This is a genomic window from Nonomuraea sp. NPDC051941, from assembly GCF_044593615.1.
Genome location: NZ_JBIUCF010000075.1, coordinates 1 through 45,568, shown reverse-complemented (window position 1 = coordinate 45,568; position 45,568 = coordinate 1). Strand labels below are relative to the sequence as shown.

General features: G+C 70.2%; 50 protein-coding genes and 3 pseudogenes. 33 read left to right on the top strand and 20 right to left on the bottom strand.

The window, feature by feature from the left end; all coding sequences use genetic code 11:
* The first annotated feature begins 344 nt into the window (after positions 1-344).
* From ACIHFD_RS62375 to ACIHFD_RS62335, 9 genes are all read left to right on the top strand, one after another.
* Positions 345-512: a hypothetical protein gene (locus ACIHFD_RS62375; RefSeq protein WP_397375023.1), complete on the top strand. Its 168-nt coding sequence runs from the start codon at positions 345-347 to the stop codon at positions 510-512.
* A gap of 266 nt (positions 513-778) precedes the next feature.
* The gene (locus tag ACIHFD_RS62370) at positions 779-1,075 is read left to right on the top strand and encodes a DUF4287 domain-containing protein (RefSeq protein WP_397375022.1); all 297 of its coding nucleotides are present in this window, start codon (positions 779-781) and stop codon (positions 1,073-1,075) included.
* A gap of 31 nt (positions 1,076-1,106) precedes the next feature.
* Positions 1,107-1,286, top strand: coding sequence for a hypothetical protein (locus ACIHFD_RS62365; RefSeq protein WP_397375021.1), 180 nt, complete (start codon positions 1,107-1,109; stop codon positions 1,284-1,286).
* Between the two features lie 206 nt (positions 1,287-1,492).
* Positions 1,493-2,368: an alpha/beta fold hydrolase gene (locus ACIHFD_RS62360; RefSeq protein WP_397375020.1), complete on the top strand. Its 876-nt coding sequence runs from the start codon at positions 1,493-1,495 to the stop codon at positions 2,366-2,368.
* A gap of 366 nt (positions 2,369-2,734) precedes the next feature.
* A complete protein-coding gene (locus ACIHFD_RS62355; protein ID WP_364266855.1) occupies positions 2,735-2,860 on the top strand; it encodes a lasso RiPP family leader peptide-containing protein in 126 nt (41 codons plus the stop codon).
* Positions 2,861-2,942: 82 nt separating this feature from the next.
* Complete coding sequence (locus ACIHFD_RS62350) at positions 2,943-3,056, top strand: lasso RiPP family leader peptide-containing protein (RefSeq protein WP_350737853.1); 114 nt, start codon at positions 2,943-2,945, stop codon at positions 3,054-3,056.
* Between the two features lie 13 nt (positions 3,057-3,069).
* Entirely contained in the window at positions 3,070-4,884 is a 1,815-nt protein-coding gene (locus ACIHFD_RS62345) for an asparagine synthase-related protein (protein WP_397375019.1), read from the top strand.
* Positions 4,881-5,156 carry a lasso peptide biosynthesis PqqD family chaperone gene (locus ACIHFD_RS62340; RefSeq protein ID WP_397375018.1) on the top strand — a complete coding sequence of 92 codons (276 nt, stop codon included), beginning with the start codon at positions 4,881-4,883 and terminating at the stop codon, positions 5,154-5,156. The genes ACIHFD_RS62345 and ACIHFD_RS62340 overlap by 4 nt, the downstream gene beginning before the upstream one ends.
* On the top strand, positions 5,153-5,575 hold the full coding sequence (locus tag ACIHFD_RS62335; RefSeq protein ID WP_397375017.1) for a lasso peptide biosynthesis B2 protein: 423 nt from the start codon (positions 5,153-5,155) through the stop codon (positions 5,573-5,575). The genes ACIHFD_RS62340 and ACIHFD_RS62335 overlap by 4 nt, the downstream gene beginning before the upstream one ends.
* A gap of 129 nt (positions 5,576-5,704) precedes the next feature.
* On the opposite strand, the gene ACIHFD_RS62330 is transcribed toward ACIHFD_RS62335, so the two are convergent.
* The 4 genes from ACIHFD_RS62330 to ACIHFD_RS62315 all read right to left on the bottom strand — a co-directional run bounded on the left by ACIHFD_RS62330 (position 5,705) and on the right by ACIHFD_RS62315 (position 8,705).
* The gene (locus ACIHFD_RS62330; RefSeq protein WP_397375016.1) at positions 5,705-5,911 is read right to left on the bottom strand and encodes a hypothetical protein; all 207 of its coding nucleotides are present in this window, start codon (positions 5,909-5,911) and stop codon (positions 5,705-5,707) included.
* A gap of 46 nt (positions 5,912-5,957) precedes the next feature.
* Positions 5,958-6,209, bottom strand: a complete 252-nt coding sequence (locus ACIHFD_RS62325) for a hypothetical protein (RefSeq protein WP_397375015.1) — start codon at positions 6,207-6,209, stop codon at positions 5,958-5,960.
* Between the two features lie 188 nt (positions 6,210-6,397).
* The gene (locus ACIHFD_RS62320; protein WP_397375014.1) at positions 6,398-7,612 is read right to left on the bottom strand and encodes an ROK family protein; all 1,215 of its coding nucleotides are present in this window, start codon (positions 7,610-7,612) and stop codon (positions 6,398-6,400) included.
* Between the two features lie 421 nt (positions 7,613-8,033).
* Positions 8,034-8,705, bottom strand: coding sequence for a GntR family transcriptional regulator (locus tag ACIHFD_RS62315; protein WP_350737877.1), 672 nt, complete (start codon positions 8,703-8,705; stop codon positions 8,034-8,036).
* A 90-nt stretch (positions 8,706-8,795) separates the two neighbouring features.
* Between ACIHFD_RS62315 and ACIHFD_RS62310 the strand changes: the two genes are divergently transcribed.
* The 8 genes from ACIHFD_RS62310 to ACIHFD_RS62275 all read left to right on the top strand — a co-directional run bounded on the left by ACIHFD_RS62310 (position 8,796) and on the right by ACIHFD_RS62275 (position 15,752).
* Positions 8,796-9,593, top strand: coding sequence for an FAD binding domain-containing protein (locus ACIHFD_RS62310; RefSeq protein ID WP_397375013.1), 798 nt, complete (start codon positions 8,796-8,798; stop codon positions 9,591-9,593).
* An 11-nt stretch (positions 9,594-9,604) separates the two neighbouring features.
* Complete coding sequence (locus ACIHFD_RS62305; RefSeq protein WP_397375012.1) at positions 9,605-10,108, top strand: (2Fe-2S)-binding protein; 504 nt, start codon at positions 9,605-9,607, stop codon at positions 10,106-10,108.
* On the top strand, positions 10,108-11,487 hold the full coding sequence (locus ACIHFD_RS62300) for a xanthine dehydrogenase family protein molybdopterin-binding subunit (RefSeq protein WP_397375011.1): 1,380 nt from the start codon (positions 10,108-10,110) through the stop codon (positions 11,485-11,487). The genes ACIHFD_RS62305 and ACIHFD_RS62300 overlap by 1 nt, the downstream gene beginning before the upstream one ends.
* 3 nt (positions 11,488-11,490) lie before the next feature.
* Positions 11,491-12,507 (top strand): molybdopterin cofactor-binding domain-containing protein, encoded by a 1,017-nt coding sequence (locus tag ACIHFD_RS62295; protein ID WP_355202047.1) that lies wholly within the window; start codon positions 11,491-11,493, stop codon positions 12,505-12,507.
* Positions 12,497-13,354, top strand: a complete 858-nt coding sequence (locus tag ACIHFD_RS62290; protein ID WP_363983202.1) for a MoxR family ATPase — start codon at positions 12,497-12,499, stop codon at positions 13,352-13,354. The genes ACIHFD_RS62295 and ACIHFD_RS62290 overlap by 11 nt, the downstream gene beginning before the upstream one ends.
* Positions 13,347-14,462 (top strand): VWA domain-containing protein, encoded by a 1,116-nt coding sequence (locus ACIHFD_RS62285; protein WP_397375010.1) that lies wholly within the window; start codon positions 13,347-13,349, stop codon positions 14,460-14,462. The genes ACIHFD_RS62290 and ACIHFD_RS62285 overlap by 8 nt, the downstream gene beginning before the upstream one ends.
* Before the next feature lie 5 nt (positions 14,463-14,467).
* Entirely contained in the window at positions 14,468-15,376 is a 909-nt protein-coding gene (locus ACIHFD_RS62280) for an amidohydrolase family protein (RefSeq protein WP_397375009.1), read from the top strand.
* A gap of 94 nt (positions 15,377-15,470) precedes the next feature.
* On the top strand, positions 15,471-15,752 hold the full coding sequence (locus ACIHFD_RS62275; RefSeq protein ID WP_192783864.1) for a YciI family protein: 282 nt from the start codon (positions 15,471-15,473) through the stop codon (positions 15,750-15,752).
* A gap of 393 nt (positions 15,753-16,145) precedes the next feature.
* On the opposite strand, the gene ACIHFD_RS62270 is transcribed toward ACIHFD_RS62275, so the two are convergent.
* On the bottom strand, positions 16,146-16,652 hold the full coding sequence (locus ACIHFD_RS62270) for an integrase core domain-containing protein (protein WP_397375008.1): 507 nt from the start codon (positions 16,650-16,652) through the stop codon (positions 16,146-16,148).
* A gap of 456 nt (positions 16,653-17,108) precedes the next feature.
* Here ACIHFD_RS62270 and ACIHFD_RS62265 point away from each other — a divergent pair, with 456 nt between their 5' ends.
* Positions 17,109-17,291 carry a hypothetical protein gene (locus tag ACIHFD_RS62265; RefSeq protein ID WP_397375007.1) on the top strand — a complete coding sequence of 61 codons (183 nt, stop codon included), beginning with the start codon at positions 17,109-17,111 and terminating at the stop codon, positions 17,289-17,291.
* A gap of 141 nt (positions 17,292-17,432) precedes the next feature.
* Complete coding sequence (locus ACIHFD_RS62260; RefSeq protein WP_397375006.1) at positions 17,433-19,037, top strand: phosphodiester glycosidase family protein; 1,605 nt, start codon at positions 17,433-17,435, stop codon at positions 19,035-19,037.
* A gap of 54 nt (positions 19,038-19,091) precedes the next feature.
* Here ACIHFD_RS62260 and ACIHFD_RS62255 read toward each other — a convergent pair whose 3' ends face one another.
* On the bottom strand, positions 19,092-19,232 hold the full coding sequence (locus tag ACIHFD_RS62255) for a hypothetical protein (protein ID WP_397375005.1): 141 nt from the start codon (positions 19,230-19,232) through the stop codon (positions 19,092-19,094).
* 232 nt (positions 19,233-19,464) lie between these two features.
* Positions 19,465-20,571, bottom strand: coding sequence for an integrase core domain-containing protein (locus ACIHFD_RS62250; protein WP_397375004.1), 1,107 nt, complete (start codon positions 20,569-20,571; stop codon positions 19,465-19,467).
* A 151-nt stretch (positions 20,572-20,722) separates the two neighbouring features.
* On the opposite strand from ACIHFD_RS62250, the gene ACIHFD_RS62245 reads away from it, so the two are divergent.
* On the top strand, positions 20,723-21,868 hold the full coding sequence (locus ACIHFD_RS62245; protein WP_397375025.1) for a glycosyltransferase 87 family protein: 1,146 nt from the start codon (positions 20,723-20,725) through the stop codon (positions 21,866-21,868).
* Here the strand turns inward: ACIHFD_RS62245 and ACIHFD_RS62240 are convergent.
* From ACIHFD_RS62240 to ACIHFD_RS62225, 4 genes are all read right to left on the bottom strand, one after another.
* Positions 21,780-22,256, bottom strand: a complete 477-nt coding sequence (locus ACIHFD_RS62240; RefSeq protein WP_397375003.1) for a hypothetical protein — start codon at positions 22,254-22,256, stop codon at positions 21,780-21,782. The genes ACIHFD_RS62245 and ACIHFD_RS62240 overlap by 89 nt on opposite strands.
* Positions 22,253-23,449, bottom strand: a complete 1,197-nt coding sequence (locus tag ACIHFD_RS62235; protein WP_397375002.1) for a molybdopterin-dependent oxidoreductase — start codon at positions 23,447-23,449, stop codon at positions 22,253-22,255. The genes ACIHFD_RS62240 and ACIHFD_RS62235 overlap by 4 nt, the downstream gene beginning before the upstream one ends.
* Positions 23,450-23,711: 262 nt before the next feature.
* Positions 23,712-24,368 carry a glycosyltransferase family 2 protein gene (locus ACIHFD_RS62230; protein WP_397375001.1) on the bottom strand — a complete coding sequence of 219 codons (657 nt, stop codon included), beginning with the start codon at positions 24,366-24,368 and terminating at the stop codon, positions 23,712-23,714.
* Complete coding sequence (locus ACIHFD_RS62225) at positions 24,365-25,345, bottom strand: NAD-dependent epimerase/dehydratase family protein (RefSeq protein WP_397375000.1); 981 nt, start codon at positions 25,343-25,345, stop codon at positions 24,365-24,367. Before ACIHFD_RS62225 ends, ACIHFD_RS62230 begins: the two co-directional genes overlap by 4 nt.
* Before the next feature lie 153 nt (positions 25,346-25,498).
* Here ACIHFD_RS62225 and ACIHFD_RS62220 point away from each other — a divergent pair, with 153 nt between their 5' ends.
* From ACIHFD_RS62220 to ACIHFD_RS62205, 4 genes are all read left to right on the top strand, one after another.
* On the top strand, positions 25,499-26,866 hold the full coding sequence (locus ACIHFD_RS62220; RefSeq protein WP_397374999.1) for a glycosyltransferase 87 family protein: 1,368 nt from the start codon (positions 25,499-25,501) through the stop codon (positions 26,864-26,866).
* A gap of 29 nt (positions 26,867-26,895) precedes the next feature.
* Entirely contained in the window at positions 26,896-27,522 is a 627-nt protein-coding gene (locus tag ACIHFD_RS62215) for a TIGR04282 family arsenosugar biosynthesis glycosyltransferase (RefSeq protein WP_397374998.1), read from the top strand.
* Complete coding sequence (locus ACIHFD_RS62210; protein ID WP_397374997.1) at positions 27,519-28,130, top strand: class I SAM-dependent methyltransferase; 612 nt, start codon at positions 27,519-27,521, stop codon at positions 28,128-28,130. The genes ACIHFD_RS62215 and ACIHFD_RS62210 overlap by 4 nt, the downstream gene beginning before the upstream one ends.
* A 140-nt stretch (positions 28,131-28,270) precedes the next feature.
* Entirely contained in the window at positions 28,271-28,744 is a 474-nt protein-coding gene (locus ACIHFD_RS62205) for a flavodoxin family protein (protein ID WP_397374996.1), read from the top strand.
* Positions 28,745-28,763: 19 nt separating this feature from the next.
* Here the strand turns inward: ACIHFD_RS62205 and ACIHFD_RS62200 are convergent.
* Positions 28,764-29,033: pseudogene (locus tag ACIHFD_RS62200) on the bottom strand (IS5/IS1182 family transposase); the annotation flags it as partial.
* A gap of 158 nt (positions 29,034-29,191) precedes the next feature.
* Positions 29,192-29,872 carry a TetR/AcrR family transcriptional regulator gene (locus ACIHFD_RS62195; RefSeq protein ID WP_397374995.1) on the bottom strand — a complete coding sequence of 227 codons (681 nt, stop codon included), beginning with the start codon at positions 29,870-29,872 and terminating at the stop codon, positions 29,192-29,194.
* A 108-nt stretch (positions 29,873-29,980) separates the two neighbouring features.
* On the opposite strand from ACIHFD_RS62195, the gene ACIHFD_RS62190 reads away from it, so the two are divergent.
* A complete protein-coding gene (locus tag ACIHFD_RS62190) occupies positions 29,981-30,688 on the top strand; it encodes a DUF4386 domain-containing protein (protein WP_397374994.1) in 708 nt (235 codons plus the stop codon).
* Positions 30,689-30,707: 19 nt separating this feature from the next.
* On the opposite strand, the pseudogene ACIHFD_RS62185 reads toward ACIHFD_RS62190, so the two are convergent.
* Positions 30,708-31,708 (bottom strand): annotated as a pseudogene (locus ACIHFD_RS62185) (IS5 family transposase).
* 238 nt (positions 31,709-31,946) lie between these two features.
* Here ACIHFD_RS62185 and ACIHFD_RS62180 point away from each other — a divergent pair.
* Positions 31,947-32,360 (top strand): VOC family protein, encoded by a 414-nt coding sequence (locus ACIHFD_RS62180; RefSeq protein ID WP_397374993.1) that lies wholly within the window; start codon positions 31,947-31,949, stop codon positions 32,358-32,360.
* Between the two features lie 24 nt (positions 32,361-32,384).
* On the top strand, positions 32,385-32,534 hold the full coding sequence (locus ACIHFD_RS62175) for an MmcQ/YjbR family DNA-binding protein (protein ID WP_397375024.1): 150 nt from the start codon (positions 32,385-32,387) through the stop codon (positions 32,532-32,534).
* A 229-nt stretch (positions 32,535-32,763) separates the two neighbouring features.
* Here ACIHFD_RS62175 and ACIHFD_RS62170 read toward each other — a convergent pair whose 3' ends face one another.
* Positions 32,764-34,254 carry an aromatic amino acid ammonia-lyase gene (locus ACIHFD_RS62170; RefSeq protein ID WP_397374992.1) on the bottom strand — a complete coding sequence of 497 codons (1,491 nt, stop codon included), beginning with the start codon at positions 34,252-34,254 and terminating at the stop codon, positions 32,764-32,766.
* Positions 34,255-34,316: 62 nt separating this feature from the next.
* On the opposite strand from ACIHFD_RS62170, the gene ACIHFD_RS62165 reads away from it, so the two are divergent.
* From ACIHFD_RS62165 to ACIHFD_RS62155, 3 genes are all read left to right on the top strand, one after another.
* Positions 34,317-35,870, top strand: coding sequence for an NAD(P)-binding domain-containing protein (locus ACIHFD_RS62165; protein ID WP_397374991.1), 1,554 nt, complete (start codon positions 34,317-34,319; stop codon positions 35,868-35,870).
* Complete coding sequence (locus ACIHFD_RS62160; protein ID WP_397374990.1) at positions 35,854-37,338, top strand: class I adenylate-forming enzyme family protein; 1,485 nt, start codon at positions 35,854-35,856, stop codon at positions 37,336-37,338. Before ACIHFD_RS62165 ends, ACIHFD_RS62160 begins: the two co-directional genes overlap by 17 nt.
* A 192-nt stretch (positions 37,339-37,530) precedes the next feature.
* A complete protein-coding gene (locus ACIHFD_RS62155) occupies positions 37,531-39,153 on the top strand; it encodes an MFS transporter (protein WP_397374989.1) in 1,623 nt (540 codons plus the stop codon).
* Between the two features lie 101 nt (positions 39,154-39,254).
* Here ACIHFD_RS62155 and ACIHFD_RS62150 read toward each other — a convergent pair whose 3' ends face one another.
* The 3 genes from ACIHFD_RS62150 to ACIHFD_RS62140 all read right to left on the bottom strand — a co-directional run bounded on the left by ACIHFD_RS62150 (position 39,255) and on the right by ACIHFD_RS62140 (position 41,807).
* Positions 39,255-40,037: an ABC transporter permease gene (locus ACIHFD_RS62150; RefSeq protein WP_397374988.1), complete on the bottom strand. Its 783-nt coding sequence runs from the start codon at positions 40,035-40,037 to the stop codon at positions 39,255-39,257.
* Positions 40,030-41,004, bottom strand: coding sequence for an ABC transporter ATP-binding protein (locus tag ACIHFD_RS62145; protein ID WP_397374987.1), 975 nt, complete (start codon positions 41,002-41,004; stop codon positions 40,030-40,032). Before ACIHFD_RS62145 ends, ACIHFD_RS62150 begins: the two co-directional genes overlap by 8 nt.
* 332 nt (positions 41,005-41,336) lie before the next feature.
* Positions 41,337-41,807, bottom strand: coding sequence for a GbsR/MarR family transcriptional regulator (locus ACIHFD_RS62140; RefSeq protein WP_397374986.1), 471 nt, complete (start codon positions 41,805-41,807; stop codon positions 41,337-41,339).
* Between the two features lie 157 nt (positions 41,808-41,964).
* Here ACIHFD_RS62140 and ACIHFD_RS62135 point away from each other — a divergent pair, with 157 nt between their 5' ends.
* The 3 genes from ACIHFD_RS62135 to ACIHFD_RS62125 are packed head-to-tail and all read left to right on the top strand — an operon-like array spanning position 41,965 to position 44,665.
* A complete protein-coding gene (locus tag ACIHFD_RS62135) occupies positions 41,965-42,360 on the top strand; it encodes a hypothetical protein (protein ID WP_397374985.1) in 396 nt (131 codons plus the stop codon).
* A complete protein-coding gene (locus ACIHFD_RS62130) occupies positions 42,357-43,373 on the top strand; it encodes an NAD-dependent epimerase/dehydratase family protein (protein WP_397374984.1) in 1,017 nt (338 codons plus the stop codon). The genes ACIHFD_RS62135 and ACIHFD_RS62130 overlap by 4 nt, the downstream gene beginning before the upstream one ends.
* Positions 43,370-44,665, top strand: coding sequence for a glycosyltransferase (locus tag ACIHFD_RS62125; protein ID WP_397374983.1), 1,296 nt, complete (start codon positions 43,370-43,372; stop codon positions 44,663-44,665). The genes ACIHFD_RS62130 and ACIHFD_RS62125 overlap by 4 nt, the downstream gene beginning before the upstream one ends.
* On the opposite strand, the gene ACIHFD_RS62120 is transcribed toward ACIHFD_RS62125, so the two are convergent.
* Together ACIHFD_RS62120 and ACIHFD_RS62115 are read right to left on the bottom strand one after the other, a co-directional pair.
* Positions 44,613-45,227 carry a TetR/AcrR family transcriptional regulator gene (locus ACIHFD_RS62120; RefSeq protein ID WP_397374982.1) on the bottom strand — a complete coding sequence of 205 codons (615 nt, stop codon included), beginning with the start codon at positions 45,225-45,227 and terminating at the stop codon, positions 44,613-44,615. The genes ACIHFD_RS62125 and ACIHFD_RS62120 overlap by 53 nt on opposite strands.
* Positions 45,224-45,568 (bottom strand): annotated as a pseudogene (locus ACIHFD_RS62115) (oxygenase); the annotation flags it as partial. The pseudogene ACIHFD_RS62115 and the gene ACIHFD_RS62120, both read right to left, overlap by 4 nt.

Here is a 45,568-nt window from a genome sequence, read left to right as displayed (position 1 = left end):
CGCCCAGCCGGCCGGCCAGCCAGTAACGACCCAAACGCCGCGGGTCGGATGGGGTGAGAGGAACCATTAAGCGTGCCATTTCGGGAAACTCCGGATGGGCTGAAGGTCAAGGACAGCTGCCGGATGCCGAACATCGGCGTGGAGCCCAAGCACCCCAAGAGCGTACGCATGATCGGCCGGGGCGTCCTCATCCAACCCGAATCAGGCCTCTCCATCGTGCGTCAGCCGCACGCGCTCAATGAACCCTTTTCAGGCTCCGCGGCGGTCCTGGAGGAGAAGTCGCCGCGCCTGGCCGACCCGGTCGAGCCGATGCACGCCCGGCCGACCCGGCGCTGGGTGCCGTGGTGTTGTTCGCGAACGCCGTCGGCGACGACACGATGACCAGCGCCGATTGGGAGGAGATCGTCCAGCAGGGCGCGAGTGGCTGTCAGTGGAACGTGGACGGCACCCGCGCGGTCGCCGCTGACCTGCGCGCTCTGGCCGACGGCCGGCACAGGGCGGACCCGACCTGATCGCGCGCCTGTGGACCGCGGAGAAGGAGCTCAGCACGGCGCTGCAGGTGGATAGGTCGGCGGGGGGTGAACGCCCGGCTCCAGCCGCGCGAGCGAGCGCAGGCAGAGGTGCGGTTCGGCACACGTCTGGCCGCTGTGCTCGCTGCCAAGCGCCCCACTGCACGACCGGAAACCCCGGCCCGCGGGCCGGGGTTCTCCGCCCTGGAAACCGATCGCACCAAATGGGACACTGTGGCCGGAATATCCCATGACGAGTGGAGAGAACCATGTCGTTCCAGGCATATTTGGACAACATCGAGGGCAAGACCGGGCTGACGCCGCGAGAGTTCATAGTCTTGGCGAGGGAGCGCGGCTTCGATGATCCGTCAACGAAGGCGGGGACGATCATTGAGTGGCTGAAGCAGGACTATGGTCTTGGGCGCGGGCATGCGATGGCGTTGGTGCATGTGATCAAGAAGGGCCCGAAGATCGACGCGAAGCATGTCGGGACCTCCGGTTCTCATCGAGACGAGTCCGACACGCTGTGGCTGGATGGCAAGGACAACCGGCCTCAGGCGAACTGACATCTGGCCCGAACAGATGTAGGCCCCCTGCATGTCCGCCGCCGGCTCCAGGCCTGGGCTGTCGATCGCCGGGCGGGAAATGCCGGCCCAGGATGTCGGCCCACTCCGGCAGGATGACGAAACCGCCGTTGCCGTAAAGCTGGTCGGCCTGAAGGGCGACCAGCTCGGCGAGCGCCGCGATGAACGGGCTGGCGGCCTGCTCGGCGGGTAGCGCCTGCGTTCTCGCTCGCGGATGGAGTCATGGGTGTCGCTACCGTCCGGCGCTGTCACCTGCCCGGCTGGGGTTGGTGTCGATCCTGCAGTTCGGTGAAGGGCTGTCCGACCGGCAGACGGCCGGGGCCATCGCGGCGCGCTGTTCTCGGCCGGGCCATCGGTAAATGTCGGCGTTCGGCAGCAGGTAGCAGCTACCGTGCCTCCATGTTGGATGCACACGAGCGATTTGTGGCCTCCGGGCCGCTGCAGATTTGGACGGAGCGGGTCGGGGATCCTGGGCTTCCCGCTGTTCTGATGGTCATGGGGTCGGCTGCTCAGGGTGTCAGTTGCCCTGATGCACTGGTTGGTCGGCTGGTTGAGCGTGGGGTTCAGGTGATCCGGTTCGATCATCGGGACACTGGTCGGTCCAGCGTTGTCGACTTCGATGCCCACCCGTACACCATCGGGGACATGGCTCGCGACTGCCTGGCTGTGCTGGACGGTTATGGACTGAGCTCCGCTCATGTGGCTGGGACTTCCATGGGCGGCATGATCGCGCAATGGCTGGGGGTGCACGCGCCGGACCGGGTCCGGTCTTTGACCGTGATGTCCAGCTCGCCGATGGGTCATGATCCGGGTCCGGCGTGGGCACGGGCGCTGGCCGGGGAGTCGGCCGACCCGGATGATCTACCGCCGCCGTCGCCGGCGTTTCTCGCGCATATGGCCGCCGGGCTGCCGCCGGGAGTGGAGTCCGACGTGGCCTTGTTCCGGGTCTTCAACGGGCCGGTTCGGCCGTTCGACGAGCGGGCCGCCCGGGCGATGCTGGAGTTGGCGCTGTCGCGGGCTACCGACCCGGCGGCCGCGGCCAACCACCACCGGGCCGTGTGGATGGACGCCCCTGACCTGCTCGCCCCGCTGTCGTCGATCACCGCGCCGACCTCGATCGTGCACGGCGACCAGGATCCGGTCTATCCGCTCGTTCACGGCGAGGCCCTGGCCGCCGCGATTCCGGGCGCGGTACTGCGCGTCGTGCCCGGGATGGGCCATGTCATGACTTCACCCGGCCTGCCCGAGGAGGTCGCCGACCTGATCCGGCTGTGACCCGCCTTGCGGGGGCGGTGCCGTGCCGATGAACAGCCGCGCGGTCGGCCCCGCGCCAGCCGGGGTCGTGATCGGGTTGACGCCATCCCACTCGGTCAAGGGGGCGCAGTGCCATCTCCACTCCACCTGTCGCTCGCCCACACAGCAGGCTGGCAGCGCACTACCGGTATCGCCTTGACCCGGCACACCATGGCCACCGCTCCGCCGTACGCGGTGAACCTTGGCTTTCGTTCTTCGCTTCCGCCGCGGTGCCGGGCCTGGCGTTCGAGTGTGTCCGAGTGTGTCCGACCTCCTGTTGGACAGCGAGAGCGTAGGTCTTCACTGACGGTGACGCGGCGATCCGCCGCACGGACGAAGGGACCTGTCATGATCGACAACGAGCGCACCGAGCCGTACGAGCCCCCGCAGATGCTCGAGATCGGCGAGTTCGGGCAGCTGACCCGCGGCTACGGCATGCTCAACATGGACTGGGCCTACTACTACGCGGGGTAGTGAGGCCACCGTGCCCATCGAGTCCCACGGAGTCCGGTACGGGTCCGGACAGCCGGCACATCCCAGGAGAAAGGCACCACTCATGGTCGACAACGAGCCGTACGAACCCCCGCGGATGCTCGACATCGGCGAGTTCGGAGAACTGACCCGCGGCATGGCCGGGCCGCTGATGGACGCGGTCTACTACTACCAGTGAGGCGAGGAGTCCGGTGCGCAAGCTGAGCGGCGAGGAGTTCGCGGTGCTGTCCGACAGCGCCGCCGGCGAAGCCCTCGCTGAGGCGCTGTACGGCGCGGTGGTGCTGAGCTACGCGTCCGGCCGTCCCTGTCTGCTGGCCGCCTCGCCCGGCGAGATCGTCCACGCGGAGGCGGGCCACGCGCGGCTGGCGGTGATCGGCACGTGCCCGGTCACCGCCGGCCGGCTCCGGCGGATGGCGGCGCGGCTGGGGTGCCTGGCGGACGCCGACGCGGTGGCCGCGGCGCTGCCCGGCAGTTTCCATCTGGTCGCCGTCGTGGGCGGGCAGGTTCGGGTGCAGGGCACCGCTTCGGGCATGCGGCGGGTGTACTACGCGCGGGTCGGCGGGGCGGTGGTCGCGTCCGGCCGGGCGGCGCTGCCGGCCGCGCTGACGCGGGCGGCGGTGGACGAGCAGGCTCTGGCGATGCGGTTGCTGATGGCGGTTCCGCCGGCGCTGGCCGAGCCGCTGTGGGAAGGGGTCGCCATGGTGCCGCCCGGTGAGGCGGCGCACATCGACGCGGACGGGGTGCGGCTGCGCGCCTGGTGGCGGCCGCCGGAGCCGGAGGTAGCGCTGGAGGAGGGCGCTCCCGTGGTGAGGGCGGCCCTTGAGGAGGCCGTGGCCGCCCGGATCGGCGAGGGCATGGTAGTGGCCGGCGATCTGTCCGGCGGGCTGGATTCCACGCCGGTCAGCTTCCTTGCCGCCGCGGCGGCCGGGGAGCGGTCGGCGAAGCTGATCACGTTCGTGCTGGCCATCGACGATCCCGAGCATGACGACGCGGAGTGGGCGGCCCGGGCGCGGGCGCACCTCCCGGGCGAGCACGGGGTGGCCCGGCCCGGTGACCTGCCCAAGTGGTTCGCCGGGGCGGCCGAGGCCGTTCCCGGGCTGGACGAGCCGACGCGGTGGCTGCGCACGCTGGCCCGCGAGCTGGCGAGTTCGGCACTGCTGGCCGGGCTGGGCGCGGCCGTGCGCCTGACCGGGCACGGCGGTGACGAGGTCACGCTGCTGCCCGACTGCTACCTGCACGACCTGGCCCGTCGCCACCCGGCGGCGCTCTGGCCCCACCTGCGCGAGCGGCGGTCCAGGGCCCGATGGCCGCTGTGGGCGTGCGCCCGCGCACTGGACGACCGGCGCCCCTATGCCGCCTGGCTGGCGGATCAGGCGCAGGCACTCAGCGCGCCGCTGTCCCGCTTCCGGCCGGACTTCGGATGGGAGCAACCGCTACGCCTGCCTGACTGGACGACCGAGGCCGCGACGGACACGGTCCGCCGGCGGCTCGTCACGTGCTCGGCCGAGCCGTACTCCCCTCTGCGCGCCCAGCACCAGAGCCTGTCGAGCGTCCGTACCATCGCCGCCTCCCTCGACGGCGTGCGGGGCCTGACGGGCCGCGTGGGCGCCCCCGTGCACGCCCCCTATCTGGACGACCACGTCGTCGCCGCCTGCCTGGCCGTGCGGCTGGACCAGCGGGCGGTGCCGGGCGTCTACAAGCCGCTCACCCGGGCCGCGATGCGTCCCGTCATGCCGGCCGAGTGTTTGGAACGTACCACCAAGGGCGAGTTTTCGGCCGACATCTACCAGGGGCTGCTCCGCCACCGCGACCAGCTCCTGACCCTGCTCGACGGTTCGCTGCTGGTGGAACGCGGCCTGGCCGACGCCGCCGCCCTGCGCCGGGCCTGCGTGCGCACCCCGGCCGAGGGCGGGCCGGGCGTGATGGCACTCGACGTCTTCATCGCCGCCGAGAACTGGCTACGAGCCCTTCTTGCCTACCCCACCCAGGAGGAGTCGTGTGCGTGAAGCTTCGCCCCGGCGTCACTCTCACCCCGATCGACGAGGTTGCCGTGCTCCTGGACGAGCGCACCGGCCGCTACCGCCAACTGAATGCCACCGCCGCGCTCGTCCTGCGCAGCCTGCTGGCGGGACACGGCCAGGACGAGGCCGCCCGCGACCTCGTCCGGACCCATCCGGCCGCAACGCCCACCGCCGAGGCGGACATCGCCGCGCTCGTCGCGCAGTTGCGCGCCGCGAACCTGATCGTCGAGACCGTCGACCGGGAGCAGCCGCGATGAGCGTGCCCATGGTGCCCGCCGACCGGCCCGCCCTGCCCTGGCGCCGCCGCCCGCCGGCGCTGGCCGCCGTGGCCGCCGCACACCTGATCGCCCGCCTGCCGCCGGCCCGCATCCGCGCGGTGCTGACCTTCGCCCGCCGCGGCGCCGCGCCCGCGAGCGCCGACCAGGCCAGAGCGGCACGGGACGCGGTGATCGCGGTCAGCCTGTCGTGTGCCGGGGAAGGCTGCCTGCCCCGCTCCATCGCCGCCGCCCTGCTGTGCCGGTTGCGCGGATGCTGGCCCACCTGGTGCGCGGGCATACGGGTCCACCCGTTCGGCGCCCATGCCTGGATCGAGGCCGACGGCCAACCCGTCGACGAGCCGCCCCGCCACTACCGGGTCACGATCGCCATCGCCCCGGACAGAGAGCTTCGAAGATGAGGGTCCGATGGTCGGTGAGCACCAGAACCGTTCGGGAGGGGAGTCACCGGCGCCGCGGCGGGTGTTTCCCCAGGACGGCACCGGGGGGCGCGGCTGGATCTAGCGGGCAGGAGAAAGAGGCCCTGCTTCCTACATGACGGCGATCATCGTCGACATCTCCATGGTGTCGTGCCTCGCGTGTGCATGGGCGGCTCCGGCGGCCGCGTCCGCCAGCGTCGGCCATCGCCCTTCGCTCAGCATGTGGTCGGGCTGGAAGCCCACGGCGGTGAATCGATAGCAGCCCAGCTCGGCGACGTATCCGGCGGTCCCGATCAGCACCTTGCCCTCGAGGTGCACTTGGGCGCCGCGCCCAGTGAGGCGATCTTGGTTGCCGACGGGCCGGTCAGGGGCACTTGGCCCGCATGGTGGGGCTGTACCCGTTGCCGCCCCCCATGAGGTGCCCCATCAGGCGGTAGGTGAACGTGGTGCCGCGCTTGCACCCCTTGTACAGGGTCTTCGGCCCCGGGGCGTTGTAGGTCGTGCCCGCGATCTTCTGCCAGCCCCACCAGCGCTTGCGCTGGAGTTGGATGGAGACCCGCGCGGACCGCCGGCACCCCGGGGCCCACGAGGTCGCCGCCACGTGTCCCCTGCGCATCTCCGGCTTGTAGACACGGATCTGGCACGAGGTCGCGGTGGCGGCTGCGGGGGCCGCGGCGGCCGTGCTGGACTACGCCGCCACAGCGGCAGAGGCCCGGCGCCCCGACCGTTATCGACGGCTACGACCTCAATCGTTTACGGAACGACTGTGCCGATCGGCTTATCGGCGCGGCCGTCCTGATCCCATCAGCGCAGGGTGGCCAGTGTGTCGAGGGGGTTGTCGAGGAGGTTGGCGAAGGCGAGTTCGGCGGCACCGGCGAGTGTGGTGTCGTCGCCGAGGGCCGTCACGGCCAGGCGGACACGTTCGCGCGACACCGGCAGGACATGCGCGTCGATCCGGGCACGGACGCGTGACGCGGCGCCCGGGTAGACATCGCGGAGCATCCCGCCGAAGACCACGAGCGCCGGGTTGAACAGGTTGATGAGGTTGACGACGCCGACACCGAGCCAGTCGCCGATGCGGTCGAGGGCGTCCCGCGCGCGGGCGTCGCCGGTCCCGGCGAGGGCGACGACTGACCGGATACCGTCGCGTCCGACGAGTTCGCCGGACCGTCCCGCGTAGTCGAGCAGCGCCTCCTCCCCCACCTCGGCCTCCAGACAGCCGCGCGACCCGCACAGGCAGGGCCGCCCGTCGAACGGGTTGACCAGCATGTGCCCGAGTTCGCAGCCGTAGCCTCCGTCTCCGTCCAGGAGTTTGCCGCCGACGATGATCCCGCCGCCGACGCCGACGTCCCCGTGCAGGTAGATGAGGTTGTCGACGTCGCATCCCGCGCCGCGTACGTGCTCGGCGATCGCACCCAGGTGTGCCTCGTTGCCGACCTCGACGGGAAGCCCGAGGCCGAGCCCGGCGGCCAGTTCCGCGCCGAACGCCTGGTCCACCCAGCCGAGGTGCGGCCCGTACCGGACCGTGCCGTCGGCGCGCCTGATCAACCCGCAGTACGACGCGCCCACACCCACGCACAACGCGCCCGGACCGGCCCCGGCGACCAGTTCGCGGCCGAAGGTGGCGAGGACGCCGACGACGTCCTCCAGGTCGACCCCGGCGCGGGTGCGCACGGCCTCGCGGCGGTCGAGGACCCGGCCGCCGAGCCCGACACGGGCCGCGAGCAGCCGGTCCACGGCGACGTCGAACGCGAGCCCGTACAGTGTCCCCTGCTCGGGCATGACGACGATGGACGGCCGCCCAGCGCGACCCCGCCCGATGGGGACGTCCTCGCGGACGAGCCCGGCGGCGGCGAGTTCGGCGGTCAGGTCCATGATGGTGCTGCGGTTGAGGCCCATCCGGCGGCTGAGCGCGGCCCGTGACACGGCCCCGTCCTTATGGACGCGCCGCAGCACCTCACTCAGGTTTCGTTGCCGCATCTGCTCCTGTGTCCGCGCGCCCGCCACCGATCCCGTCATCCCCGCCAGCCTAGGCCGGGGTCGGTACTTGTGAACAGCAGGACAGCCATGAGCGCGACCCACTGGTAACAAGCGTTCCGAGGCGAGGAGCCACATCTCAGAGAAGGACGCGATCACCAAGTACCGGTGAACTCTGCGCCTGCCGAAAATTCCATCCATGCAGTTCAAGCTGCATCGATGGGCAGTAACCGCAGCGCGGCAAATGTGATGGTGAGGTAGGCCAGGCGGAGGAGCACGGCCGATCATCATGCCGTACGCGTTTGCCTCTCTTGGCGGCCCGAGCTGCGCGCACGCCAAGCGCTGCGATGACCACAGGGCAACTGCGCCCTGCCCATGATCTCATTTACTCAGCGCTGATCAACGGCGGCGGCCGCACACGGTAGCGGGGAACACCGGACGGCGTCGAGAAAGGTGCTGACCCCTAATGTTTCGGCGTTCCGTAAGGGTCGTGCGGCGTGTCGGCGTAGGCCCACTGATGGTCACGGGCGTGACGGCAGGCCACCTCGACGTCCCCGGCGCGCATGACGTCCAGCAGCTCGCGGTGCTCGTCGGCGACCCGCTCGAGTTTCGGCCTGGTGACCATGAGAGCGATGGCCGTGCGCGCCTCGATCTGCAGCGCCTCCCAGGCGCGGGTCAGCAGCACGTTGCCGCCGGCCTGCACGACGTGCCGATGAAATCGCGCGCTGGCCAGGCCGATGCCGTGCACGTCGTTGTCCTGGGCACTGCGGTACATCTCCTCGACCGCCTCCCCCAGCCGGTCGAAGGGGAGGGTTCCGGCCAGCATGGCGAGCCGCGTCGCGGTCTCCTCAAGGGCCGCCCGCACGATGTACGCCTCGCGGATGGTCTGCTCGGCGAAGGGAAGCACCCGGCTGCCGTGACGAGGCCGGCCGTCGATGAGGCCGAGGCCCTCAAGCTGCCGAAGCGCCTCCCGGACCGGGGCCTGACTCGTTCCGAACTCGATGGCGATCTTCGTCTCGATGAGCCGGTCGCCCTCGCCGAGTTCGCCGGAGACGATCCGTTGCAGCAGACCGTCGCGGATCTGTCGGCTCAGCGTCGGTCGCGCGGAGCGCGGGCTCCCCGTGGGTTCCGACAAGAAACCTCCTGACGTTGAGGGCCCAGAGGGCCCTTGACTCTTCGATCATGCCACGTAAGTTAATTATCGATATCGATAAGTGGAGTGCACATGCTGACCTCCGTTCAGACACCCGAGAGTCCCGAAGCGGCTCATGCGGCGCTTCAGGCCGGGGCCGTGCCTCTCGGCGGCGGCACCTACCTGCTGGCCCGCCCGGACGATCAGGCCGGCCGCGACCTGCGGCTGGTCAGCCTGCGCCGGGCGGGATTGTCCGGCATCGACGTCGAAGGCGACACGGTGACCCTGGGCGCGGCCACGACCCTCGCCGACATCGAGGACGACGATCGGTTGAGCTACCTGTCCGGCTGTGTGCGGTCGATCGCCGCGCCGCCGGTCCGCAGCCTCGCCACCGTGGCAGGCAACCTTTTCGTGCCACAACCGTACGGCGACCTGGCGGCGGCTCTTCTGGCCCTGGACGCGGAGCTGGACGTGCTCGGCGCCGACGGAGCCCGCCGCGAGCCGCTCGAGCGGGTCGTCACCGATGGCCTGCGGGCGGGCGACCTGGTGACCCGCGTCCGGTTCACCGCTCCGGCCAAGGACACGTTCCGGTTCTACAAGGCGAGCCGGCGGCGGCTCAACTCGGGATCCATCGTGACGGTGGCGGCCCGGATCACAATCGAGGACGGCCTGGTCGGCGACATCCGTCTCGTGCTCGGCGGCCTGGCGCGGCGCTTGGTACGCGCGGTCGGCGCCGAGCGCGTTCTGCTGGGCGCGCCGCTGAACGCCCAGGTCGTCGCCCAGGCAGCCGGAGCCGACGTCATCGAGCCGTTCGACGACGCCTACGCCTCCGCCTGGTACCGCGCTCGGGTCTACCCCGTCCACCTGCGTCGCGCCCTGCTGGGGACCTGAAAGGGGATCGCATGCCCTCGACAATCGTCACGCTCAAGGTGAACGGCACCGACCGGGAGTTGATCGCCCGGCCGTCGACGACGCTGCTGAGCGCGCTGCGCGACACATTGGGACTGATGGGGGCCAAGCGCGGCTGCGCGCAAGGGGGCTGCGGCAGCTGCACGGTGCTGCTGGACGGCCGGCCCGTGGTCTCGTGCCTGATCCCCGTCGTGACGATCGACGGCTCTGCCGTGGAGACGATCGAGGGCCTGGCCGAGGGCGACCGGCTCGGCGACGTACAGCAGGCGTTCGTCGACCTCTTCGCGACGCAATGCGGGTTCTGCACCCCGGGGATGATCATGTCCGCCACGGCCCTGCTCAACCGGAAGCCGGATCCGACCCGCCAGGATGTCACCAAGGCGATCTGCGGGAACGTCTGCCGCTGCACGGGATACGAGCCGATCATCGCCGCCGTCCTCGCCGCCGCGCAACGCCGCAGCGGCGCCCCGCTCACGAACGCGGAGGCCGAGGTCTGATGGCGCGCCTCACCCCGATCGACACCGCGTACTTCAAGGGCGAGCGCTCGGACGACTTCGCCGTCATCGGCTCCGCCGTCCCGCGCTCGGACGCCCGCGCTCACGTCACCGGCCGCACGGTCTTCTTCGAGGACATGGCGCTGCCGGAGATGACGCACGTCAAGATCCACCGGTCCACGCGGCACCACGCCCTCATCAACCGGGTCGACGTCTCCGGCGCCCTCGGAGTCCCGGGCGTGCTTCGGGTCATCACCCACCAGGACGTGCCGAACAACTGGTACACCGTGCTGCGCCTGATCGGCGTGGGACCTGACGACGAGCCGGTGCTGGCCGAGGATCGGGTCCTCTACCGCGGCGAGCCGATCGTCGCCGTCGTCGCCGAGACCGAGGACGCCGCCCGCGAGGGCGCGGCCCGGGTCACGGTCGACTACACCGACCTGCCCGCCGTCCTCGACGTCGAGGAGGCGCTGGCCGACGGCGCCCCGATCATCAAACAGGCGGGCACCAACCACTTCGTGTACGAGGGACATCACTGCCGCCGGATCCGCTTCGGCGACGTCGAGCGAGGTTTCGCCGAGGCGGACCGCATCATCGAGGGCCGCTACAGCTCCTCCCCCATCGAACACGCGCCGACCGAGCCGACCGGCTGCATCGTCGTCCCTCAGGGCGACGGCCGGCTGCGCATACACACCAACACCCAGGCCGCCTTCTTCACCCTCGACAACACCGCGCTCATCCTCGGCGTCCCGCCTACCAGCCTGCGCGTCGTCGGGGGCACCGTGGGGGGCGGCTTCGGCGGCAAGGTCGATGTCGTCGTCGAGCCACTCGCGTGCATCGCCGCCATGCTCACCGGCCGGCCGGCCAAGTACGTCTACAGCCGCGCCGAGGAGATGCAGGTGTCGTCCCCCCGAGCGGCCGAGCGCATCTCCATCAAGGACGGCGTCATGGACGACGGCCGGATCGTCGCCCGCAAGATCACGCTCTACGTGGACGCGGGCGCGTACTCCCGGCACAGCCCGTACGGCACCACCAAGGCGGCGGCGCACATGCCCGGCCCGTACACGATCCCGAACGTCCATGTCGACGCGTACTGCGTCTACACCAACCGCACGCCGTCCAGCGCCATGCGCGGGTTCGGCGTCACGATCGGCGACTTCGCGCTGGAGTCGCACATGGACCGCATCGCCCGGGAGCTGAACATGGACCCGCTGCGGCTCCGGCTCAAGAACGCCTACCGGGACGGCGACATGAAAGCTCATCGCAAGATCGCGTCCGGCACGGCGTTGGTCGAGGTGATCCAGAGCGCCGCCGACCTGGTGGGGCACGACCTTCCGCCGGAGTACCGGGCGATGTCCTCGACCGAACGACCGGAGGGCTGAGCGATGGCGTTACGGCACGGCCGCGGATACGCGGCGGTCAACTACCCGACCGGCATGAACCTCGGCGGCGACCCGTCGCAGGCACTCGTCCACGCCACCACGATGGGCGGATTCGTCGTCACGCTCTCCTCGGTGGATCTCGGCCAGGGGCTGCGGACGGTCATCGCCCAATGCGCGGCCGAGACACTCGGCATCCCGATCGAGAACGTCATCGTCGACACCGCCGACACCGACACCGGCCCGCACTGCATGGGAACGTTCGCCAGCCGCGGCACCCACCGCGTCGGCAACGCCGTGATCATGGCGGCGCGCGAGGCCAGGGAGGTCATGCTCCAGGTCGCCGCCGACGAACTGGAGGTCGACGCGGAGGACCTGGAGACCGACGGCACGGGCTTCGTCCGCCTCAAGGGATCGTCGGAAAAGAAGATCCACATCAGCGACGTCGCGCTCGCCGCGCACTTCCGGCAGGGCCGGACCATCTCCGGCCGGGGCATCTACCTCAAGGAGCCGAGCTCCCCGGTGCCGGAAACCGGCGAGATGGACCCGGACTCCTGCCAGGCGCACGCGTGCACGGTGGCCGAGGTCGCGGTCGATGACGAGACCGGCGTGATCGAGGTGCTGCGGCTCTACAACACCTACGAGATCGGCCGGGCGCTCAACCCGGCCCTCGCGACGCAGCAGGTCGAGGGCGGCGCCTGGATGGGCCTGTCGCACGCGTTGTTCGAATCGACCGAACCGTACTATCCGCACTCGCGCGAGCACGGCCCGGTCGATTTCACGGAATACCTGATGCCCGGGCCGGCCGACATCCCGGCGCAGACGAGCCTGTTCCTCGAACGGCCCGCCGACAACGGGCCGTTCGGGGCCAAGGGGATCGGCGAGATGACGGCGAACGCGCCGATCCCCGCGATCGCCAACGCCGTGTACGACGCGGTCGGCGTACGGCTGACGAGCATGCCCTTCACTCCGGAGAAGGTGCTGCGCGGACTCGACGAGCTGCGGGCCGGCCGTGCTGGTTGATCAGGACACGCTGGACCGGCGGCTGGGCGCGGAGGGCTACCTCGCCGACGAGGGTCTGCTCACCGCCCTTCACCTGGCAGGCACGCTCGGGCTCCCGCTGCTGCTGGAGGGCGAGCCGGGGGTCGGCAAGACCGAGGTCGCGAACGTCCTGGCCCGGATCCTCGGCCGCGAGCTGATCCGGCTTCAGTGCTACGAAGGACTGGACGCCTCCCAGGCCCTGTACGAGTGGGACTACCCCAAACAGTTGCTGTCCCTGCGGGCCGCCGAGGTGGAGGGGCGCGGCGTCGGCGACCTGTACCGCGAGGAGTTCCTGCTGCAGCGGCCGTTACTGCGGTCGCTGCGGGCGGCGTCCGGCGCGGTGCTGCTGATCGACGAGATCGACCGGGCGGACAGTGAGTTCGAGGCCTTCCTTCTCGAGTTCCTCGGCGACTTCCAGATCACCATCCCGGAGATCGGCACCATCACGGCGGCGAGCGTCCCGTTCGTCGTCCTCACCTCGAACCGGACCCGCGAACTGCACGACGCGCTCAAGCGCCGGTGCCTCTACCACTGGATCCCCTTCCCCGACGCCGAACGGGAGCGAGCGATCATCCGGGCGCAGGCGCCGGGCCTGGACGAGAGGAGCGCGGCGCGCCTCGTGGCCGCCGTGCATCGCATCCGCGGGCTGGCTCTGCTGAAACGCCCGGGCATCGCCGAGTCGGTCTCCTGGGCCCGCGGCGTGCAGACGCTGACCCGCGAGGGTTCGAGCTGGCTGGAGGCGATGCGCCGGTCCGCAGGGCTGCTCGTCAAGCACGAGGAGGACCTCGCGCTCCTCGGCCGCCACACCGCGGAGGTGTTCGGTGACTGAGCAGGCCCTCCTCGTACGCATCGGCGATCATGTGCACGGGTTCCTGCGGGACCTGCACGATCGGGGCCTGCCCGTACCGGTGCCCAAACAGCGGGTCTTCCTTCAGGCGATCGAGGCCGTCGGCCCGCGCGACGCCACGCACCTCTACTGGATCGGGGTGGCCACGCTCACCACCTCCCACGAAGACCTGGAGGTGTACTCCCCCACGTTCGAGCACTGGTTCGGGGAGGTTACGGCACGGCGCATCCCCGATGAGGAGTCCCCCGACGACGAGGCCTCCGCGCCGCGCGGGAAGGGGGGCGAGGCTCCTCTCACGGCGACGTTCGGCGGGGAGGCGGGCCTGAAGGCCGGCTCCTCGGAGCGCGAGAGACGCCCGGTGTTCGGCCCGGCGAGCGAGGACGACCGGGCCGTGCTCTCGCTGCTGCGGCGGGAACTACCCGGAGCGGTGCCGACGATCCGGTCGCGACGTCGGCGGCCTGCCCGGCGAGGTCCGTGGATCGACGTCGCCAGGATCTGCCGTGAGTCCAGGCGCAGCCACGGGGAGATCGTGACGTTGCACCGGCGCAACCGTCCGCGGCGGCAGCGCCGTGTGCTGCTGCTCATCGACGTGTCGGGGTCGATGAAGCAGCACAGCGCCCACTACCTCCGCTTCGCCCACGCCGTGGTCGGCCGGCTCGACCGCGTCGAGGTGTTCACCTTCGGCACCCGGCTGACCCGCGTCACCGAGCAGCTGCGCGCACGGCACGTCGACGCGGCCGTCGGCTCGCTGAGCGACGTCGTCCTGGACGCCGAGGGCGGGACGCGGATCGGCGCCTCGCTCCAGGAGTTCCTCGCCAACGCCCGGCATGTCACCGTGGCGCGCGGCGCCCTGACGATCGTGCTCTCCGACGGCCTGGAACGCGGCGACTGCCGGCCCATGCAGGCGGCCGTACGGCGGTTGTCGCTGCTGAGCCACCGGTTGCTGTGGTGGTCGCCGCTCGCCTGCGACCCGGCGTACCGGCCGATCACCCGCGGCATGTCGGCCGTGCTCGGCAGCGTGGACGCGCTTGCGGGCGTGCGCGATCTGCGTACGGCGTACGAGCAGGTACAGACCTTGATCAGGGAGTGATCGTCATGCCGGAGGCGACCCGCTACTCGGGTGACATCGTCGACTCGCATCACCACATCTGGCGGGCCGGGGACCTGCCCTGGCTGTCCGGACCGATGGTGCCGCGGATCTTCGGCCCGTACGAGCCGATCAGGCGGGACTACCTGATCGACGAGTACGTCGCCGACGCCACGGCCGCAGGCATCAGCGAGTCGGTCTACGTGCAGACGAACTGGCCGCTCGACCGGGTTGTGGACGAGGTGCGCTGGCTTCACGAGGTTCATCAGGAGACGGGCCGGCCGATGGCCGTCATCGGATCGGCCGACATGTTCGACGAGAGCGCTCCGGACACCATGCGACGACAGGCCGCGCTCACGCCGCTGATCCGGGGGATCCGTCAGCAACTGCACTGGCACGAGCGCCCGGAGTTCCGGTTCGCCGCTGCGCCCGACCGTATGAAGGATCCGGTCTTCCGTAAGAACATCGGCGCGCTCGCCGACCACGGCTGGCTGTTCGAGCTGCAGGTCTTTCCCGAACAGATGCCGGATGCGGTCGAGCTGGCGGCGGCCTTCCCTGACGTCACCTTCGTCCTGGTGCACGCGGGCATGCTCATCGGGCTCGAGTGCCTCGAGTCGTGGCGGGCCGGGATGGCCGCGCTGGCCGAGCGGCAGAACATCGTCGTCAAGCTCACCGGGCAGGGCACCTTCGTCCACCGGGTGGATCCCGACCTCATCTCCTTCGTCGCAGACGAGGTGATCGGCTGGTTCGGCGCCGGCCGAGCCATGTTCGGCACCAACTTCCCGGTCGAGAAGATCTGGACCACGATGCCGCACCTGGTCGACGCGTGGAAGAACGCACTGACTCATCTCCCACCCGCCGACCAGCACGACATCTTCGCCGGCAACGCACGGCGGGTGTACGGGCTGGAGGGCTGACCTGAAACTGCTGGGACTCGGGCCGCGGGGCCCGGAGGGCTTGGACCGGCGACGTCAGATAGTCCCGGATTGACGTGAAAAGGAGTATCTCGGAATGGCACTGTTCGTCCTGACCTACGGCTACAACGACACCCCGCTGAGAGCGGAGCGCCGCGAAGACCATCTCGCACATTTGAACAAGCTCTTTGAGCAGGGCAGCCTCGTCGCGGCCGGCCCTTACACGGACCTGACGGCCGGCATGATCGTCCTGCAGGCCGAGGATGAGACCGCGGCGCAGGCGCTCGTCGACCAGGACCCGTACACACAACTACAGGTCACCAGGGATCGCCGGCTGCGCCAGTGGCGCGTGACGGTCGGCTCGCTCGGCTCTGGCTAGGGTTCACCCCTTCTGCGCCGCGGCCTTCTTGTCCAGGGGGATCGAGGAGATGTCCTGGCCGCCGAAGACCAGCTCTCCTGTGCCGGGAAGGGCGTCGCTAGTGTCTCCTCTCGCGATCGTTCACCGGGAGGGTGGGCGGCCGAGATCGGTGGACGTATCCGAGCCGGTCCGGCCGCTCGACGATGAGCAAGGAGGTTCGGGACTTGGTGCTGCGCCCGGCGCGGGAGGTCGGGGGCATGGTGAACTGGCCCGGCTCGGCTATCGCGTCCGTGCAGCGGATCCTCCGGGGCCGGCGGGTCGGCCCGGCTCCTGCAGGCGGCGTGTGGGGTGCGGAAACTCGAATTGCGCGCTGACCTGGGGCTTCGTACGTGCCGTGTGGGGACACTGGATCTTCTATGCTGCGCGGTGATACTCGTTGATGATCCCGCCGAGGATCTTATGGCGTTCGATCCGGTGCTTGGTCAGATCCGCGGGTTCCGGCGGCGGATCGGGAGGGAAATGGTCCAGGGACCGGTGGGGCCGTTTGCGGTTGTAATGATCGACGTAGGCACGAAGGACTGCTCTGCAGTGTCGCTCCCCCAGGATCAGCAGCCGGTCCAGGCATTCCCGGCGAACGCTTCCCACCCACCGCTCGCAGATCGCGTTCGCCCGCGGCGCGCGAACCGGCGTCTTGACGATCCTGCATCCTTCACCGATGAACTCCTCGTCGAAGGCCGCCGTGAACTTGGCGTCGCGATCATGAACGATGAATTTCACTCTGGCCAAGCGATCCCCGAGGTCCATGATGAGGTTCCTGGCCTGCTGGGCCACCCATGGCCCAGTCGGGTGGACGGTCACACCGGCCAGATGGACGCGCCGGTTGAGGTGCTCGATGAAGAAACAACGCGTACAGCCGGACACCGAACAAGGTCTCCACGTGGAAGAAGTCGGTGGCGATGATGCCCTGGGCCTGGGCGGTGAGGAACTGCCTCCAGGTCGGCCCCGAACGACGCGGCGCGGGACCAAGCCCGGCACGAGCAAGAATCATCCGGACCGTGGTCGGCGAGACGCGGTGACCCAGTTGCTTGGGCTCGCCATGGATGCGCTGGTAGCCCCAGTTCGGATTCTCCCGCGCCAGCCGGATCACCAGCTCACGCACCGTATCGGGCATCGGCGGGCGGCCTGGTGTCCGGCGGGGATAGCGCCATCGTCGCCGCATCGGATCACGGTGCCAAGCCGGCAACGTCGCCGGAGTGATGAAGAACGCACTCCAGCGCACGCGAGGAAGCAGACGCGACATGCCAGACGATCAGCCTTGATCACCGTATAACCGCAGGTAGCAGCACCAGGTCGAGTTTCCGCATCCCACAGGTCCTGGTGCCCGATCTGGGCAGCTCGGTGCTGACCGCCCGCCTGGTGGAGGAGCCGGGGCGGGTGGTGGTGGCGGACGTGCCGTTGGTGGAGGGCGCGATCGCGGCGGCGGTGACGGCGGGCACCGGCGCTTCGCTGGCCGACGTGCTGGCCACCGCCGAGGAGTCCCGTACCTTCCGCAAGCTCTGAGGACTCGTGCAGCTCACCCTTCCGGATTCGGCCAACCGTTAGTCACCGATTCGCCATCTGCCGGCCTTAGCGTTTCGGCCCGCCCCCTTCACCCCTGAAAGGACCCGCGCGATGCGCCGCAGAGCCACACGCTATGGATTGATGAGCGGGGTGGCCATGGCCTGCCTCGTCGCCGGGCAGGTCGCGGTGGCCGCGCCGGATCCGGCCGCCTCCGCACCGCTCTCGTCGGCCGACCGGCTCCCGCTCGGGCTGGCGTCGTTGGCGGAGCAACGTACCAGCCGCCAGGTGGCCCCGGGCGTCACCCACGTCGCGATCGAGCGCGGCCAGAGCTCCACCGAGGACTTCTGGACGGTCACGCTCGGCGTGGCCACTACCGAGGCGGAGGCGGGCGAGCTGGAGCAGCGGATCCGAGAGGCCGGGTACGAGCCTCGGCGGGATCCCGCCGCCGGCCCCTCGCCGCTCGGCCCTGACGGCCGGCCACTCGGCTGGATGGTCCGGGTCGGCAAGCACGCCGACCAGCCGGCGGCGCAGGCGGCCGCGAACGATCTGGCGGCCAAGGGCCTCCGCGGCATTGTCCAGTTCACCGGTGAGGACGGCCACGCGACCACCGGCCCGTGGTCGGCCGATGTCCTGGTCGTCGATCCGCGTCGCTTCCGCGGACGGCTCGGCTCCGAGCTCGCCACGCAGATCGTCCCAGGACGGGAGACCATCAGTTCGATCGCCCAGCGCACAGGCGCGGTGGCCGCGGTCAACGGCGGCTTCTTCGTCATCTCCAGCGGCGACGGCGGCAAGCCGGGGCCCGGCCTCGCCGGCACCGACGGCGACCTCGCCGGCATCTCCGTGGTCCGCGGCGACCTTGTCTCCGAAGCCGTCAACGGCCGCCCGGCGCTCGTCATCCCGACCGATTCAGGAGCCGGAACCACCGTACGGCGGCTCAAGACGCGCCTGTCCGTACGGGCGGCGAAAGGCGACCACCGCGAGGTCACGGGACTCAACCGGAAGCCGGGTCTGATCGTCAACTGCGGCGGCGTCGGGGACGCCTACCCGCTGGCCTTGCCGGCACACGACTACACCTGTGGCAACGACGACGAGGTGATCGCGTTCACGCCGGTCTTCGGACCGGAGCTCCCCCAGGGCGAGGGCTATCAGGTGACGCTCGACGAGCGGGGCGTCGTCGTGGCCGCGCAGGAGGGACGTGGCGGCGCGACGCCGACGCGGGGCACCGTCCTGCAGGGCACCGGCACGGGCGCCCAGTGGCTGCGCGATCACGCCCGCCGTGGCGGGCATCTCACGCTGCGGCGCTCCGTCATCGACGCGGAGCGCGGTGCGTCGCAGCCGGTCCAGCCGCAGACCTCGATCGTCAACGGCGGGCCGCTGCTGCTGCGCCGCGGTGCTGTGGCTCTCGACCCGGTTCGTGACGGATGGAGCCCACAGGACATCGGCACCGCCGACCGCGGGGCCTTCTACACCGGCTGGTACCTGCGGAGGAACCCGCGTACGGCCGCGGGCGTCACCCGCGACGGCAAGATCATCCTGCTCACCGTCGACGGGCGCCGTCCCTCGCACAGCGTGGGGCTGAGCATTCCGGAGGTGGCGCAGGTCATGCGCAGCCTCGGGGCCGTCGACGCGATCAATCTCGACGGCGGCGGGTCGACGGCCATGGTCGTCGGTGGCGCGCTGCAGGGCGTGCCGAGCGACGCCACCGGCGAGCGGCCGGACGGGGACGCCATCGTGGTCCTCCCCTGAGCAGGCTCCGGCGCGTCGGCTTGGTGGCCGTGAGCGGGCTTCGGCGCCGGTGGATCAGTGGCCCTTGAACGCCTCCGCCAGACACCAGGAGCCGCGGTTCCTCGTGACCTTGGCGTGGACCAGCAGGGGACGGTCCCGGCCGCCCTTGAGCCAGTCGGCCACGCCTGTCAGGTCGGCCGGCGTCGTCACGGTCACGGCGGGGAAGCCGTGGCCTCGGGCGATGGCGGCGAGGTCGGCGGGCGGGAACGTGACGCTTTTCCCGGACTCTTCGCACCGGATGGGTCCGGGTTTCCGGACCCTTGGCGGCGGCGGGGTCGAGCGGCGGGATCTCGTACACCGCCCGGGAGCCGTTGTGCCCGCCGCTGACGCGGCGCAGCGCGCCCTTGGCGATGAGCTCTGCGCCTGCCGAAAACTCCGTCCACGCAGGTCAAGCGGCATATGAATACTCGTGGAGAATCCCGCCGAGCCGATCTCGCCGGCGTATGTTCAGGTCGTCTATTCGCTTCGGATCGGTGATCGGATCCGGGACGGTACGCAGCGGAGCTGCTTGGTTCAGGGCCTGATGGGCTCGGTGCTGGTTGTAGAAGCGTTCGTACTCGCGCAGGGCGTGCCGAAGATGGCGTTCGTTCCATACGAGGCAGCGGTCGAGAAACTCGTGACGGCACGACTGCACCCACCGCTCCATCATCGAGTTCATGCACGGCATCCGAATACCGGTGAGCACCGTCTTGATGCCGGCCTCGGCGAGGACCTCATCCATGAGCGCAGGGAACTTCCCATCCCTGTCACGGAGCAGAAAGCGTGCCCGCAAGCCCGCATCGCCCAGGTCCATCACCAGGTTCTTTATCGCCATCGCCTGGGTGACCCAGTTTGCGCTCGGGTGCGCGGTGGTGCCGAGCACGCGGACGCGCCTGGTGGCGTGCTCGATGACGGCCAGAATGTAGTGGCGTTGACCGTTGAGGGTGACGGTCTCGATGAAATCGACGGCCGGTAGCGCGTCGCCTTGCGAGCGCAGGAAGCCGGCCCACGTGGTGGACGCCCGCTCAGGCGCCGGTTGACGACCTTCCTCCTTGAGGATCTCCCACACGGTGGACGGCGCGACCTTGCTGCCGAGGGTGGCGAGCTCGCCGTGCACCCGCCGGTAGCCCCAGCCGGGGTTCTCCCGGACCAGACATAGGACGAGTGCGCGGATGGACTGGACGATGGGTGGACGACCAGGCCGCTTCGACCGGCAGGTACGGGCATGACGCCGTTTCAGCAGATCTCGGTGCCAGCGCAGGACGGTGTCCGGTCGGACGAGGAGCCGTAGCCGGCGCAGGACCTCGCGGGGCAGCGAGGTCAGGAGAGCGGCGAGAAGGGCCCGATCTTCGGGAGCGAATCTGACTTTGGCGTCGGTGCCGAGTTGGCGTTCGAGGACGGTGATCTGGTGGCGTAGGGCGAGGATCTCGATGTCCTTGTCCCGATCGCCCATGGGCAGCAGCCACAGTGCGGCGAACGTGTTCGTGACGGTGAGGCAGGCCAGGCGAAGGAGCACGGCCGATCATCATGCCGCACACGATTGCCTTCCTGGTGGCTGGAGCTCGCGCCGCCACACGAGGCCCCCACATGGCCATGAGCTGGGCGGATGTAATTATCGGCAAGCGCAATGCTCTGGTCCCCTTCACCGTTTCCGGATTGGGTAAGCCATCAGACCCAGGAACCTCCCTCCGAATTCCTCCCGACTGGGTCGGGGATACGACAAGGCGCCGCATGGCGCCGACCCCGCGCTCGCGCCGCTGCGCGACAGCTGGCTCTTCCCGCAGGGCGCCGGCTGCGACGGCCCGGACCGCTATCCGATCAGGTCCGGCCAAGGCGCCCGATCGTGTACGCGGATCAACCGCCCCGCTGTCCATACGATCTACCCACCGCTGGCGGAGGCGTACTTCCTGGCCGTGCACCGGTTCTCGCCCGCGGAGTCACGGCACAAGCCGCTCCGGATCGGCGGAGCGCTGCTGGCCTTGGGGACGTCCCTCGTCCTCCTGATCGCCCTCCGTCCCGCGGCTCCGGCGCGGGCGGCCTGGTGGGCGTGGTGTCCCGCCGTTCCGATCGAGGCGGTGAACAACGCCCATGCCGACACGCTCGGCGTCCTGCTCACCGTCATCGCCCTGATCACCGTGAGCAGGCACAAAGTCCGCGGCGGCCTGCTGCTCGGCGCGGCGACCGCCGTCAAGCTCCTGCCCGCCGCGGCCGCGCCCGGGATGCTCTCCGGGCTTCTGGCCAGGGGCGGGTCTTCCGGGTGGCGGCGGGCGCTGGATGCTTCGGCGGTCCTCGGGCCTGCCCTTCTCGTCGTGGCGCTCGCATATCTGCCGTACGTGCTGGCCTCCCGCGAGTCCGTTCTCGGCTACTTCTTCGGCTACCTGAACGAGGAGGGCTACCGCGACACCGGCGGCGACCGCCGCTACGCGGTGCTGCGCCTGATCCTGCCCGACTCGTGGGCCCTGCCTGCCGCCCTCGCCGTTCTCGCGGCCACGGCCCTGCTCGTGCTGCGCCGGGGCGATGCTCACCGGCCGTGGCGTGGAGCTCTGGTGGTGACCGGCACGGCCTTCCTCGTCTTCACGCCGGGATACTCCTGGTACGCCCTGCTGGTCGTCGCACTCGCCGCTCTTGACGGCCGCTGGGAATGGCTCGGCATCCCGCTGGCCGGTGCGATCTCCTATCTGAGCCCCGGGGCGGCCGCCTACGGTGTCGCAGCGCTGGCGGTCATCATGGGCCTCGTCGCCCGCGTCCCCTTCTCACCGCCCGGCGCCGCACCGCGTACAGCAGCCCCGAGACGCCGAAGAGCACCAAAGTGATCAGCAACCACCGCGCGAGATAGGGAGAGGTGCTCAATCCGACCGCCCAGCGGTAGTTGCGCTCGGCACCTCGGAGGATGAGCGGGAACCACACCAACAGCAACAAGCCCGACAGCATGGCCGGCACTCTCAGGTGATTGACCACACCAGCCCGGCGTGGGCGCGCCAGCCGCCTGGTCAAGGCCCGTGTGGCGATGTCGGCCGCGGAATACATGGGCAACAGCACCAGATCGTGCAAGATGATCGCACCGGCGAACCACGCGGCGAACCCCAGCCAGATACCGGCGGCGACCACCCGCGTGGCGACATAACCGGCGACCACGAAGCAGGCCACCAGCACGAGAAGGTGCCACAAGGGCGCGCCGTAGGCACTCGCCAACCGCTTCACGACGTCTCCACGCGGAAGTCGAGTTCGCGCACCCATTTGGTGTTGTGCACGCCAGGGGCGTTCGGCACGATGATCCGCGCCGGATATCCGTGGTCGAGCGACAGGTCGGCGCCGTTCACCCGCAGCGCGAGCAGCGAGCGCGGGTCGGCCACCTGCCCGGCGCTGAGTGACGCCTGGCCGAAGTAGCCCACGCGCTGCAGAGACCTGGCTGTGACTCCCGCCGAGCCGGGGTCCACTCCTGCCAGGCGGGCCAGGTCCGCCAGCCGTACGCCGGTCCAGGTCTGCTCGGTCGACCATCCCTCGACGCAGGCGATCGGCAGCGCATAGGTGTGCAGAGGCATCGCCAGCAGATCCTCTCGGGACAGGTGGATCGAGCCCGCGCCGACGACCGCCAGCCGCCACTGCGGGCCGGTCTCGGCCGCGGTGACGCCAAGGCTCGCCGCCGTCTTGTTGACCTGGAAGTCGTTGGGCCCGGTGCCGTACTCGCGTCCATGCGGTGCCAGCAACGCCGTACGGCGCAGCGGCCCGTCCACCGTCTGCCCCGCGGACAGAGCGAACATCATCGCTGAACCACCGCCGACGAACGTCAGCAGCCCGCGCCGGGACATGGTGGGCGGTGCCGGATCCGCGGCCACCAGGCCGTCGGGGTCGGGAGGTTCCGGCCGCGTGTCGGCCACGCCCGTGCGCAGCTCACGGCGCAGGTCCCGCGACCGCACGGCGCGGATCGCCTTCGGCATCCGTACGACGACGTGGACGACGAGCGCGGCCAGGAAGATCCACGCGCCGTACAGATGCGCCGGGTAGAAGGAGAACGGGAAGACATAGAAGAGCTGGATGTTGAGGATCCCGGTGACGAACTCGAACACCGCGCCGCCCACCAGGAGCACCAGACTGGCCCGCTCGACGGCTTCGGCGATCGAGCGCGCGGGCGGCCAGGCGAACAGCTTGGGGATCACCGACCAGAGCTTGGCCAGCAGCACCGGCACCAGCGTCAGCCCGACGATGACGTGAGCGCCCTGGGTGAGCCGGTATATCCAGACCGGGTTCGTCGGCCAGTCAAAGAGATAGAAGCCCAGCAGGCCCTTGGTGGGAGTGGTGTCGTTCCCCGGCAGTCGAGGCTCGTAGGCGGCATACGACAACAGCCCGGTGACCGCGACGATGACGAGCCCGACCAGCAGGACCAGGCCGAGCACCGACGTGAGCCACGGACCACGCAGAGGGCTCCGCCAGAACCCGGGCCGGAACGGCCCAGGAGGCCCGTCACGCAACCATGCCGGCGACCGCGTCTTCCCACTGCTTCTGGCCCTGGTCGCGCCACGCTCACGAGCCCGTTTGGGCGGTGTATCCGGCATTGATCCCCCCGAAGCCGATGTCGGATGCTGCTGTCCTTGCCGGTCACGCCGCCTAAGCCTCTATAAGGCCAGGCAGGATGCTTCGGCCTGTACGCGGGACGGTTCATCCCAGTTCGGCCATGACGCGCCGCATGTCGGCGATGGCCCGCAGCGTGCCGCGTACGGTTCCGGTCACCTTGGAGCGTCCCGCCCGGGGCAGGTAGGCGACCTCCACTTCGCCGATCCGCCAGCCGTCGGCGGCGGCCCGCAGGACCATCTCCAGCGGGTAGCCGAACCGGCGGTCGGTCAGCCCGAGCTCCACGAGCCGTACGCGCTTGGCCGCCCGCATCGGCCCGAGGTCGTGCAGCATCACCCCGGCGCGGCGGCGCAGGGTGTACGCGAGGGCGGCGTTGCCGAGCCGGGCATGCCAGGGCCACGCGCCTGCCGCACGCGGCCGACGGGCGCCGAGGACCAGGTCGGCGTCGCCGCCGATGACGGGCGCGGCCACGGCGGGCAGCCGGCGAGGGTCGAGCGAGGCGTCGGCGTCCATGAAGCAGACGACGTCGGCGGTCGAGGCCAGCAGCCCGGTGTGGCAGGCGGCGCCGAAACCGCGCCGAGGTTCGTGGACGACGCGGGCGCCGAGCTCGCGGGCTATCTCGGCCGAGCGGTCGGTGGAGCCGTTGTCGACCACGACCGGACGGTAACCGTCCGGCATGCGCCCGAGCACCCAGCCGAGCGCGGCCTCCTCGTTCAGGCAGGGCAGGATCACATCGACCGTCATGACCACGCGAACTCCTTCATGCCGTCTTCGAAGCCGACCTCGGCGCGGAAGCCGAGGCCGAGCCCGGCCCGTTCCGGAGAGGCGACGACGTGGCGGACGTCCCCCAGCCGGTAGCCGCCGGTGACCTGCGGCTGCGGCCCGCCCCGCGCGGCGGCCAGCGCGGACGCCATCTCGCCCACCGTGTGTGGAGTGCCGCTGGCGATGTTGTAGGCCGCCAGCTCCCCGGGGCGCGCGGGCGCGTGGACGGCCGCCAGGTTCGCGCAGGCGACGTCACGCACGTGCACGAAGTCGCGAAGCTGGCGGCCGTCCTCGAACACCTTCGGCGCCCGCCCCGCCTCCAGCTCGGAACGGAAGATCGCGGCCACTCCCGCGTAGGGGGTGTCGCGGGGCATGCGCGGCCCGTAGACGTTGTGATACCTGAGCGCGACGGCGTTCCCGCCGGTCTCCCTGGCCCAGTTGGCGGCCAGGTGCTCCTGCGCGAGCTTGCTGGTGGCGTAGGCGTTGCGCGGATCGGGCGAGGTGTCCTCGCCGACGGCCACCCAGCGCACCGCCCGTCCGCATTGAGGGCAGAGCGGGTCGAACCGGCCCCGCTCCAGGTCCCCTACGGCACGCGGGCCCGGCCGGACCCGGCCGTGCTCGGCGCACGCGTAGCCGCCCTCGCCGTAGATCACCATCGAGGAGGCGAGCACGAGCCGTGCGACCCGGCGCCGCGCCATCGCCGCCAGCAGCACCGCGGTCCCATACACGTTGACCGAGGCGTAGTCCGGCAGGTCGGAGACGTCCACGCCCAGACCGACCTTGGCCGCCTGGTGCGCCACCAGGTCCACGCCCGGCAGCAGCCGGTCCAGCGCGGCGGCGTCGCGCACGTCCGCGCCGGAGCGCAGGTCGAGGCCGACGACCTCGTGCCCCACGCCCTCCAGGACCTCGACCACGTGACTGCCGATGAATCCGGCCGAGCCGGTGACCAGTACTCTCACCCGGCCGACGCTAACGATGCGCGGGGTCGCGCTGAAGCCCACGTTCGCACTCCGTAAGAACTCCCCGGCCTCGCCGGCCGAGGTTCTTACGGAGTGCGTACGGCCCGCGCCACCGCAGCCCCGAACCGGTCTCCGGGTGCGACGCTGCCCGGTGTGAGCCGTCAGATGCTTTTCCTGGGCGGGGTGCTCCTGGCACTGGCCGCCGTCGTGGCCGAGATGGTGTCCGGGCCGCCCGGCCTGGGCTGGTACCTCCTGGCCTGGGTACTGTTCGCCGCGGCGCTGTGGCTGGCCCGGCCGATCCCGCAGAGGCGGCTGACCGCCCTGGTCGTCGCGGGCGGCGTCGCGCTGACCGCGATCGGGCTGGTGGCGCCGCCGAGCAGCAGCACCGACTCCTACCGGTACGCGTGGGACGGCCGCGTGCAGGCGGCGGGCATCTCGCCTTACGACCACCCGCCGGCCGATCCCGCGCTCGCCCCGCTGCGCGACGAGTGGCTGTTCCCCTCCCGGTGCGCGGCCCCGGAGCTGTGGCCTCTGCCCGGCGGCGGCTGCACCCGGATCAACCGTCCCACGGTGCCCACGATCTACCCTCCGGTCGCCGAGGGCTACTTCCTCCTGGTCCACTGGCTCTCGCCGGACGGCGCCCGGCACAAGGTCCTCCAGTTCGGCGGCTGGCTGATGGCCGTCCTGGTGCTGCTCGCCCTGCGCCGCCAGGCCGGTGCCCGGGCGGCCGCGTACTGGGCGTGGTGCCCGGCCGTGCCCGTCGAGGCCGTGAACAACGCGCACGTGGACATGCTGGCCGTACTGCTGGTGGTGCTCGCCTTCGGCCCTGGCCGGCGGCACGTGCGCGCTCGCGGCGCGCTGCTGGGCGCGGCCGTCGCGGCCAAGCTGTTACCCGTCACGGCGCTGCTCGGCGCACTGTCGGGGACGCTGGCGAACGGAGTGGCGTGGCGGCGCGTCCTCGGGCTCTGCGTGCCCGCCGCGCTCATCGTGGGTCTGGCGTACCTGCCCTACGTGCTGGCCTCGCGAGCTCCGGTGGTCGGCTACCTGCTGGGTTACATCCAGGAGGAGCGGTACGAGTCACCCGCCGACGGGAACCGCTATGCGGTGCTGCGGCTGGTGATGCCCGACTCGTGGGCTCCCTACGCCGCGATCCTGCTGCTCGCCCTGGTCGTCCTCCACGTTCTGCGCCGCGGTGACCCGGAACGGCCCTGGCACGGGGCGCTGGTGATCAGCGGCTCGCTCCTGCTGCTGTTCACCCCGGGATACTCCTGGTACGCGCTCCTGGTCGTCGCGCTGGCCGCCAGGGACGGCCGATGGGAATGGCTGGGCGTGGCCCTGGCGGGCGCGGTCGCCTACGTCGCCGGCCCGGCGGCGCACCCCGGCCCGGCGATGGCCTGTTACGCCGCGGCCACGCTGGCCGTGCTGATCGGCGGGGCCGTCCGCCGATCCCACGAAACGGGTGCCCGCAAGACCATGCCCGCACCGGCCGAGCGGCTGCCGTCAGCATGTCGTAAGGATTGAGCACAGTGCGCCGCCCTACTGTCGATCACATGGCCCAGATCATGATCATCGCCAAGGAGCCGGTAGCCGGGAGGGTCAAGACCCGGCTGACCCCGCCGTTCAGCCCGGAGCAGGCCGCCGCCCTCGCCGAGGCCGCTCTCCGCGACAGCCTCCTCGCCGTCTGCGCGACCCCCGCCACCCAGCGGGTGCTCGCCCTGGACGGGCTGCCGGGAAGCTGGCTGCCCCCGGGATTCGCGGTGATCCCGCAGCGCGGCGCGGGCCTGGACGAGCGTCTGGCGGCGGCGTTCTCCGACGCCTACCGGCTCCGGCCGGAACCCGTCGTACTGATCGGCATGGACACCCCCCAGGTGACGCCCGCGCTGCTCAGCGCGGCGACGGAGGCCCTGACGGGTCACGACGCCGTGTTCGGCCCCGCCGCGGACGGCGGCTTCTGGCTGCTCGGCCTGCGGCAGCCGGACGCCTCGCTGCTGCTGGGGGTGCCGATGTCGCATCCGGAGACCGGCAAGCTCCAACTCGACCGGTTGGACCGGGCCGGGTTGTCCGTCCATCTGCTGCCCGAGCTGACCGATGTCGACACTGCGGCGGACGCCCTCGCGGTGGCCGCGCAATCGCCTGATTCCCACTTCGCCACCACACTGCGGGAGCTGGGCGAATGATCGGGCAGATCTACGCCGACGCGCTCACCGGAGCGACCGCCGAGATCGAGTACGTCGACGGCACCCGCGCCGCGCTGGAGACCGCCCGCTGGTTCGAGCCGATCGACGGCGACGAGACGCTCCTGCGCAGATGTGCCGACCCGACCCTGGACATAGGCTCGGGCCCGGGCCGGTTCACCGTGGCGCTGACCCACCGCGGCATTCGGGCGCTCGGCATCGACATCACCCCTCGCGCCGTCGCCCTCACCCGCAGGGCCGGAGGCTTCGCCCTGCTACGCGACGTCTTCGACGAGGTCCCCGGCAGCGGCCGGTGGGCGACGGCGCTGCTGGCCGACGGCAACATCGGCATCGGCGGCAACCCCGAGCTGTTGCTCCGCCGGGTCAGGCAGCTGGTTCGGCCCGGCGGCGAGGTCCTGGTGGAGCTCGCACCGCCCGGGACGACGAGCCGCGTCGACCGGGTACGGCTGCGCAGCGGCCCGCTCATCGGCGACTGGTTCGGCTGGGCGACCGTGTCGGTGAACGACATCCAGCGCGTGGCCCGCGCCGGCGGCTTCCCGCTCGTGGACTGCTGGACGATCCACGACCGCTGGATGGCCCGTCTGACCTAGACGGCGCGGCGAGCCTGCTGGCCGAAGAACAGGTCATGGCCCGAAGCTTGCCTACGGAGGCACCTGGGCCGCATCGAAGGGATCCGTCACGATGACGGTCAACGGAGCGCCTGGACGAGTGGCCCGCCCTCTACCAGCGGGTGCTGGTCGCCGACATCCTGGTCATCGCCGGGCCGACCTGGCTCGGCGACAACAGCTCCGTGACCAAGAAGGTGATCGGGCGACTGTACGCCTGCTCCAGCCTGCTCAACCGGGCCGGCCAGTACGCCTACTACGGACGCGTGGGCGGCTGCCTGATCACCGGCAACGAGGACGGCGTCAAGCACAGCGCCATGAACGTGCTCCACAGCCTCCAGCAGCTGGGCTACACCATCCCGCCCCAGGCCGACGCCGGCTGGATCGGCGAGGCCGGCCCCGGCCCCTCCTACCTCGACCCGGGCTCGGGCGGGCCGGAGAACGACTTCACCAACCGCAACACCACCTTCATGACCTGGAACCTGCTGCACCTGGCACGCATGCTCAAGGACGCCGGCGGCATCCCGGCCCACGGCAACCAGCGCTCGGAATGGGACGCCGGATGCCGCTTCGACTTCGACAACCCCGAGCACCGCTAGGGCATGTATTGAGTCGTGATCAATGGGTGGTTTCGGTGAGGTCTTTGATCCAGATCATTGAGGCGCGCAGGTAGAGGCCGGCGAGGTAGCTGTCCGGGGTCTTGTCGTACCGGGTGGCGATGCCTCGCCAGGCCTTCAGCTTGTTGATCAGCCGCTCGACGGTGTTCCGCTCCTTGTACAGGTCCGCGTCGTGGCTGACGGGCCGACCGCCTCTGGAGCCCTTCTTCTTCCGGTTGGCGGCCTGGTCCTTCTTCTCCGGGATGACCGCCTTGATACCGCGTTCCCGCAGGTGGGCGCACGTGCGCCCCAGGTAGGTCGATTGGGCCGCGCTGCTGAGCAGAACATCCACCGGGTCGGCGCGCATACCGGCGATCAGCCGCTGCAGGCAGACAATGCCCTTGCCGCACTCCGCACGGCGCGGCACCTCGTCGACCTACTGCTGTCGTACTACCCGCGGAGGCGTTCGAGCCCGTCCAAGAGCAGATCAAGGGTGAACTCGAACTCGACCTGGCTGTCGCACCAACCCAGCGCGGGGTCGGTGACGTCATGGAGCCCGGTTGCCACCATCGCTGTCAGATGCGGCAGGGCTTCGGTCATCGCGGCCAGGTCTGCCTCTGCGACGTCGGCCTCCATACTTCCGCCGGCCGACGCCGGGCTGAAGATCTCCTGCACGAACCCGAGAGGCATGCTGCCGAACGCGTGCAGCGCCCGATGCGCGAGGTGGTACGAGAACCCAGCGCCGACCAGCGTGCCCACGATCCCGTCGTAGTATGCGTACACACTGGCCGGGATGATCCGACGCGAGCCCAACAGCCCGGGCACCCACGGGTGACGCAGCATGACTTGACGCGCCGCGAGGAACTGCTGCCGCAGCCGCGTACGCCAGTCTCCGGTCGTGTCGAGGCGGCCGACTGCGTCATGGATCTCCATGATCACGGTCTCAACAACGCCGTCGAGCAGGGCCTCCTTGCTGGGCAGGTAGTAGTAGAGCGACATGGCCTCGACATCGAGATCGGCGGCAAGGCGACGCATCGTCAGCGCCTTGATCCCCTCCGCATCCGCCAGGACGACCGCCGCCGCCAGCACCCGCTCACGGCTGAGCGGCTCCCGAAATGCCTTCACTGCCATCGGTCTCTCCACGCTTGTCCCACCTTACCGCGTAAGATACCTTACGTGGTAAGACTGGTGGTCGATTTCGTGATCACTTCCACACCGCCACAGCCACAAGGAACCATCATGCATGCGCTGATCCGCACCGCCCGCACGACCGGGCTGCTCTACCTTGGCCTCGCCGTCACAGGTGCACTAGGTTTCCTGCTCATCCGGCCACAACTCTTCACGGTCGACGACCCCGGTGCGACGCTCGCCGCCCTTGTCGAACACGAATCGCTCGCCCGCGCCGGGGTCGCCTTAGAACTGCTCATCGTCGTCACGCAAGCCCTCGCCGCCGCATGGTTCTACCGCCTGTTCCGCAATGCGGAGCCGCTTGCCGCCGGCGGTATCGCCGCCTTCGGCCTCGTCAACGCGGTCGCAATTCTCGCTAGCGCGGCGCTGCTCGCCACGGCGGTCCAAGTCGGGCTCAACCCGGTCGGCGACGCGGCAGCCGCCGTCCAAGTCCTGTACCTGGTCAGCGGCAACATGTGGGGGGTGGGAGCACTGTTCTTCGGCCTGTGGCTCATCCCCATGGGCTCGTGCGTGCTCCGCTCGGGCTGGATGCCCCGCCCGCTCGGCTGGATTCTCGTCGGCGGTGGCATCGCCTACCTGCTCGGCGCGTTCGTCAGATATCTCGTCCCCGACGCATCGGGCATCGCCGACGCTCTCGCCTTGCCCGCGACCGTTGGCGAGTTCTGGATGGTCGGCTACCTGCTAGTCCGCGGCGTTCGCCGTCACGCACTCGACCAAGCACCGTCGAATGAGCCCACGGCGGCACCAGCGGCGAGTTAGAGCATGGATTGAGTCGTGATCAATGGGTGGTTTCGGTGAGGTCTTTGATCCAGATCATTGAGGCGCGCAGGTAGAGGCCGGCGAGGTAGCTGTCCGGGGTCTTGTCGTACCGGGTGGCGATGCCTCGCCAGGCCTTCAGCTTGTTGATCAGCCGCTCGACGGTGTTCCGCTCCTTGTACAGGTCCGCGTCGTGGCTGACGGGCCGACCGCCTCTGGAGCCCTTCTTCTTCCGGTTGGCGGCCTGGTCCTTCTTCTCCGGGATGACCGCCTTGATACCGCGTTCCCGCAGGTGGGCACGGTTACCGCGAGACGAGTAGGCCTTGTCGGCGGCGACCGCGTCCGGCCGGGTGCGAGGGCGGCCGACAGGCCCGCGGACCCGTACCCGCCCCAACACGGGGACGAACTGCGAGCTGTCCGCGGCCTGGCCCGCGGTCAGGACGAACGCCAGCGGGCGGCACTTCCGGTCGGCGGCCAGGTGGACCTTGCTGGTCTGCCCTCCCCTGGAGCGTCCAATGAGGGCGGCCTTCAGCCGGAGATTCCGCCGGCGCCGGATGCGCCGCCGCTGTTCCCGCTCGGGATCGTCTTCGGTGTCCTGGCCGGTCGGTTCGCCGAGGCCGCCCCTTTTGACCTGGTCTTCTCCTGCTCGGCGGCCTTCTCCAGAGCGGCGACGACATCCTGGTCCAGGCACATTCCGGCGGCGTCGTGGTGGGCCCGGGCGATGGTGGAGTCGATACTGACCAGGGACAGGTCCACCTCACCCCGCAGCGCGGCTTCCGCGATCAAGCCCTCCAGCAGGGCCTCGAAGACGCCGGCGTCACGCCACTGCCGGAAACGGTTGTGGACAGTGGACCAGGCCCCGAACTCCTGCGGCATCTCCCGCCACTGCCCACCCGTCTTGAACCGCCAGATCACGCCCTCGAACTGCTGCCGCAGCCGCTCGGGGTAGGGGCCGTACTCGCCGATTGGCAGGTACGGCCCGATGAACTCCCACTCCGCATCCGTCAGTTGCACTCGCGTCACGCAGCAAGATCTACCGGTCCAAGCCCCGACGCGAAGGCGAATCCCACAGATTGATCACGACTCAATACGCGCCCTAGAAGAGCCGGCGCGCATGTCGGTGGAGACCCTCAACAGCGGCCGAAACACCACAGACGACCGACGTCCTCCGTGCCTGACCTGCGAGGCGTTAGCGTGGTCCTCACCTGCTTCACCTCGACTGACCGGGCTACGTCCATAACACGCAGCTCCAGGAGGAATCATGTCCTCACGGCTCAACCCGTACCTCACGTTCAACGGCAACGCCCGCCAGGCGATGGAGTTCTACGCGAACGTGTTCGGCGGCAACCTCGCTCTCAACACCTTCGCCGAGTTCGGCGCCACGGACTCACCGGACGCCGACCGGACCATGCATGCGATGCTGGAGACCGACGCCGGTTACACGATCATGGCCAGCGACATCACCAGCGACATGCCATACCAGCCCATGGCGGGCTCTTCATTGAGTCTCAGCGGCGACGACGCCGACCTCCTGCGCGGCTACTGGGAGAAGCTGTCCGCGGGCGGGACGGTCACGATGCCCATGCAGAAGCAGGCCTGGGGCGACGAGTTCGGCATGTGCGTCGACAAGTTCGGCGTGTCGTGGATGGTCAACATCAGCCGGCCGCAGGCTTAGCAGCAGAGCTCTTGGGGCCTCCGCCTGGGCGTCAGCCTCAAATGTGATCCCGAGCCGGCCGCCGATGCGCGTGCTCGCTATACCGCGATCGCGCCGGGCCACCATCTCAACAAACGGCACTGGAACACCGCGGCCTCGATGGCTCGCTACCCGATGAGGAACTGTTGGGGCTGATCTCGTATCAGGTCAGCGTGCCGGCGCAGTATCGTGCCCAGCGTCACGACCGACCACAGGCGACCAGTTGGAGACGGCAGGTCAACCCCATTACCGGGTCTATGGCACCTGCAGGTTGTGGCACACCCCTGACCAGATCGCCGTCAGCGAGTGTTCACCGCCCGGCGAAAACTCAGGCGAATAGACCCGTCTATCCGGAAACTGGGTGAGATCCCAGCGGTTGTTTCATTCAGGGGAGTATCGCGGTGAGCAGTTCGGCGGCCTTGCGGACATCGGCGTCCAGCGGGCGGTCGGGATCGACCGCAGGGATCGCCTCGACCAGGGCGTCGAGGAGCGCCGCGCAGCCCGGAGCCGTGGGGCGGCGGGCGCCGACGTGCGCCGCCTGCCGCAGCCCCACCGCCAGCGACCCGCAGAGCAGCCGCAGCAGGTCGGCCATGTCGTAGGCGCGAAGGGCGGCCTGGGTGCCGAACGGCACCACGTCCTGGTTGTGCAGGTTGGTCGGCAGGCTCTGCATGCCGGCCGGCACGGCGGCGCGGCGGATCTCGGCGACGAACGCGGTCGTGGCGAGCTGCACCCCCTGCATCCCGTGCTGGCGGCCGGGTCCGGCGGCGAGCATCGGGGGCAGGCCGCCATTGCGGGCCGGGTCGACGAGGAGGTCGAGCTGCCGCTCGGCGAGGTTGCCGAGCTGAGCGGTGACCATCGCCAGGACATCGGCGGCGAACGCGGCCGGCTGCCCGAAGAAGTTGCCGCCATGCACCACCAGGTCGTCGTCGGGGAAGAACAGCGGGTTGTCGCTGACGCTGGACAGGTCGGCCGCGACGACACCGTCCACGTACCGCAGGGCATCCTCGGCGGCGCCCAGCAACTGCGGGGAGCAGCGGATGCTGTACGGCTCCTGCAGCGCACGTGTGCCGGCCGGGACGATCCCGGCAAGGGTCTTGCGCATGCCGTCGGCGACGTCGACCGCGCCGGGATGGCCATAGGCGTCGAGTAAGCGCGGGTTGAGGAAGCCCGGGTCACAGCTGAGCAGATCGACCAGCAGACAGGTGAGCGCCTGCACCGCGCGGTGCGAGGACCGGACGCTGTCCAGGGCCAGGGCGGTCGCGGCGGTGGTGAGAGAGGTGCCGTTGACGAGCGCGAGGGCGTCCCGGCCGTCGAGCGTCAACGGGGTCAGCCCGGCATGGTGGAGCGCCTCGGCCGCGGGCATCCGCGAGCCGTCGAGATACGCCTGTCCCCGGCCACGCAGTGCCTGAGTGGCATAGGCGAGCGGGATCAGATCCCCGCTCGCGCCGACCGAACCGTACCGGGGGATCGCCGGGACGAACGTCGTCGCGAACATCGCGGCGAGCCCGTCGACCACGTGCGCCGAAACCCCGGACACCCCCTGCGCGAGCGACCACACGCGCACGAGAAGCGCGGCCCGGCTCACCTCATGGGCCAGATCCGGCCCCTGCCCGGCACCGAGGTGGGCCAGGGTGTTGTCACACTGGTCCGCCTCCTCCTCCCGACCGGCGAACCCGACCAGGGCACCGAAGCCGGTGGTCGCGCCGTAGACCGGACGTTCCTCCTCCCGCAGCACGTCACGGAGGAAGTCACGGCCGCGCTCGACCCGGTCGCGGACGGCAGCGTCGACCACGACGGACACCGGTGTCGCGGCGCGGTGCAGGTCGGCTGAGCGCAACGGAGCGCTGAGGTTGATGGTGCCTTCGACGGCGGGCATGCCTGGACCATAGACAGCTGATTCTCAGAATCCTCTGAGAATTCGTCCGTAGCTTCCGGATCATGGCGCATGACTACCTGATCATCGGTGCCGGACCGGCCGGGCTGCAGCTCGCCGCACTGCTCGAACATGGCGGTCACGACTATGTCGTCCTGGAACGCGGAGCCGGACCGGGCACCTTCTTCACCCGGTTCCCGCGGCACCGCCGGCTGATCTCCATCAACAAGGTGCACACCGGGTACGCGGACCCGGAGCTGCGGCTGCGGATGGACTGGAACTCGTTGCTGAGCGACGATCCGGAGCTGCTGTTCACCCGCTACAGCGAGAAGTACTTCCCGCAGGCCGACGATCTCGTGCGCTACCTGTCCGACTACGCGGCGGCGACCGGCGTCCGGGTGCACTACGACACCGATGTCGTCCGGATCGGCCGGGACGACAACGGGTTCACCGCCACCGATCGCAGTGGACGCTCATGGCAGGGCCGGCGACTGGTCATGGCCACCGGCGTCTCCCAGCTGTACGTCCCGCCGATCCCCGGCATCGAGACCGGCGAACGCTACGACACGTTCGAGACCGACCCGGCGTCCTTCGCCGACCAGCGGGTCCTGGTGATCGGCAAGGGCAACTCGGGATTCGAGACCGCCGACGCGCTCATGGAGCAGGCCGCGGTCATCCACATCGCCGGGCCGCACTCCGTCAGGATGGCCTGGCAGTCGCATTACGTCGGGCACCTGCGCGCGGTGAACAACAACTTCCTCGACAGCTACCAGCTGAAGTCCCAGAACACAGTCCTCGACGGCACGGTGGAGAGCATCGAACGCCGCGATGACGGCCGCTACCGGGTGATGTTCCGCTACGCCCGCACCGTGGAGGCCCTGCGCGAGCTGTTCTACGACCGAGTGATCGTGTGCACCGGGTTCCGGTTCGACGCCTCGGCGTTCGACGACGGCTGCCGCCGCGCGCTGGTCATCGACGACCGGTTCCCGGAGCAGACGCCGGCGTACGAGTCGGTCAACGTGCCCGATCTGTATTTCGCCGGCACGCTCACCCAGCAACGCGACTTCAAGAAGGCCACTAGCGGGTTCATCCACGGCTTCCGCTACGGGGTGCGCGCACTGCACCGGATCCTGACCACCCGCTACCACGGCGGGACCTGGCCGGCCGAGCAGGTCGAGCCCACCCCGGACGCGATCAGCGACGCGATCATCGCCAGGGTCAACCGCTCCTCCGCGCTCTGGCAGCAGTTCGGCGTACTCGGCGACCTGGTCACCGTGGACGGCGCCACCGCGCTCTACCAGGAAGAGGTACCGGTCGCCTACGTCGCCGGCGGCGGGCTCGGCCTCGCCTCGCACATGTTCGTCGTCACCCTGGAGTACGGAAAGGATCACGACGCCGTCGACCCGTTCGACATCTCGGTCCCGAGGGTCGTCGAGAACGACGCCGTCAACGCCCACGACGCGAGCTACCTGCACCCGGTGGTGCGGCACTACCGGGACGGGGCGCCGGCCGGCGTCCACCACCTCGCGGAGAACCTGGAGAACCAGTGGAACCTGCCGGCGGTGCACCAGCAGCCGCTGGCCGTGTTCGTCAAGGAGTGCCTTGCCGACGCCGGCTGAGCCGTACCCGCGGTCCGTTCTGAACCTCCTCGTCGCGGCCGGGAGCCGGCCCGTCTTCGAGCACGGTGACCGTATCGTCACCGGCGCGCAGCTGCTCGGCCTCGTCCGGCGGATCGCGGCCGGGCTGCGCGCCACGGCCATCGGGCCCGGGGACGGCCTCGCCATGATGCTCGGCGTCACCCCGGAAGCGTTCGCCGCGACGATCGCCGGCTACGTCGTGGGAGCCCGGGTCGTCGGCGTGCGGCCAGGGCTGTCCGACGGACAGTTGCGCCACGTGCTCGGCCAGGACGTCACCGCGGTCGTGACCGACGCGGCCACCAGGCCGGAGCACGCGCGGCGCACGCTGACCGTCTCCGAGCTGCTGGCCGCGCCCGACGAGGACGGTCCGCTGCGCCTGTCGGGTCGGCCGGAGGACGTCGCCCGGCTCGTCTACACCAGCGGCAGCACCGGCACGCCGAAGGCGTGCGCGCAGACGTACGCCGCCATGAACGCGGCGTGGACGGCCCGGCCGCGGGCGTGGCCGCCGGCGATCCGCGAACTGGCCTCCCGGCTGCAGCGCTACCTCGTGTTCGGGTCGCTGAGCAGCCAGGTGATGATGGAGTACGGCGTGCTCACGCTCGCCGCGGGCGGGACCATGGTCGTCGCCGACCCGCCCGCGTTCCCCGACGCGATCACCAAGTATCGGGCGTCCGCCAGCGTCATCACCGTGCCTCGCCTGTACAAACTCGTCGCCGCCCAGCGCACCGCCCCGGCCGACCTGAGCAGCCTCCGGGCGCTCATGGTGTCCGGGTCGCCGCTGGATGCCTCCCGGCTCCGAGAGGCACTCGACGTGCTCGGCCCGGTCGTGTTCCAGGGCTACGGGCAGACCGAGACCGGCACGATCTCCATGGCCACGCCGCAGGACGTCCCCTCGTCGGTCGGGTTCCCACCCGACGTCATCGACGTCGTGATCCGGGACGCGGACGGCCGGCCCGTCCCGCCCGGTGTCGACGGCGAGCTGTACGTCCGCACACCCGCGCAGGCCATCGGCTACTGGGCCGAACCGACAGAGACCGCGGAGGTATTCATCGACGGGTGGGTGCGCACCCGCGACCTGGGCCACTTCGACGAGGACGGGCGGCTGTACCTGGCTGGGCGGACCCGGGACGTCATCATCGTCAACGCCAACCTCTACTACGCCGGCCCGATCGAGCGAGCCCTGGCCACCTCTCCCGACATCGCGGAGGCGTACGTGATCGGCGCCCCCGACGAGGACACCGGCGAGGCGGCGCACGCCTTCGTGGTGCCCGTGGCGGGCCGGGTCCCCGACCTCGGCTCGCTGCGGACGCTGGTCCGCAAGCGGCTCGGCGACGCATGCGTGCCGGCGACCGTCACCGTCATCGACGAGGTGCCGCTGTCACCGAACGGCAAACCGGACAAGCGCCTTCTGATGACCGCGATACCCCGAGCCAAGGGCAGCTCTCCTTGATGACGCGCAAGGTCTACGAACTGGGCGCCCGGGGATCGGCCGAACGTCCCGGAGCGTCAGCGGCGGCTTTCATGAGCCTGCGCAGTGCCCTGCTTGGGCGAGCCTTCCCGACGTGCGCGCATGAACTCCCCGAGGTGCCGAGCCACCATCGGTTCTCGATTCCCTGCCGGAAACCGCCAGAAGGGCATTGACGTGAGATCTGCCTCGTACGAACATCCGCTGGCGTTCTGGTCCGGCGTGACGACCACCACGGTCGGCGTACTGTTACAGCTGCCGAGCTACTTCATGGCCCATGACATGCGCTATCACCTCGCCGGCATGCCCGTGACGACCGAGATGGCCGTCGGCATGGTCCTGCTGTTCATCGGCGTCGGCATCACCACCTACAGCCTGTTCCCGAAGTCCCGAGGCAAGCGGTCCGAGCTGAGCAAGGTGAGCATCACCCCTCTCGACGACGCGCCGATCAGGCCCGCCCACATCGGGCTGCTCCTGGTCATGGCGGCCGCCATCACGATCGACGTGATGAAACCGACCGCCTTCGCGTTCCTCGCTCCCGGCGCCGCGGCGGAGTACGGGCTGCGCGGACCGCTGAACCCGACGGCCGACGCGCTGCCGATCGGCCTCTACCCGCTGGCCGGCATCACCGGCACCATGATCGGCTCGTTCATCTGGGGCTGGCTGGGCGATCGCATCGGCCGACGGGCGTCCATCCTGCTGGCGGCGATCATCTTCATCGCCACCTCGACGTGCGGCACCATGCCCGAATTCTGGATGAACCTGGTCACCTGCCTCATCATGGGGCTCGGCGTCGGCGGCATGCTGCCACTCACCTTCGTGCTGCTCTCGGAGACGGTGCCGAGGAGACATCGCGGCTGGATGATCGTGCTCATCGGCAGCGACATCGCCGGCGCCTACATCATCGTGAGCTGGCTGGCCTCCACCTGGGCCGCACCGGACCAGTTCGGCTGGCGCCTGCTGTGGCTGATCGGCCTTCCCACCGGTCTCATCCTCCTGCTGCTGAACCGCTGGATCCCGGAGTCGCCACGCTTCCTGATCAGGCAGGGCCGCGACGAGGAGGCCCAGGCCGTCATGCGCAAATACGGCGCCGCCATCGTCGAGACGCCGTCCGAGCTCGCCGTCGAGCAGGACCTGGGCGGCGGCTCCCGACTGGCCTTCAGCAAGCCGTTCCTCGGCCTGACCGTCGTCGTCATCCTGCTGGCCCTGAGCATCGGCACCACCCAGTACGGCTTCCAGCAGTGGATGCCGTCCAACCTCCAGCGACTCGGCTTCTCCGAGGTGAACGCGAGCGAGATCCTCCGCAACGCCGCGATCATCGGGTTCCCGCTCAGCCTGCCGATCGCGCTGCTGTACGGGTTCTGGAGCAGCAAGAAGACCATTATCCTCGTGATCGCGGTGATGGGTGGCTCGCTGGCCGCCTTCGCCTTGCTGGGCGATCAGGTGGCCGCCAACCGCACTCTGCTGTACGTCCTGCTCGTCGTGCCGGTATGGGGAATCAGCATCCTGAACGCCGTGCTCGCCGCGTACACGGCGGAGATCTACCCGACCGTGATCCGCGCCCGCACCAGCGGTCTGTCGGCGGGAGCGACCAAGGCCGGCGGGGTGCTGATCCTGGCCCTGGTGGTCACCGCCGTCGCGATCCCGTCCGTTCGAGTGACCGCCGCCGTCGGCGTCATCCCGATGGCCCTGGCCCTGATCGCCCTCATCGCCTTCGGCCCGGAGACCCGGCACAAGCAACTGGAACGGATCACGGCCGAGGAGCTCATGTCGTTCCCCGGCCGATCCGGCAAATCGTAGACGGCTCCTTAGTCGGCAAACGTCATATCGGATCGGTTTCAAGGCACAGGTCCGGAGCATGGTCGGCGATCCGTGGCAACGACATGAAGGATCGTGACAGCTCATGAGCGGGTGTGGTCGGCGCGGTTCCACCAGGCGGCGGTTGAGACCGCGCCCGTCGCTGCGGTCGCCGCCACCAGCAGCAGGCCGAGCGGGCCTGGCGGGTCCTGGTCCGGTCCGGTGATCCCGGCGTACAGGGCGGGCACCGACCAGGGGAAGACGGCGCCGTAACCGAGCGCGGCGATGACCTGGGCGGCGAACACGAGGGCGAACAGGACGCCGACAGCGCTCAGGTAGCCGCGACCGATGCTGGCGGCCAGGGCCAGGGGTGTGGTGGTCAGCATGGTCAGCGCGGCTGTTGCCACGATGCGTGCGGCGCTGTCGATCGCGGTCGGCGCCGACCAGCCGGGCAGGGCGAGCAGGGTGCCGATCGACAGGCCGAGCCCGGCGAGCAGGAGGGCCAGCAGCAGTGTCCAGATCGCGGCGATGGTGAACTTGGCGGCCACGAGGGCGGTGCGGGAGGTGGGTAAGGCGAGCAGGTCGGTGGCGGTGTGGTCGCTGAACTCGCGGCCGAACAGCCAGATGGCGATCAGCCCGTAGATGCCCAGGCCGCCCACCGCGGCGGCCTGGGCGAGCAGGGTGAGATAGCCGTGCCAGTCGGCGCTGGCACCGGACAATTGAGCCTTACCGCCCAGCAGGCCGAACGCCCGGGCGCGGGCGGGGTCGGCCAGGATGAACATGAACATCCCGCACACCAGCGCGGCGATGGTGATGGCCAGCGCGGTGATCCAGGGCAGGCGGCTACGTCGTACCTTCAGGAGTTCCGCCCACAGCGCCTCACGCATCCTCGGCCCCCGTTCCATTCCCTGTCTCGGTCGGCGGGCTCGATCCGACGGTGCGCAGGAAGAAGGCTTCGAGGTCCTCTTCGTGCAGGTGAAGTTCGGTGGGCGGCACTCCGCCGTGGACGAGGAGGGTGGCGACCTGCTCCGGCTGGGTCAGGGCGCGCTGGTCGGTGAGCATCAGGCCGGTCGGCGTGGCGGGTTCGGGATGGTAGCCGTGTGCGCGCAGCACGGCCTGGGCGGTGGCGTCGTCGCGGGTGGCCAGGTGCAGGTGGCGGCGGCGGTGGTGGTCCAGTTGGCCGGCGTCGTGCTCGCCGATGAGGCGGCCGTGGTGCAGGATGCCGATGCGGGTGGCCAGGCGGGCGACCTCGGCCAGCAGGTGGCTGGACAGGAACACCGTGGTGCCGTGCCGGTGGGCGAGGTCGGCGAGCAGGGTGCGGATCTCGGCGACTCCGGCGGGGTCGAGGCCGTTGACGGGTTCGTCGAGGATGAGCAGGCCGGGGGCGTGGATGAGGGCTTTGGCCAGGGCCAGGCGTTGCAGGTTGCCGAGCGACAGGGTGCGGGCGCGGTGCTCGGCGTACGGGGCCAGCGCCAGCCGTTCGATGATCTCTTCGGCGGTGCCGGGCAGGCGGCGCAGCCGTCGGATGACCTCCAGGTTCTCGCGCACCGTCAGCTCGGGATAGGCGCTGGCGGCCTCCACCAGGTAGCCGGTCCGCGCCCAGGCAGAGCGGTCGCCGGCCGAGACGGCGGCGCCCAGGACGCGCACGCTGCCGCCGGTGGGTGCGATCATGCCGAGCAGCATGCGGATCAGCGTCGTCTTGCCGGCGCCGTTGAGGCCGAGCAGAGCGTAGATCTGTCCCTGCCGCACGTGCAGGGTGACGTCGTCGACGGCCGGCACATCGCGATAGCGCTTGCTGAGATGGGTGACCTCGATGACCGGTGTCCGCGTGTCGTGGAGGTGCTGGGCTGTCATGGCGGGTGCCGCGTGGCCGAGGTGAGAGGGATCTGACGATCTGTCCCGGCCCGTCATCGCGATCGTCTCGAACGCGAGAGGACCCGGCGCGATGACGGGACAGTCGGCGAGCAGGGTTCGGGACCCATGCGCACATCCTTGTTCGATGGGATGGACGTGCCGACCAGACTTCCCGGCTCACCTGGGGGCCAGCCTACCTCCATCGGCGTGGCCGTGCCGGGCCCTGTCGCTGCCGGATCGCGGCTGTGCTCGTTGCCCTGATCCTGCGTCTCAGGGCAACGTCTGCCGTCCTCGCGAGACCCGGGCAGTGACGTCGGCGGCTTGCCGTGCCCTCAGCAGTCGCCTCGGTGCTGTTCCTGCTTCCAGCGCTGCAGCAAGGCGGGAATTTCGCCGAGCAGGAAGTGGTAGAAGTCGTGCATCTGGACCAGTCGGTGATGGGCCGGATCGTCGGGAGCTGTAGCGTCCATCCCGTTCCTGGCTGACTGGAGCATGGTCTCGATGATCGTGTTCTGGCCGGTGAACAGGGTCGCCCAGGCATCCTCGCGCAACCGGTAGTGCTCACGGCGGCTGCCGGGGGCGGGCAGGCGCTCGATCAGGCCAACCGACAGCAGCGCTTTGACCGCGCCCGACACCGAGCCCGCGCTGGCGTTGAGCCGGTCGGCGATGTCGCCCATGGTGACCGTCTCGGCGTCGGTGAACAGGAACATCGCCAGGGTGCGTGCGGACATGCGTTGCAGGCCGCCCGCTGTAAGTGCCAGCGCCAGGCGTTCCGCCGCTTGCCACCGCTCGTTCTGGTCGTTCACACGACACCTCCCGCATATCAGGATAACGGTGTTGCTAAGGCTTCAGAAATTTCCGAACTTTCGCTATATTGCGACTATCAACCTCCGTCAGGAGCGCGATGGAGTGCCGGGAAGCCTGGTCGGCGAACACCACTGCCGACCCCGGAAGGCGATCCCGATGACTCCTCTCAGCCGCTTGTTCGACGTCCGTCCCGAACACCGGCATCCGGTACGGGTACAGCGCGATCTGGAGATCCCCGCAGCCGACGGTGTACGCCTGCGCCGACTGCCGGCCATGGCCACCGCCGCCCGCGAGCTGAGGCGGGCCACGCTGACGCTCCCCCTGAACGAGGCCGACCTGGCGCCGACCGGACACGGCGTCCCCTGGTTCCGCGAATGGATCGAGCACGGCCCGGACGACCCTATTGCTGCCCATCCCCGCTTCGGTCGCAACCCCGGCACCGGCGAGCCGCCGGCGGAGGCGCGCGAGCTCCGCTCGTCCAGCCACGAGATCTTCCACGACCCCGAACACCCCTCGGCGATCTGGCTTCCCGTCTTCTCAGGAGCGTCATGAAACTGCTGGTTCTCGGCGGAACTCACCATGTCGGCCGTGCGGTCGTGGAAACCGCGCTCGAACGCGGCGACGAGGTGACCACGCTGAATCGCGGCCTGAGCCGCGTGCCCGCGCCCGGCGTCCGTGGCCTGGTCGCCGACCGAAGGGATGCCGAAGCGGTCCGGGCCGCACTTGGCCGCCAGGAGTGGGACGCCATCATCGACACCTGGGCTTGGGCACCATGCGTGGTCAGGGACACCGCCCGCCTGCTGGCCGACCGAGCCGGGCATTACGGGTACGTCTCCAGCCGCGGCGTCTACCGCTGGCCCTGGCCACCCGCCGCCGACGAGAGCGCCCCGCTCGTGGACGGTGACCCGGCGAGCGAGGAGGCCGCCGACTACGCGGCCGCCAAGCGAGGCGGGGAACTGGCCGTGGTCGAGGCGTTCGGTGAACGTGCTCTGCTGGCCAGGGCCGGCATGATCCTCGGCCCGTACGAAGACGTCGGCCGCATCCCGTGGTGGCTACGCCGCCTGGAAAGGGGCGGCCCGGTGGTGGCGCCGGGACCTACCGGCACGCCGCTGCAGTACATCGATGCCATGGACCTGGCCGCCTGGATGCTGGCGTCGGCCGAGAACGGCGTCGGTGGCACGTTCAACGTGGCCGGACCGCCCGCCGCGATCACGATCGGCGAGCTGCTGCAGACAGCGCTGGAAGTGACCGGGTTCGACGCCCGCCTCCTGTGGGCGCCGCCGGAACTGCTCCAGGAAGTGGGCTTCCCGCTGGGGATGGAGTTCGGCCTCCGCTACCCGCACGACCCGGCGCCCACTGGCATCCACGACGCCGACGTCGCCGCCGCCATCGCCGTCGGCCTGACCTGCCGACCGCTGCGGGAAACGCTCGCCGCCACGTGGGCATGGCTGCAGGCCGAAGGTGACCCCCAGCCGCGCCCCGACGCCCCGGCCCCGGACGCCTGGTTCGACCCGGCCGCAGAGCAGCGGGTGCTCACCCGCCTCCAGAATGAGGAAAACCGGTGAAGGCGCTCATCCTCACCCACGGCACCCGTGGCGACGTACAACCGTATGTGGCACTGGCCCACGCTCTGCGCGCCGCTGGGCACGAGGCGGTGCTGGGTGCCCCGGCCGCCTCGGCCTCCCTGGCCGAGCCGTACGGGCTGCGGTTCATCCCACTGCACGACGGCCCGAACACACTCATCGACGACCCGCAGATTCGCGAAGCGATCGAGACCAACTACCGCGGCCTGCGCGGCAAGAAGACAGCGCTCACCGTGATCAAGCGCACCAAGCCGCTGATGGCCAAGGTATTCGCCGACATGGCCGCCGCGGCCAAGGACGGGGCGGATGTGATCGTGCATCCACCGGGCATCCCAGCCCACCACATCGCCGAGCGCCTGGGCGTGCCCGCCGTACCGGCCGCGCTCCAGCCGGTATGGGTGCCGACCGGCACGTTCCCCAACCCGATGATGGCCGGGCTCAAGGTGCCGAAGGCGCTGAACCGGGCGTCGTACCTGCCGACCAGACTCCTGCTGCGGCGCGCCTCCGCCGCCGTCGCCGACCAGTTGCGGCGCGACACACTGCACCTGCCCAGGCGGAAGGGCCGGCACGACGTCCTGCTCGCCCCGGACGGGGGCCCGGTCACCGTGCTGCAGGGCTTCAGCAAGCTGGTGCTGCCCCCACGGCTGGACTACCCGTCGTGGGTGCACACCACGGGGTTCTGGTACCTGCCGACACCGGCCGATTGGACACCGACAAGCGAGCTGAAGGCCTTCCTGGAGAGCGGGCCGCCGCCGGTCTACGTCGGGTTCGGCAGCATGGCGGGCGCCGACCCGCGGCGTGTCGGCCGGGTCGTGCGCGAGGCGATCAGGCTGGCCGGCGTGCGAGCGGTGCTGGTCTCCGGCTGGGGCGGCATTCAACTAGACGACCTGCCCGAAAACGTGCTGCTTCTCGACCAGGCGCCGCACGGCTGGCTGTTCCCTCAGATGGCGGCGATCGTCCACCACGGCGGCAGCGGTACTACCGGTGCGGCCCTGACCGCCGGACGTCCTCAAGTGGTGTGCCCGTTCGTCGCCGACCAGCCGTTCTGGGCCGCCCGCATGCACGCCGCCGGTGTCGCGCCCCCGCCTCAGCCGCAGCGCCACCTGACCTCGCAAGGGCTGGCCGCCGCGATCAGGGTGGCGGTCACCGACCAGGCGCTGGCCGAGCGCGCCGAGTCGCTGGGCCGGCGCATCGCGGCCGAGGACGGTGTCACCGCCGCGGTCACGATCCTTGAGCGGGTGGGTAGAGGCCGATCTGCCGGTAGACGGACGTGAGGTAGCGCAGCATGCCGTCGGCGTCGGGTGGGTCGGGCTGGAGCACGCGGTAGGTCACCGCGCCGGCCATCATGTCGATGAGCACGTCCAGATCGGCGTCGCCGGACACCGTACCGTCCTGCTGGGCGCGCTCCAGCAGGAGCGCGGCCAGCTTGCGGCGGGGCAGGATGTAGTGCGTCCAGTACGTGGCCATCAGCGAGGGGTGGCTGACGGCAGAGCCCATGATCCTGGCCACCAGGGCGCGGAAGCCGGGGCTGGCGGCCATCTGCGCGGCCGCGGGGAGGGCGCGTTCGATGATCTCGCGCGAGGTGAGGGCGTGAAGATCGTCGAGCGAGGGAGTGACCTCGGAGCTGACCGACTGCTCGATGGCCTGGGCGATGAGGTCTTCTTTGGTGCTCCAGCGCCGGTAGATGGTCAGCTTGCCGACCCCGGCCCGTTTGGCGATCTGCTCGATGCTGGCCGCTTCCACGCCGCGCTCGATGAACAGCTCCAGCCCTGCGCGCAGGATGGCGGCGTCGGTCTCGGGGTCGCGGGGGCGACCGCGCCCTCGGGTGGCGGTCATCGCAGGGCTCCCTCCAGCCAGCGGGCGAACTCGGCGGGGCCGCCTTTGCAGGCCAGATGGGCGTCCGGGCGCACAAGCATAGCGGGCCCGTCGGCGTGACCGACCGCGCGGAGGCTGACCACCTGGTCACCGAGCCGCTGCCGGGCTGCCTCGAAGGTGGCCTGATCGCCGAGCACGGCCCACTTCCCGCGCAGCTCGGCGTTCAATCGGGTGCGGTTGCCGTCGGGGCGTTCGCAGGCCAGGTCACCGATGCGGTCGCCGGGGCGGGGCTTGCGCCCGCGCCCACCGAGCGGGCCGCGCCGGTAGCTCACCCAGAGCTGGGAGGTCGTGTACGTGGTCCA

Excerpts from the sequence above, each read along its gene's own strand:
- ACIHFD_RS62370 (WP_397375022.1), top strand. The coding sequence starts at position 779 with ATGTCGTTCCAGGCATATTTGGACAACATCGAGGGCAAGACCGGGCTG.
- ACIHFD_RS62365 (WP_397375021.1), top strand. The coding sequence starts at position 1,107 with ATGTCCGCCGCCGGCTCCAGGCCTGGGCTGTCGATCGCCGGGCGGGAA.
- ACIHFD_RS62360 (WP_397375020.1), top strand. The coding sequence starts at position 1,493 with ATGTTGGATGCACACGAGCGATTTGTGGCCTCCGGGCCGCTGCAGATT.
- ACIHFD_RS62355 (WP_364266855.1), top strand. The coding sequence starts at position 2,735 with ATGATCGACAACGAGCGCACCGAGCCGTACGAGCCCCCGCAGATGCTC.
- ACIHFD_RS62350 (WP_350737853.1), top strand. The coding sequence starts at position 2,943 with ATGGTCGACAACGAGCCGTACGAACCCCCGCGGATGCTCGACATCGGC.
- ACIHFD_RS62335 (WP_397375017.1), top strand. The coding sequence starts at position 5,153 with ATGAGCGTGCCCATGGTGCCCGCCGACCGGCCCGCCCTGCCCTGGCGC.
- ACIHFD_RS62325 (WP_397375015.1), bottom strand. The coding sequence starts at position 6,209 with ATGCGCAGGGGACACGTGGCGGCGACCTCGTGGGCCCCGGGGTGCCGG.
- ACIHFD_RS62320 (WP_397375014.1), bottom strand. The coding sequence starts at position 7,612 with ATGACGGGATCGGTGGCGGGCGCGCGGACACAGGAGCAGATGCGGCAA.
- ACIHFD_RS62310 (WP_397375013.1), top strand. The coding sequence starts at position 8,796 with ATGCTGACCTCCGTTCAGACACCCGAGAGTCCCGAAGCGGCTCATGCG.
- ACIHFD_RS62305 (WP_397375012.1), top strand. The coding sequence starts at position 9,605 with ATGCCCTCGACAATCGTCACGCTCAAGGTGAACGGCACCGACCGGGAG.
- ACIHFD_RS62300 (WP_397375011.1), top strand. The coding sequence starts at position 10,108 with ATGGCGCGCCTCACCCCGATCGACACCGCGTACTTCAAGGGCGAGCGC.
- ACIHFD_RS62295 (WP_355202047.1), top strand. The coding sequence starts at position 11,491 with ATGGCGTTACGGCACGGCCGCGGATACGCGGCGGTCAACTACCCGACC.
- ACIHFD_RS62280 (WP_397375009.1), top strand. The coding sequence starts at position 14,468 with ATGCCGGAGGCGACCCGCTACTCGGGTGACATCGTCGACTCGCATCAC.
- ACIHFD_RS62275 (WP_192783864.1), top strand. The coding sequence starts at position 15,471 with ATGGCACTGTTCGTCCTGACCTACGGCTACAACGACACCCCGCTGAGA.
- ACIHFD_RS62260 (WP_397375006.1), top strand. The coding sequence starts at position 17,433 with ATGAGCGGGGTGGCCATGGCCTGCCTCGTCGCCGGGCAGGTCGCGGTG.
- ACIHFD_RS62230 (WP_397375001.1), bottom strand. The coding sequence starts at position 24,368 with ATGACGGTCGATGTGATCCTGCCCTGCCTGAACGAGGAGGCCGCGCTC.
- ACIHFD_RS62215 (WP_397374998.1), top strand. The coding sequence starts at position 26,896 with ATGGCCCAGATCATGATCATCGCCAAGGAGCCGGTAGCCGGGAGGGTC.
- ACIHFD_RS62210 (WP_397374997.1), top strand. The coding sequence starts at position 27,519 with ATGATCGGGCAGATCTACGCCGACGCGCTCACCGGAGCGACCGCCGAG.
- ACIHFD_RS62195 (WP_397374995.1), bottom strand. The coding sequence starts at position 29,872 with ATGGCAGTGAAGGCATTTCGGGAGCCGCTCAGCCGTGAGCGGGTGCTG.
- ACIHFD_RS62190 (WP_397374994.1), top strand. The coding sequence starts at position 29,981 with ATGCATGCGCTGATCCGCACCGCCCGCACGACCGGGCTGCTCTACCTT.
- ACIHFD_RS62180 (WP_397374993.1), top strand. The coding sequence starts at position 31,947 with ATGTCCTCACGGCTCAACCCGTACCTCACGTTCAACGGCAACGCCCGC.
- ACIHFD_RS62170 (WP_397374992.1), bottom strand. The coding sequence starts at position 34,254 with ATGCCCGCCGTCGAAGGCACCATCAACCTCAGCGCTCCGTTGCGCTCA.
- ACIHFD_RS62165 (WP_397374991.1), top strand. The coding sequence starts at position 34,317 with ATGGCGCATGACTACCTGATCATCGGTGCCGGACCGGCCGGGCTGCAG.
- ACIHFD_RS62150 (WP_397374988.1), bottom strand. The coding sequence starts at position 40,037 with ATGCGTGAGGCGCTGTGGGCGGAACTCCTGAAGGTACGACGTAGCCGC.
- ACIHFD_RS62145 (WP_397374987.1), bottom strand. The coding sequence starts at position 41,004 with ATGACAGCCCAGCACCTCCACGACACGCGGACACCGGTCATCGAGGTC.
- ACIHFD_RS62135 (WP_397374985.1), top strand. The coding sequence starts at position 41,965 with ATGACTCCTCTCAGCCGCTTGTTCGACGTCCGTCCCGAACACCGGCAT.
- ACIHFD_RS62130 (WP_397374984.1), top strand. The coding sequence starts at position 42,357 with ATGAAACTGCTGGTTCTCGGCGGAACTCACCATGTCGGCCGTGCGGTC.
- ACIHFD_RS62120 (WP_397374982.1), bottom strand. The coding sequence starts at position 45,227 with ATGACCGCCACCCGAGGGCGCGGTCGCCCCCGCGACCCCGAGACCGAC.